The organism is Yersinia sp. 2542 StPb PI (assembly GCF_048593855.1).
GTDB lineage: Bacteria > Pseudomonadota > Gammaproteobacteria > Enterobacterales > Enterobacteriaceae > Yersinia > Yersinia enterocolitica_E.
This window is the reverse complement of record NZ_JAZGQA010000006.1, coordinates 1-49674: the sequence shown is the minus strand read 5'-3', so window position 1 is coordinate 49674 and position 49674 is coordinate 1. Positions and strand designations below refer to the sequence as shown.

The following is a 49674-nucleotide window of genomic DNA, read 5'->3' as shown; positions in this document are numbered from 1 at the left end:
ATATAGGAAATTTAAAGTTATACATTCTCAACATATAAACTTAATAGGGTAAATAACAATGAAACCGAAGAATCAGAGAAAAGAAGAAGTGATGGGTATCCTGGAGGACCACTGTAATTCGTTAATGGAGCAGTTTACTGAGTCGCCACCACCTGTTATCAATTGGCCAAAAACCAGAGAACTTGCCGATAAAGCGCACCTGGATATTTATACGGCAAGATTAGTATTAATGAAGCTAGTAGAGGAAGACAGGGCCAGAATGTCAGAAACCAAAGTGATGAACTCATTACGCTGGTTTGTTACTCAGCCAGAAAAAAAATGAAACGGCCATCATCTTAGGGTAAAGACATTATTTTTCAACGAGATAGATTCGAATAGCGATAAAGAGTCAGCTTTAATTGCTGCCAGACACTATCCCATTGAGCTGTTATAACCCCAATATTGGACAATTAGTTAACCTGTTTCCGTACAACAGGATGTTAGCTATATATGTAACTTGTTGATAGAAAAATGAAACTTTGTTTACCCCCATCTATAAGACCCACTCTTTCAGTACCAGTGCTCAACCTTGTTGTTATGGCGCTGATGTCCATTACCTTTGTCACCATGATGCACTATGAAATCAACCGAGGAGGGGCTGGGCTTCATCTTCCTGCCAATATAGTCATCTGGGCCATGATGGCACTGCTGACAATAACACTCTATTTACCCCATACTGAAGCCACTCAGCGTGTAAATTCTCCTGGCCGTTTGTGGCTGCTGTTTGGCGCCTTGATGATAAGCCTGCCGGGGCTATTTCCTGCCTCATTACAGCATGTCGTTGCCTGGTTACCGCGGATTTTAGGCCTGTGGGGTGGGATAATACTGCTACTGGGGTTGTTCCGCCTGAAACTGAATGTAGCCCTGCGACAGAGATGGCTGGTGATCATCCTCTTGTCGGCCTGGGGGCAAGCTGTGCTGACTCTGTTGCAATTTTTTGTTTTTACATCCGATAATTGGATGGAATTTGATAGTGCACAGCGGCCTTATGGCATATTCCAGCAAACCAATGTACTGGCCAGTTACCTGGCAACCGGTTATAGCATTGCAATCTATCTGTTTATGTTATCAAGCAACCGGGCCGTTCGAGGCATCAGCACACTTACCCTGCTGCTATTCCCAGGCTTATTGGTGCTGTTGCAATCAAGGATAGGTTGGGTTGGCGGGATAACAACTTTGCTATTACTGTCGCTATATTACTGGCGTCAGCGACAGATAGCCTGGGTGTGGCTGAGTAGCCTGCTAAGTTTACTGGTCGCCGTTTATCTGTTGGAACAGATGAATATCGGTATGCATGTATCCAAAGATGCCAGCAACACCGAGCGCTGGCTGATACTGCAATATACCTGGCAGATGATACAGCAGCACCCATGGCAGGGTTGGGGATATGGTAGCTTTGAGTCAAGTTTTGCCCATGAATTGGCGCAGCACTGGCGGGTACCGACTTACTTAACTTATCCTTCCCACCCTCATAATGAAGTGCTTTATGGTTGGGTTGAGGGTGGCATTGCCGCACTGATCGGGATGTTGCTATTGGCTATCGGCTATGTGAAGCCACTCTTAATGCAACCAAAAACCGTTTTCCCTCTGTGGGTTCTCACGTTGCCGATCGCGTTGCATTTGATGACGGAGTTCCCTCTGTATCAATCAGCAGCCCACTGGCTGGTGCTGATTTTACTTGGCCGCCTAATGGTCACAGAAGATATGCTGCAACCCACCACATCGAAGTCAACTCGCTGGCAACGCTGGCTGCACACTGCCGTGATTTTATCGGCGCTATGCACACTGGTGTTTATGGTGACAGGCTTTAAAACTGGCCGGGTACTCACACTGGCCGAGAGAAGTGGCTTGGTTAACATGCAGCCTTTAGATAGCCTGACCAATCCCTATATCCAGTGGGAAAGGTATCAATACATAAGAAATATTAATCTATTATTGCAATTTAACCAGCATCCTGACCCCATGTTATTGCGCCAATTTAGGGTATGGGCCGAGCAGTATATTCAATTACACAATGATCCGAATGTTTATCAAAGTCTGATCATGATTGCTCGGTATCAGAAGGAAACAGCTTACGCCGACCAATTGTACCAAACTGCTCGCGCTTTATTCCCCGCCAACCCGGCCTTTCAATAGTGCCGACCTTATCAGCAATCACAAATCACCTGGCCCCTAAATCAAGGGGCTTATTACACCGTTTGCGGGCAGCCTCGAGTTTTACCTATGTCAGTTTTGGGGCTGCTGGGCTAGTATATCGGCTGGAAAAAGGACTTGATGAATGGTTGTAATTACATCCCCTTCTGTTTCAAGCTCATAGCTTATTTTTATCGGCTGTTGTGCCGGCATTGATGGCGAGATTTCCGTGTTAACCGTAAAATCATGTGATAGCTAACGATAATAATAAAAATCACAATTAACTTTAAATTCAATGGACTATAAATCATAACCACATGAATAATACCGATAAACTCGATTCTCACACCCCGATGATGCAGCAGTATCTTCGGCTCAAGGCCCAGCATCCTGACATTCTATTGTTCTACCGGATGGGGGATTTTTACGAACTGTTCTACAGTGATGCCAAGCGAGCTTCACAGCTACTGGATATCTCACTCACTAAACGCGGAGCCTCCGCTGGTGGGCCTATTCCGATGGCTGGGGTACCTTATCATTCGATAGAAAACTATCTGGCGAAGCTGGTCCAGTTAGGTGAATCTGCCGCAATTTGCGAGCAAATCGGTGATCCCGCCACCAGTAAAGGGCCAGTTGAGCGTAAAGTAGTGCGTATCGTGACACCAGGTACTGTCAGTGATGAAGCTCTGCTACAAGAACGTCAGGATAATCTGCTGGCGGCTATCTGGCAGGATGCGCGCGGTTTTGGCTATGCGACGTTAGATATCAGTTCCGGTCGCTTTAGGGTTGCGGAACCCGCAGATCTTGAAACCATGGCTGCCGAGTTGCAGCGAACGCATCCCGCAGAGTTACTTTACCCAGAAAACTTTGAGCAGATGTCGTTGATAGAACACCGGCATGGCTTGCGCCGCCGTCCATTATGGGAGTTTGAGCTAGAAACCGCCCGCCAGCAGCTTAATCTGCAATTCGGCACCCGTGATTTAATCGGGTTTGGTGTAGAGCAGGCCCATCAGGCACTGCGCGCTGCGGGTTGCCTACTGCAATATGTCAAAGATACCCAACGTACCTCTCTACCCCATATCCGCGGTTTAACCATGGAGCGCCAGCAAGATGGCATTGTGATGGATGCCGCGACCCGTCGTAACCTTGAACTGACCCAGAACCTGTCTGGTGGGTCTGAAAATACGTTAGCTGCTATTCTCGATTGCAGTGTGACCGCAATGGGCAGCCGCATGCTAAAACGCTGGCTGCATATGCCGGTGCGCGATATCAAGGTATTAAGCGATCGCCAACAAGCAATCGGCGGCTTGCAAGATATCACCGCCGAACTGCAAACGCCGTTGCGTCAGGTAGGCGACTTAGAACGTATTCTGGCTCGTTTGGCGCTGCGCACTGCGCGCCCAAGAGATTTAGCGCGGATGCGCCATGCTTTCCAGCAATTGCCGGAGATTCACCGTCTACTGCAATCGGTGGATGTTCCCCACGTGCAAAATTTGCTGTCACAAGTCGGTCAGTTTGATGAATTACAGGATCTGTTGGTACGGGCAATTGTAGAAGCACCGCCAGTGTTAGTACGTGATGGTGGTGTCATTGCGCCGGGTTATAATGCTGAACTAGATGAATGGCGAGCTCTGGCCGATGGTGCTACCGATTATCTGGATCGGCTGGAGATCCGTGAGCGTGAAAAGCTGGGCCTGGATACACTGAAGGTCGGTTTTAATGGCGTCCACGGCTATTACATTCAGGTAAGTCGTGGTCAGAGCCACTTGGTTCCGATTCATTATGTCCGTAGACAAACCCTGAAGAATGCTGAGCGCTATATCATTCCAGAACTGAAAGAGTATGAAGACAAGGTTCTGACCTCTAAAGGCAAAGCGCTGGCGATTGAAAAAGGGTTATATGAAGAGATTTTCGATCTTCTGTTGCCACATCTGCCTGAATTGCAAATCAGTGCTAATGCGTTGGCGGAACTGGATGTACTGGCGAATCTGGCTGAAAGAGCGGAAACACTCAACTACAACTGCCCAACCCTGAGTGATAAACCGGGGATTAAAATTACTGCTGGCCGCCACCCGGTCGTCGAGCAGGTTCTCAGTGAGCCCTTTATTTCTAACCCGCTGACGTTATCACCTCAGCGGCGGATGCTGATCATTACCGGCCCGAATATGGGGGGTAAAAGTACCTATATGCGCCAAACAGCCTTAATAGTTTTGTTGGCACACATGGGGAGTTATGTTCCGGCGGAAAGCGCTATCATTGGCCCGGTTGATCGCATATTTACCCGCGTAGGTGCCGCTGACGATCTGGCTTCAGGCCGTTCCACCTTCATGGTCGAAATGACGGAAACAGCCAATATCCTGCATAACGCCACGGAGCAAAGTCTGGTGCTGATGGATGAGATTGGTCGCGGTACATCCACTTATGATGGCCTTTCATTGGCCTGGGCTTGTGCTGAAAATCTGGCGAGCCGTATTAAAGCGATGACGCTGTTCGCCACTCATTACTTTGAGTTAACCACCCTACCGGAAAAAATGGAAGGTGTGGTAAACGTCCACCTTGATGCTCTGGAACATGGCGAAACTATCGCCTTCATGCACAGTGTGCAGGATGGGGCAGCCAGTAAAAGTTATGGTCTGGCAGTCGCAGCCCTGGCCGGTGTACCACGTGATGTGATTAAGCGGGCACGGCAAAAACTGAAAGAGCTGGAGTCCCTGTCTAATAATGCCGCAGCCAGTAAGATTGATGGCTCACAACTGACGTTGTTAAATGAAGAGACACCACCTGCGGTTGAAGCATTGGAAGCACTGGATCCAGACTCACTATCACCACGTCAGGCATTGGAATGGATTTATCGCCTGAAGAATATGGTGTAAACGGGCATAAAAAAACGGTGAACATCTGTTCACCGTTTTTGTGTTTTATAAGAATAACTATCTATACCCTAACTATTTCGTGTTGCAGAAAGGCGGGTAAATTTATTCACGGAACAACGCCTCAATGCTCAAGCCTTGTGTTTGCAAAATTTCCCGCAAACGACGTAAGCCTTCAACCTGAATCTGGCGGACACGCTCACGCGTCAAACCAATTTCACGGCCAACATCTTCCAGCGTTGCTGCTTCATATCCTAAAAGACCAAAACGACGGGCCAGCACTTCGCGCTGTTTAGCATTCAATTCAAACAGCCATTTAACGATACTTTGCTTCATATCGTCATCTTGCGTTGTATCTTCTGGACCATTTTCATTTTCGTCGGACAGAATATCTAACAAGGCTTTCTCTGAGTCGCCGCCTAACGGTGTATCAACAGAAGTGATACGTTCGTTCAGACGTAACATACGGCTCACGTCATCAACCGGTTTGTCGAGTTGCTCAGCAATCTCTTCAGCGCTCGGTTCATGATCCAATTTATGAGAAAGTTCTCGTGCAGTACGCAAATAAACGTTTAATTCTTTAACGATATGGATAGGTAAACGGATGGTCCGGGTTTGGTTCATTATCGCCCGTTCAATCGTTTGACGAATCCACCAAGTGGCATAAGTGGAGAAACGGAAACCGCGTTCAGGATCAAATTTTTCCACCGCCCGAATAAGACCGAGGTTTCCCTCTTCAATCAAATCCAGCAGTGCTAAACCGCGATTACTGTAACGGCGGGCGATCTTCACCACCAACCGCAAGTTACTTTCAATCATACGCCGACGTGAAGGCACATCACCGCGCAATGCACGCCGGGCAAAATAAACCTCTTCTTCTGCGGTTAACAGCGGCGAATAACCAATCTCACCAAGATAGAGCTGCGTCGCGTCCAGCACTCGCTGGGTAACACCTTGCGCCAACAGCTCATCTTCTGCTAACTCGCTTTCAGTAGGTTCATCCTCTACTAATGCTTTTTCATCGAAAATTTCAGTTTCCGTACTGTTTTCATCAAAATCAGCATCTTCATGCAACTCGTTAACTTTCAGCGTATTTTGGCTCATATGCTGCTCCTACCCGTGAATCCGGCGAGCAGAATACAGCGTATTCTGCCCAATCTATCGCTGCGGAAGGTAACGCAGCGGGTTTACGGATTTCCCCTTGTAACGAATTTCAAAATGCAATCTAACTGAACTGGTTCCGGTGCTACCCATGGTTGCTATTTTTTGACCCGCCTTCACTTCTTCTTGTTCCCGGACCAGCATTGTATCGTTATGAGCGTAGGCGCTCAGGTAATCATCATTATGTTTGATGATAATAAGATTACCGTAACCACGCAGTGCGTTCCCAGCATACACAACTCGCCCGTTTGCTGTAGCGAAGATGGGTTGCCCACGAGAACCGGCGATATCTATCCCTTTATTGCCCCCTTCGGAAGCCGAGAAGCTATCGATCGTTTTACCTTCAGTTGGCCATTTCCAGCTACTGACTGGACCACCATTACTGGTTGGATCACTGATGGTACTGCTTGGCGCGGTAACAGGTGCGGTTGTAGCGACAACTGCCCCTGACGCTGGTAACATTTTACCAACATTCTGTTTACCCGAGTTTCCAGAATACGCGCTAGTTGATTGAGAATCAACCGTTGTAGTTGTGTTCTGAATATTTGCCGGCGGTTTTGTCATTCCACCTGATGTGGCATCGGTCGCGGCTAACATTCCACCACCCGACCCATTACCCAACTGGATAGATTGTCCAACATTCAGGCTATATGGCTCAGCAATATTGTTTTTTGCTGCCAGGTCACGGAAGTCATTCCCGGTTATCCAGGCAATATAAAACAGCGTGTCACCACGCTTAACGGTATAGGTATTACCGTTGTAACTTCCTTTGGGGATACTGTTGTAACTACGGTTATAAACGATGCGGCTACCGGAACTATTCGTATCCGAGCCACTTAGCATGGTCCCTGAACGATCACCGCCAACACTGCTGATTGGCGCAGATGTTGAGGAGTCATTACTACAACCTACCAACCATAAACTCATAACCGTACATGCCGCTACCCGGCGTAATGTAATCATTGGGCTTCCCGTGCTCATGCTTCCCCCATGACAGCAATAATAAGCGATATATCCAAAATACCTTTTACACTGTAGTTAAAGTGGTCAGTTAACGACTGTTAAAACGCCATGCCGAATACGACTATTCCACTCATTTTCGAGTATTAAAAGGTTCCACAGCGCAGGCAAGACACATGCTGACTCGCACTGAAGAAACAAGATACAGAAGCGCGCATGCTATCAATACCGCGCCTGCCATACCATAAAATTTATATTACTGATTTTCGGCCAATCTTTAGCACAAAAAAACTGCACTTCGACTTTAGTTAAAGATTAAGACTGAAATATACCCTAAATAATTCAAGTTGCAGGAAGGCGGCAATTGAGCGCAGCCAACGCACATGCAGCTTGAAGTATGATGGGTCTAAAGGCATTTATTCAGGCCAATTCACCTTTAACCAAAGGAACAAAACGCACGGCCTCTACCGTCTCAATTTGGAATTCATTGTTACGGCGTTGCACACATTTCAAGGTTTGAGCCTGCTCCCCAACGGGAAGAACTAATATCCCACCTTCATCCAATTGTTCAAGTAAGGCACTTGGAATTTCTGGCGGAGCTGCTGTGACAATGATCGCATCAAATGGCCCGCGTGATGCCCAACCTAACCAGCCATCACCATGGCGGGTAGAGACATTATGCAGATCCAGTTGCTTTAGGCGACGTTTTGCCTGCCACTGTAACCCTTTGATTCGTTCAACTGAACAGACATGTTCGACTAAATGCGCCAAAATTGCGGTCTGATAGCCAGAACCGGTACCTATCTCTAATACCCGAGAAGTCGGTGTCAATTGCAACAATTCGGTCATCCGTGCCACCATGTACGGCTGAGAAATAGTTTGCCCTGAACCTATAGGTAGAGCTGTATTCTCATATGCCTTATGGGACAACGCCTCATCAACAAAACGCTCGCGCGGCACCGCTTCGATCGCTTGTAACAAGCGCTCGTCGTGAATACCTTGCTGACGTAACAGCATCAACAATGTCTGCATGCGTTTATTTACCATTCCTCGTCACCCTAGGTGTTTTAACCAGTAATGTTGGCTAACCAGTTTTCAACCACGTCTTGCGCCGCATAGGCGGTTAAATCAACTTGAAGTGGTGTTATAGAAACATAACCTTGTTCAATCGCAGCAAAATCAGTGTCCGGTGCTACATCAAATTTCTCCCCCGGCGGTCCAATCCAATAGAGATCTTGCCCCCGTGGGTCCTGCTGACAAAATACCTGCTCTGCTGGATGGCGACTACCACAACGTGTAACTCGAATACCTTTAATTTCAGATAAGGGTAAGTCAGGTACATTAATATTAAGTATCTTACCGGTACGCAACGGCTTTTGTTGTAAAGCACGCAATAAACGGCAAGTGACTGCTGCTGCCGTAGCATAATGCTGATGGCCGTTGAGTGACACCGCCAGAGCAGGAAAGCCTAAATGCCGCCCTTCCATTGCGGCGGCCACCGTGCCGGAATAGATAACATCATCCCCCAGGTTCGGGCCTGCGTTGATACCGGAAACCACAATGTCAGGCCGGGGGCGCATTAACGCATTTACCCCAAGATAGACACAATCTGTCGGAGTACCTTGCTGCACGGCAATATCGCCATTGGATAATGTGGTAATGCGTAGTGCACAGTCCAAAGTCAGTGCATTGGAAGAACCGCTGCGATTACGATCTGGGGCGACGATTTGTACCTGCGCAAACTCGCGCAATGCAGCGGCGAGCGCTTGTATCCCTGGCGCAGAAATACCGTCGTCGTTACTCAGCAATATCCGCAGCATCGGCATTATCCTGATTCATTATTTCTCTTACCACACTGGTGGCAAAACTGCCCGCGGGTAGCCAGAAGCTGAGTTCAAGGGTTACGTCATCCCACCAGCTCCACACCATATTCTGTGGCTTTAGCAGTACAGCCCGGCGAGCAGCCTCAACACGTTCACGCTTAATCAACGCCAGTAATTCACTTTGATCCGCGATACATGACTGCTCAAAAGCCAATGCTTCATCCTGCGTTCCCAGTTCGCCGTCGCCTGGCAGTGGGGCCGTCACATTCAATTCACCCGCATCAACACGCTGCTGTAACGCCACCAATTCATCAGCACTGGCCACAAACCAACTGCCACGACCAGATAACTGTAAAGCATCGCCTGTCAGCACCGTGGTTGCTTGCTGTTGCGCCAGACGGCAACTGCTAATCAGGTTGAACATCGCACTACGGCTAGCGGACAAGTAAAAGCTGCGTTTACTGCGCTCTTTGACCCGAATTTCATTATTCGCCCACAGACGAGCCTGCACCAGATTATTACCACCACGGCCAAACCGTTGGCTGCCAAAATAGTTGGGCACTCCCTGTGCGGCAATCTGCTGCAACCGTTGTTCTACATCCTGACGATCAGTGATATGACGCAACACCAGGGTAAAAGCATTGCCTTTCAGTGAACCGATACGCAGCTTACGTTTCTGCCGCACTGCTTCCAGCACTTCACACCCTTCCAGCTCGAACGTAGCGAGATCTGGTGCTTCTTTGCCCGGTAGGTGCAAGCAGAACCACTGCTCTGTGACAGCGTGGCGATCTTTCAAACCCGCATAGCTCACTAAACGCGGATGAAGCTTGGCAAAACGCGCCAGATAGTCAGCAACAAATTGCGTATTACAGCCATTTTTGCGAATACGGATCAGCAAATGTTCGCCTTCACCATCAGGTTCAAAGCCTAAGTCCTCAACCACCACAAAATCTTCGGGATTGGCTTTTAAAATGCCACTCGCTTTGGGTTTGCCGTGCAGCCAGGTTAGATTTTCCATGTCCATCGTTATGCCTTAACCCTGTTATGCTTTAACCAAAAGCGCCACGGCTTCACATGCAATACCTTCACCACGGCCAGTAAAACCAAGTTGTTCCGTGGTGGTGGCTTTTACGTTGATATCATCCATATGACATTGTAGGTCTTCCGCCAAATGCACGCGCATTTGCGGGATATGGGGGGCCATTTTAGGTGCCTGGGCAATAATGGTAATGTCCAGATTACCCAGCCGGTAGCCTTTCGCCAGAATACGGCGATAAGCTTCACGCAGCAAAGCACGGCTATCAGCACCTTTAAATGCCGGATCGGTATCAGGGAATAATTTGCCGATATCCCCTAACGCAGCCGCCCCCAATATTGCATCGGTAGCAGCATGTAATGCGACATCACCGTCGGAATGTGCCAATAGGCCCATCTCATATGGGATACGCACACCGCCGATAATAAGTGGGCCAGCTCCGCCAAATTTATGAACATCGAAACCATGACCAATTCGCATTAATTGCACTCCTTATAATGCCTTTATTACTTGAGGTTGCAGCAGCATTAGCCGCTGTTACTCACCAGAATCACAATGACTGGGCCAGGCCTGCCGGAATTTACTGGCTGCAACACCCATTAGTTGGGCTATTGACGTTGGGTTAAATAAAACTCGGCCAAGGCCAGATCTTCAGGGCGCGTCACTTTGATATTATCCGAACGACCAGACACTAATATCGGATGATAGCCGCAATGTTCTAATGCAGAAGCTTCATCAGTGACCACCGCCCCTTCGCGCAAGGCGCGGGCCAAGCATGTTTTTAATAACTCAAGCGGGAAAAGTTGAGGTGTCAGGGCATGCCACAACGCTTGACGATCTACAGTATGGGCAATGGCTGGATGATCGCCAATTTGGACAACGGCCTCACTGCGCTTCATGGTGTCACGTACTGGTGCTGCCAGAATGCCCCCGACATGGCTATGGTCGATAATCGACAGCAACCTTTCAAGGTCATCGAGATGTAAACAAGGACGAGCCGCATCATGGACCAGCACCCACTCAGTCTGCCCTGCACATTGTAAGCCCGCCATCACCGAATCAGCCCGCTGCTCACCACCGTGAACAAGCGTGATCCGCGGGTCCTGCGCAATAGGTAACGTTGAAAACTGCGTGTCCTGCGGATGTATTGCCACAATAATCCGCTGAACGCGTGGATGCCGAAGCAAAGAAAAAATAGCATGTTCAATGATTGTCTTGCCTGCCACAGTTAAATACTGTTTAGGGCAATCAGCCTGCATACGGCTGCCAATACCTGCAGCCGGTAATACCGCAATGACGTCAGGAAGGGAAACTGCAAAATTACTCATTATTTATTATTGCGCGTTATTGGACGACGAAGGGATACCCGCATTACGTCTGGATTGGTCAGGAACCAGACGATAGAAACTTTCGCCAGGCTTGATCATGCCCAGTTCGTTACGTGCGCGTTCTTCGATAGCCTCTTGACCACCATTTAAATCATCAATTTCAGCAAATAGCTGATCGTTCCGAGCTTTAAGTTTGCCGTTATTGGCCTCTTGCAGCGCCACGTCATCCTTAACCCGAACAAAATCATGAACACCATTCTTGCCCAACCACAGTGAATACTGTAGCCAGCCAAGTAAAATCAGCAATAGTAGTGTAAGTTTTCCCATTCCCGCCCCCTGAAAAACTGCCTAATCATCCCACAACTTTTCGTCGGACTCCACTCTGTGAAGGAAATAGGTCATAAAGCTCAGATTAAGGATGATTTCCGGCAAAAATACCATGCAAATCTACAAAATGTCATTAATTGCTGGTTTTGAGTGCGCGGTAAGCCCTGCTGTCACTACCTCTTATTGCCCCCCTGCAAATCATGCAGAGATAAACACTGCAAAAACTGTTTTTGGCATTAGCTTATACCAACACTCAAGTTAAAAATGCATATTTAATCTCGCCTAAAACAAATAAACCCCATTACAGTTGAGTTTATAGGTATAAAAGTTTATTTTTATGCACTCAAACTGCATAAATAAAAAATTTACCTTAACTCGTTGCTACTTTTACCGGGAGATTCACATGTTTAAACGTTTAATGCTGGTCGGAACTTGTCTGGCCGCCGTATTGTCTGCGGGTAGCGTTGTTGCAGCCGAGCCGACTTATGTTGTCGGTTCCGGTGGTACCTACCGCCCATTTGAGTATGAAAATAGCCAAAAACAACTGGAAGGTTTTGATATAGATATCATCAAAGCTATCGGTAAAGCTGAAGGTTTTCAGGTCAAATTGGTGAATACGCCGTGGGAAGGGATTTTTGCCACATTAGGCTCCGGTGATCGCGATATCATCATTTCGGGTATCACCATTACGGATAAACGTAAACAAATGGTTGATTTTTCAGATCCTTATTTCCCTGCCGAACAAACTATCGTCGTGGCTAAAGGCTCTAAAGTTGATTCCATTGCGGCACTGAAAGATCTGAATGTTGGCGTGGTGAACTCAAGCACCGGCGACATCGTGGTATCCGATGTTCTGGGTAAAAACAGCACTGCGATCAAACGCTTTGATAACACGCCACTGATGCTGCAAGAACTCTACGAAGATGGCATCGCTGCCGCCGTAGGTGATGTAGGTGTCGCCAAGTTCTACCTGAAAACCCACCCGGAAAAAGCCTTTGAACTGGTTTCTGATACCAAGTTTGAGCGCCAATATTTCGGTATTGCGGTGGCGAAAGGTAATGAAGAATTACGCACCAAAATCAACAGTGGTTTACAGAAAATCATTGCTGACGGCACTTACGCCAAAATCTATGAAAAATGGTTTGATGCACAGGTACCAACACTGCCAGCCGCAACCCAGCCAGCAAAATAACCCTTTCTTATATACGCCACCGCTGCGTGAATGCGCGGTGGCTTGATTGACCGGATCACCCTATGTCAGGATTTCGTTGGGAAATCATTCAGGAATACGCCCCACTGTTTATGGACGGTGCCTGGATGACAATTAAGTGCACCATTATCTGTGTGATTTTGGGCACAACCTGGGGGTTAACCCTCGGTCTGGGCCGTCTGGCGCAAGCGCCTCACGGTATCTGGAAGCCAGTATTGTACTATTTCGTTCAATGGCCAGTGCGCATCTATATTAGTGCTATTCGTGGCACACCCTTATTTGTGCAAATAATGGTGGTGCATTTCGCGCTGGTGCCACTGTTTATTAACCCACGGGATGGCATTCTGGTCACCAATGGCATTATGTCTTCTGATTTTGCCAGAATGCTGCGCTCAGATTACGGTGCTTTTTTATCCTGCGTCGTGGCTATCACGCTGAACGCGGGTGCTTATGTTTCTGAGATTTTCCGTGCGGGTATTCAGTCAATTGATCGCGGCCAGATGGAAGCCTCGCGCTCATTGGGAATGAGCTACGGCAAAACGATGCGCAAGGTTATTCTGCCTCAGGCTTTCCGCCGGATGTTACCGCCACTGGGTAACAATGCCATCGCTATCGTAAAAGATTCATCGCTGGCCTCTGCGATTGGCCTGGCTGACTTAGCCTATGCTGCTCGCACTGTTTCTGGTGCCTATGCGACTTATTGGGAACCCTACCTGACCATCTCACTGGTTTATTGGGTTATCACATTCTTACTTTCGCTATTAGTGCGGCATATGGAAAAGAGGTTCGGTAAAAGTGATTCACGTACATAACCTACAAAAACAATTTGGCGAAACCCATGTGTTGCGTGGCATTTCTTGCGACATTCAGCCAAAAGAAGTGGTTTGCATCATTGGCCCATCCGGTTCGGGTAAAAGCACCTTTTTGCGCTGTATTAATGCGTTGGAGACGTTATCCGGGGGGGAAATAACCGTTAATGGTTTTGAGATCCATAACCCGAAAACCGATCTCAACCGGATGCGCGAAAGTGTCGGCATGGTGTTCCAACGTTTTAATCTATTTCCTCATATGACGGTGTTGGAAAACCTAACCATGGCACCTATGGATGTTAAAAAGCTGCCACGAGCGCAAGCCATAGAACGGGCTGAATTGTTGTTACGCAAGGTGGGATTACTCGATAAGATTGATGCCTATCCCAGCAGTCTTTCTGGCGGTCAACAGCAACGCGTCGCCATTGCCCGAGCCTTGGCAATGGAACCTAAAATCATGTTGTTTGACGAACCGACTTCAGCGCTGGACCCGGAGTTAGTCGGTGAAGTGCTGGCGGTGATGAAAGCATTAGCACTGGAAGGGATGACCATGGTGGTAGTGACTCATGAAATGGGCTTTGCCCGAGATGTTGCCGACCGGGTGCTGTTTATTGATCAAGGGGTGATACAGGAAGAGGGGCAACCGGAAAAAATCTTTACCGCCCCGACTAACCCGCGAACTCAGGCATTTCTCAGTAAGGTGCTTTCAGCGCAAGGGTAAACGGTTACCCATTGAAGATGTTACAAATTGAAGCGGGTTATTATCGGGTGAAACCGAATAGCCCGCCGATTTGCTCACCAACCAGTAAGAAATGAAAACAGCATCCAGAATAAACACAATACGGCAATACCACTCCCACCAATGGTAAATAAGAGATTACCGCGCGATAACACACTCAAAGCAATACCTACCAACACTGAAACCGGCATCAGCGCCAGAAAGAACGGCCAAGTGTACAGCAGGAAGAAGACGGTATTGGGACCATAGACAAAGAAAGGTATCGCAAACGCCAGCCAATAGAAAACAAAGCCTGTAACGCCACCGAGAAAGGAGTATGACGGCTCCTCCCTTTCCCGCTGTTCGTCGATAATAATTTGGGTGATATTCTGCATAGCAATCCTGTGGGCACAGTTTACCAGCACGCTCTAAGGGCGTTTTGCCGGTAGCCATTAGTATAGATACCCAGCGTAATTAGCGTTACAGGTAGGCAGCAAGCTAATACATCCCGATGCGCTTACACAGTCAAGTGATTCGGGTGAATGCGTGCAGCTAACGGTCCTGTAGCTTCAAGTACAAAGGGTATCATTTAGGATTTGATAATAGCTCGACCACGCAGTACGTCTAACAATTGTTCAATCAAATTTGTTACTAATTGTTCACCCGGCAAATGAATATCAGCGTGTTCGGGTGATTCATAAATAGAGTCAATGCCAGTAAAATTTTTCAGCTCGCCAGCACGGGCTTTTTTGTACAAACCTTTAGGGTCACGGGCCTCACAAATAGCCAACGGTGTATCGACAAATACCTCAATAAACTGGCCTGATGCCAACATATTGCGCACCATTTCCCGCTCAGCCCGATGAGGTGAGATAAACGCCGTCAGCACCACCAACCCGGCATCTACCATCAGTTTGGCCACCTCCCCGACGCGACGAATATTCTCGCGCCGGTCAGTATCAGAAAAACCCAAATCACGGCATAAACCATGGCGCACATTGTCGCCATCCAGTAAGTAAGTGCTAACACCGCGAGCAAACAGTGCCTGTTCCAGCGCACCGGCAAGGGTAGATTTCCCTGAGCCAGATAAACCGGTAAACCACAGCACCACCCCTTGGTGCCCATGCTGTTGCTCCCGATCCTCTCGGGTCACCGCATGGGGATGCCAGATGATATTCTCATCAGCCGGCAGAGCGCCCGATTCATTAACATCATGCGTTTTCAACGGATCGGCGTACAAGTTATTTACCCCCTAACAGATCACGCGCGCCCCAGTGTGGGAAATGGCGGCGAACCAAAGCATTCAGTTCTAACTCAAACGTACTGAATTCAGTATTTTCCTGATAAACCGACGCCAGCGTTTCGCGAATTAACCCTGCACCAACAGTGACATTAGTCAGCCGATCAATAAAGATCATGCCACCGGTATCCCGATTGCGTTGATAGCTGTCGAGCACCAGCGGTTCATCAAATGCCAGTTCAACCAAACCAATGCCATTAAGCGGCAGGCTGTCAACTACCCGCTGGGTCAATGAGTTGATTTCCACCTGATATTGAATATTTTCCACCCGCGCACGGGTCTTTTTCCCCGCTACTTTGATGTCATAACTTTGTCCAGCCACTAACGGCTGTTCCGCCATCCACACCACATCCACCAGCGCATTTTGCGCCGCTGTTAAGGTCTCACTGGCATCAACCAATAAATCGCCACGGCTGATATCCACTTCATCAGTCAGCACCAAGGTTATGGCTTCGCCGGGGATGGCTTGCTCCAAGTCACCATCAAAAGTAACAATGCGCGCCACACTTGATTCCATACCGGACGGCAGCACTTTTACTCTCTGCCCAACGCGCACCACACCGGCAGACAAGGTGCCAGAATAACCACGAAAATCCAGGTTTGGCCGGTTAACATACTGCACCGGGAAGCGCAGCGGCTGCTGCCGGCTGGCATTGACCACATCAACACTTTCCAGCACTTCCAGGAGTGTCGGGCCGGAATACCAATTCATTTTCTCGCTCGGTGATGCCACATTATCGCCATCCAGCGCAGATAGAGGGACAAACTTGATGTCGAGATCCGTGGGTAATTGCTCGGCAAAACTCAGGTAATCTTCTTTAAATTGTTCGAAGACGCTTTCCTGATATTCCACCAAATCCATCTTATTCACCGCCACTACCAAATGGCGGATCCCCAGCAATGTAGCGATAAAGCTGTGACGGCGAGTTTGATCCAATACCCCTTTGCGGGCATCGATCAACAAAATCGCCAGATCGCAGGTAGAAGCCCCGGTCGCCATATTGCGGGTATATTGCTCATGCCCCGGTGTATCCGCGATGATAAATTTGCGTTTCTCGGTTGAGAAATAGCGATAAGCCACATCAATGGTGATGCCCTGCTCACGCTCGGCCTGCAAGCCATCAACCAATAACGCCAAATCCAATTTTTCACCCTGAGTGCCAATACGTTTACTGTCAGTGTGCAGCGTTGATAACTGATCTTCATAGATTTGGCGGGTATCATGCAGTAAACGCCCAATCAGGGTGCTCTTACCGTCATCCACACTGCCACAGGTCAGAAAACGCAACATCGTTTTATGCTGTTGGGCATGCAGGTAAGCTTCTACTCCACCCTCGTTGGCAATCTGCTGGGCGATAGAGGTATTTTGTAAAATCATCGATTTGTTCTCTGAAACTGACAGCTCATCGACAACGGGCTGATCTTGTAATTTCGTGCTCATTGGGCGCTCCTCAGAAATATCCCTGACGCTTTTTAAGCTCCATCGAGCCGGATTGGTCACGGTCGATCATTCGCCCCTGACGCTCACTGGTGGTAGAGATAAGCATCTCTTCGATGATGGCCGGTAAAGTTTCAGCCTCGGACTCTACCGCGCCAGTCAATGGCCAACAGCCCAAGGTGCGAAAACGCACCATCTTCTGAGTAATGACCTCACCCGGTTGTAAATCAATTCGGTCGTCATCCACCATCAGTAACATGCCATCACGCTCAACCACCGGGCGAGGCTTTGCCAGATACAGTGGAACAATGTCGATTTTTTCCAAGAAGATATATTGCCAAATATCCAGCTCAGTCCAGTTGGACAGCGGGAACACGCGGATACTTTCGCCTTTGTTAATTTGGCCGTTGTAGTTGTGCCACAGTTCCGGGCGCTGATTTTTTGGATCCCAGCGATGGAAGCGGTCACGGAACGAATAAATACGCTCTTTGGCGCGGGATTTCTCTTCGTCACGCCGTGCGCCACCAAATGCAGCATCAAAACCATATTTGTTCAGCGCTTGCTTCAAGCCTTCGGTTTTCATGATATCGGTGTGTTTGGCGCTGCCGTGAACAAACGGGTTAATGCCCATCGCTACCCCTTCCGGGTTGCGGTGGACCAGTAGCTCGCAGCCAAATGCTTTAGCGGTACGGTCGCGAAATTCATACATCTCGCGGAATTTCCAACCGGTATCCACATGCAATAACGGGAATGGCAAATTACCGGGGAAGAAGGCCTTGCGCGCCAAATGCAGCATCACAGAGGAATCCTTACCGATAGAATAGAGCATCACCGGATTACCGAATTCAGCGGCCACTTCACGGATGATATGGATACTCTCCGCCTCCAATTGCCGCAAATGAGTGAGTCGTTTTTCGTCCATAACAGATCCTTTATGCCAAATTCACGACTGACGGGCTGATAGCCTGTTCAGTCTGTGGTTGTTGCCCAAACCAGGCGATTTGGTGATGTAAATCCACCACTTCACCGATAACCAGCAGTGCTGGGGTCGGCGCCTGATGTGCTAATGATTCCAGTTGGGCCAGTGTGCCCGTCAAAACTTGTTGGTCAGCACGGGTTCCCCGGCCAATTACCGCTACAGGAGTGGTGCTTGCCCGACCATGGGCTATGAGCTGACGGCTAATCTCGGCGGCTTTCACTGTTCCCATATAAATCGCCAAAGTTTGGCGGCCTCGAGCCAGTGCCGGCCAATCCAAATCATCGCCATCGGCGCGGCAATGCCCGGTAATAAAGGTCACGCTCTGAGCATAGTCACGATGCGTCAGAGGGATACCCGCATAGGCTGTCGCCCCACTTGCCGCCGTCACTCCCGGCACCACCTGAAACGCGATGCCCGCACGCGCCACCATTTGCAGCTCTTCACCACCACGGCCAAAGATAAACGGATCACCGCCTTTCAGCCGCACTACCCGTTTCCCCTGCTGCGCCAGCGAGACAAGTAATTGATTGGTTTCTTCCTGTGCTACCGAGTGCGCTCCCGCCCGTTTGCCGACACAGATACGTTCAGCGTCACGCCGTACCAGATCCAACACTTCCGGGCTGACTAAATGGTCATATAACACCACATCAGCCTGCTGAATCACTTGCAGGCCACGTAATGTCAGCAAACCTGGACAACCAGGCCCCGCCCCCACCAAAGCAACCTCACCCTGAGTGCTGCGCTGCCCCTCCAGCTCCCGTTGTAATTCCTCTTCGGCTTGTGCTAACTGACCACGGCTAATCAGACTCGCAAAGCGGCCACTAAACGCATTTTCCCAAAAGCGACGGCGCTCTCCCATCGAGGCGATATGCTGTTTAACCCGACCACGCCAGCGCCCGGCAACGGCTGCCATATCACTCAGACTGGCAGGTAGCAGAGCCTCTAACTTCTCACGCAGTAAACGCGCCAGCACCGGAGCTTGACCGGCAGAGGAGATAGCCACCACCAGAGGGGAGCGATCGACAATCGACGGGAAGATAAACGAGCAGCGGGGTTGGTCATCAACCACGTTAGCCAAAAGATGTCGCTGATCCGCAGCGGTAAAAACAGCGGCATTCAGCACGGTATCGTTGGTGGCGGCAATCACCAAAAAAACATCATCCAACTGTTCCGGCAAGAAAACCTTTGCAAGCCAGTTAATGCGGCCATCCTGATGCTGTTGTTCCAGTTCAGATGAAAGAGCCTGTGCCACTACCCTCACCTGTGCACCCGCGCGGTGGAGTAAATCAATTTTTCGCGCAGCGACTTCGCCGCCGCCAACAACCAATACTGGGCGCTGTTTCAAGTCGGCAAATAGAGGTAGATAGTCCACAACGTCCTTCAATTACATGATAAAGCGTAGGGTGACTATAGGGGGGGGGCATGGCCTTATGAAATGACGAAAAGTAATTACAAGTTCCATAATGATATATAGGCGTAACAGCATGGCTTGCAGCTAAGTTAGCCAATTCGCACTCAGGGCGATTTTCTTACTTACTGACATAAAATTTCTACACTTTAGGAAGTATACAAATTGTCTATTGGTGTAGACAGTTTCATACTAAGCACCGGAAAGAGCTGTATTGTCCATGCTGCGAGGCATGGCCCAGACTATAACAAGGATATTTCGGTATGTTTTCCCGCCGTCGCCTAAAGTGGGCACTATTCACCCTGTGTTTCAGTACCGTCTTACCGTTGCATGCCGCTACGACTCAGGCCGTTGGTCGAATCGCTGAACAACAAATCCGCCATATCAGCACCTACTTTCCCGGCCGTATGGCGGGTAGCCCGGCAGAATTACTGGCTGCTGAGTATATCAACCACCGTTTTCAGCAAATGGGTTATCAAAGCAACCTACGGGGTTTTAATACCCGCTATCTGTATACCAGTAAAAACGGTAAACCAAGCTGGCACACACTGACTGCCACCTCGGTGATTGCCGCTCGCAACATAACAACTCTCGATAAAAAGCAGGCGACTGGCAAAGCGGATGACCAGAAACAGATAATTATCATGGCGCACTTTGATACCTATACACCGCAAAGTGATAAAGATTTAGATAAGAATCTGGGTGGGCTGACGCTACAAGGGGTCGATGACAATGCGGCAGGGGTCGGCGTTATGCTGGAACTGGCTGAACATCTGAAAGACACACCATTGCGCTATGATTTGCGTTTTGTGGCACTCAGCGCCGAGGAGATAGGTGCACAAGGTGCCGAGAACTATCTGCAACGAATGAGTAAAACGGAGAAAGCCAACACACTGCTGGTGATCAACTTAGATAGTCTGATAACCGGTGACCGGCTCTATTTTAATGCCAGTAACCAGCCCACAGCCATTGCTGCAAGGGATCAGGCACTTGCGTTGGCACGTCGGTATGGCATTACTGCCGCCACAGTTAAAAACCAGATTAGCTCCCCCTGTAGGGCGGATAAAAATATCTTCTATAACGCCGGATTACCGGTGTTATCTGTCGAAGCAAGCAACTACAGCCTGGGTAACAAAGAGGGTTGTCAGCAACGGGCCATCAGTAGCCACTTTCCTCAAGGTATAACCCGTCATCAAAGCCAGCTAGATAACTTAAATTATCTGGATAAGTACTTACCGGGTCGTATCAGTAAACGTTCACACGATAGTGTGAAAATATTGTTGCCCCTGATACAAGCGCTCGCTGCTGATAAAAAATAATATTGGCTTTGCGTAACTTCGCGCAAAATACAGATAAAAACCAACAAATTCAATGTCAGGGTGATCATTATGATCGCCCTTTTTCGTGCTTTTCACGTATAACTCCTGGTGGGTATAGCACCCATAATTAATTGACTCAATCTCGCTAGTGGGTATAATGCCCACCAGCAACTCACCAGGAGATCACATGGAGAGTGGCGAATTAATAAAGCGATTGCAGGAAGGTGTGAAGTCACCCACTGGGAACCGCCTCCACACATAGGGTTTGAATGATGACGGGTATAAACGCTTAGGGAGTTAACCATGATCTACCCTATTTTTATTTTCAGTACTACTGAAGGATTCGATGGATATTTTCCCGATCTTGACGGTTGTTTCTTTGCTGGCAATACCTTTGCCGATATCAGTAAAAATGCCGAAGAAGCCTTTGCTGTTCATATTGAAGCACTGATGGATGAAGGTTTTCCATTACCCACGCCCCCGAAAGATCCACAGCGTTACATTGGGGATCCCCGGTTAAAAGAAGAAGCGGGGATTTTGGGGTTTGTTGAGATTGATCCGGCCAAATATGAAAGTAAGGCGGTCAAATTCAATCTGACCATGTCGCAAAATCTGCTGACCGCCATTGATAAGTTTATCGCCACACACCGGGGTTATAAGAACCGTAGCCAATTTCTGGCTGAATTGGCACGTGAGAGAATCATCAGCTAATAGATAATGAAAATGAGGGCACAGGCAGCGCCCTCAGACCACAGACAAATTCAAATAAAGGGAGAACGTGCGGTTGGGTGTAGGCGTTACGCATCAGTCGCCGGAACGCCCATCGGGGATGGTCCACTCTTCATTCACTGAGCTGTAACACTCACAGGGCTATAAATAGCGTTGATATTAGCTTCAACCTTCATGCAGGCCGCATTCGCGTTTCAACCCAAAGAAGCGAGTTTCCTCTTCGCTCATTCCCGGTTCCCATTTACGGGTAGTGTGAGTATCCCCGACCGATAAGTAACCCTGTTCCCAAAGAGGGTGATAGCTCAGGCCATTTTGGGTCAGATATTGATAAATCTGCCGATTATCCCAATCGATAATCGGTAGTAATTTGAAAACGCCGCGCTGAATGGCTAACACCGGTAGCTGTGCCCGGCTGCCTGATTGTTCACGGCGAAGACCAGCAAACCACGTTTGAGCCCCCAGCGTTTCCAACGCCCGATTCATGGGTTCCACTTTGTTCAGGTCATTGTAACGTTCAATACCTTCAACTCCTTGCTGCCACAATTTACCGTAACGGGCTTCCTGCCAAGCCGGGCTATGAGGGGCACGAAATACCTGTAAGTTAAGTTGAAGCTTCTCAGTCAAGTCATCAATAAACTGATAAGTTTCTGGGAATAGGTAACCGGTATCAGTAAGAATTACTGGAATATCAGAACGTTGCCGCGTAACAAGATGCAAACAAACGGCGGCCTGAATACCAAAGCTGGAAGAAAGTACAAACTCGCCCGGTAGATTTTCCAATGCCCAGCTCACCCGCTCTTGCGCGGTTAAATGCTCAAGTTGACCGTTAACCAGTACCAGTGCCGCCGCTTGTTCTGCTTTCGGCAGGGCATTAAGTTCACTCAAGTTAAATTGGCTCACACCGCCTCCTGTACGTCATAAAAATCACGGGCTGAATCAATCACTGGAGCAATCACACCAACGCGAATCACAAAGTCACCGAAACCTTCATCAGCATGGCGCTCTTTTGCCCAGCGCCCAACCAACTGATCGGTAATTGCCAGAATTTCATCTTCGGTGATGTTTTCACGATACATCCGCGGTATCCGAGTGCCTTCCCGGTTGCCACCCAGATGCAGGTTATAACGACCAACGGCTTTACCCACCAGCCCTACTTCTGCCAGTAAAGCCCGGCCACAGCCGTTCGGGCAGCCGGTAACTCGCATCACAATATGTTCATTGGGCAAACCGTGTTGCTGCAAAATACCTTCAATACGGGTAACAAACTCTGGCAGGAAGCGTTCAGCTTCGGCCATAGCCAATGGGCAGGTTGGGAATGAAACACACGCCATGGAGTTCTCACGCTGCGGGCTGACACTGTCATCCATCAAGCCATGCTCACGGGCCAGCGCCTCAATACGGGCTTTATCTTTTTCCGGCACCCCTGCCACAATCAGGTTCTGATTCGCAGTTAAGCGGAAATCACCCTGATGGATTTTAGCAATTTCTGCCACACCGGTTTTCAGGCTACGGCCAGGATAATCTAGCAAACGGCCATTTTCGATAAACAGGGTTAAATGCCATTTTTTATCAATGCCTTTCACCCAGCCAATACGATCGCCACGACCAGTAAATTGATAAGGCTTAATAGCGCCGAAACTGACGCCTGCGCGCTTTTCAACTTCCGCTTTGAAGGTTTCTATCCCTACTCGCTCCAGAGTATATTTGGTTTTAGCATTTTTGCGATCGGTACGATTGCCCCAATCACGTTGAGTGGTAACAACCGCTTCAGCGATAGCCAGCGTGTGTTGTAGCGGAATGTAGCCAAATTCACTTGCTTTACGGGGATAGGTATTCTTATCACCATGAGCAATAGATAGCCCACCGCCTACCAACACGTTAAAGCCAATCAGTTTGCCTTTATCGGCGACAGCCACAAAGTTGAGATCGTTGGCGTGTAGATCCACATCATTTTGCGGAGGAATAACAACTGTAGTTTTAAATTTACGCGGTAAATAGGTCGCGCCGAGAATCGGCTCCTCATCGGTGGTCGCCACTTTTTCCGCATCCAACCAAATTTCGGCATAAGCGCGAGTACGCGGCAGCAAATGCTCAGAAATCTTTTTCGCCCATTCGTAGGCTTCCTGATGTAGCACCGATTCCACCGGGTTCGACGTACACAGTACATTACGGTTTACATCGTTTGCCGTCGCCAACGCATCCAGCCCCAATTGATTAAGCAACTGATGGGCCGGTTTAACATTACCTTTCAGAATGCCATGGAACTGGAATGTCTGGCGATTGGTGATACGGATGCTGCCGTATAAGGTGTTATCCGCCGCAAACTTATCAATTCCCAACCATTGCTGTGGGGTAATAATCCCCCCTGGCAAGCGGCAACGTAGCATCATGGCATGACGTGGTTCCAGCTTCTGCTCGGCGCGTTCGGCGCGGATATCACGGTCATCCTGCTGGTACATACCGTGGAAGCGGATTAACAGGAAGTTGTCGCCATTGAAACCACCCGTTAGACCGTCATTCAAGTCTTTGGCAATGGTCCCACGCAGGAAATTGCTTTCCGACTTCATACGTTCGCCATCAGACAGTTTTCCAGTAACGACTAATGGCCCTGGGTGTTTTTCATTCATCAGTACACATCCCGCTGATAACGGCGCGCCAGGCGCAGCTCACTTAAATATTCATCAGCCTGCTCGGTATCCATTGCACCGTGCAGAGCCACCACGTCCAGTAAAACCTGCTCAACGTCTTTGGCCATGCGGTTAGCATCGCCACAGACGTAAATGTGGGCACCTTGTTGTATCCAGTTCCACAGTTCTGCGCCCTGTGCGCGCAGTTTGTCTTGTACGTATATTTTATGGGCCTGATCGCGCGACCAAGCCAGATCAATGCGGGTCAGCAAGCCGTCTTTAACATAGCGCTGCCATTCAACCTGATAGAGGAAATCCTCGGTGAAATGAGGGTTGCCAAAGAACAACCAATTCTTGCCACTCGCACCATCGGCCTCACGCTGTTGCATAAAGGCGCGGAAAGGTGCAATACCGGTACCGGGACCAATCATGATAACTGGCGTTTCCGGGTTAGCAGGCAGGCGGAAGTTATCGTTATGTTCGATAAAGACTCGAATATCACCCTCCACTTCCAACCGATCAGCCAAATACCCTGACGCCCCTCCGGTACGTGGCCGCCCATCAATGTCATAGCGCACCACACCCACAGTGATATGTACTTCGTTTTCAGTCTCAGCCTGTGAGGAAGCAATGGAGTACAAGCGCGGCGTCAGTGGCCGTAACAGCGCAATCAACTGATCAGCATTGAGATCAGACGGGGCCTGTCTAACCATATCAACGATCGGGGTATTTTTGGCATATTGTTGCAGCGCCGGTTTATCTGCCAGCAGCGCAATCAGCTTCTCATCACGGGAAAGTACCGCATACTTATCAACGATCAGCGTCGTATTTTGTGTCAGTTCAAAATGGCTGCGCAATGCCTGTGCCAGTGGCAGATTCTGCCCGTCGACACTGACCTGTTCGTCACCTTTAAGCCACAACAGAGCGAGCAGCTCGTCTACCAGGGCCGGGTCATTATCAAACCAGACCCCCAGTGCATCACCGGGTTGGTAACGCAGACCTGAATCGGCTAAATCTATTTCAATGTGGCGGACATCTTTTTCGGAGTTACGGCCTGTCACTTTCTGCTGTACCGATAATTGCGCGGTCAGTGGTGCCGTTTTGCTGTATGGGCTGGATGTGATTTCATCCACGACACCACTTTGAGTTACCGCCGCCGCAGTTGCCGATTGTGCCGGCACCCGAGCCTGTAACACTGCAACGATCTGCTGACGCCACTGCTGTGCCGATTCCTGATATTCCACATCCGCATCGACACGATCCAATAAGCGCTGAGCACCAAGTTCCGCCAATTTGCTGTCGAAATCTTTACCTGCCTGGCAAAAGTGCTCGTAAGAGGTGTCCCCTAATCCAAACACAGCAAAGGCGGTTTCCGGCAACTTAGGCGCTTTTTTAGAGAATAAGTATTTGTGCAATGCAACCGCTTCTTCCGCGGGTTCACCTTCGCCCTGAGTGGAGGCAACGACAATTAATAGGCGTTCTTGTGCAATTTGCTTAAACTTATAATCACCCGCATTGACCAAATTGACATTAAGTTTAGCCGCCAGAAGGTCATCACGTAGCTGTTCCGCCAAGCGGCGTGCATTACCGGTCTGAGAGGCAGAGATAAGGGTAATCGTCAGCGCTGGCGGAGCCACTGCCGCTGGGGTTGCAGCCACACCTGGCTGTTGATTAACCATGCCCCAGAAATAACCGGACAACCATGCCATTTGGGTTGGGGAAAACTCACCAACCGCCGCCTGTAAGCGGGCTAACTGCTCCGGCGATAGCGGAAGTAAAGAAGTAGGAGGAACCTGAGTCGTCATTGCAGTACGCATTCCCTTAAGCTTTAGCCAGTGTCAGTCGATCTATTTTCAGCACATATTTCTTAATGTTTGTAAGGTTAACCATCCCGATAATAACAATTAAAGAAGCGATAGAAATAATAAATAACCAAAACGACTAAGCGGTTTTTCAGGTAATGGATATGAGTTAAAGTGTTCAACTTATTAAGAAAATTTTCACTAACCCATATCAAGCTATTAATTTGCCACGTCTACATATAAATCAGTAAGCTACGGGTAAAAGGCCGGTTTGCCAGGGGCCAGGAAGCGCTCCCCGTTGTGCGCTTTCATAGCCAGCAGAGGTGCTTTCCGGTACTATGCGGCGGTTTTTTGAGTCAATAAGGTCAGGACTATGAGCACCACCCTATTTAAAGATTTTCAATTTGAAGCCGCTCACCGGCTGCCCCATGTTGCGGAAGGTCATAAGTGTGGCCGTTTGCACGGTCATTCATTTATGGTCCGTATCGAGGTTACCGGTGAAGTCGATGCTCACTCCGGCTGGGTGATGGATTTTGCTGATCTGAAAGCGGCATTTAAACCTATTTGGGAACGACTGGATCACTACTATCTGAATGATATTCCCGGTTTGGAAAACCCGACCAGTGAAGTACTGGCCAGTTGGATTTGGCAACAGCTTAAACCGCAGTTACCAGAACTGAGCGCAGTAATGGTGAAAGAGACCTGTTCTGCGGGCTGCGTTTATCGCGGATAATAAATCGCGACTAACAAATCGATACCCAAAGTCATTGATGTTGCAGCGCTTGCGCTGGCCCGCAGGGTGAGCCTCTTATAAGGCTCATAATCCCAATGAGCTTACATGAGTAAGTGATTTGGGTGACAAATCTGTCGGGAGCAGATTTGAACGCTGCTTGCAGCGGCCTCACAGAGGCGAGGCCCATGGATGGGCCGAGTAATGAGCGCCGCAACACCGCTGCGGCGGCAAGGACGAAGGGGATCCCAAAGTCATTGATGTTGCAGCAAGACAGCAAGTGAATGAATCCCAATGAGCTTACATGAGTAAGTGATTTGGGTGAATGAGCGCCGCAACACCGCTGCGGCGGCAAGGACGAAGGGGATTAAGCGATATTTAAATACTTATGCGTCTGCATCGACAACCGCCAATTCTTGGCAATACAAGTTTCGATACAGAGCTTAGTAGCGTCGTCTTTCTGGCTGATGGGTTGTAACGCAATAATCCGCTTTTTGTCGTCATCCAGCGTGGCAAGCAGTGCCTCTAATGCCTCGATATCACGCATGCGGCCAACCGGATGTTTGATTTCATCGGCGCGTTGCAATGCCTGAGGCAATACTTTCAGGCCACCGCGCATATTTACTTTTGGCGAAACCGTCACCCAGGTCGTCGCTGAACACCGCACATCATGCGTGCCGCTGGTTTCAATCTGACAGCTATAACCGGCCTGCTCCAACAATGAGGTTAAGGGGAATAAGTCGTAAATAGCGGGTTCTCCGCCAGTGATAACAACATGGCGAGCGGTATATCCCTGCTGAGAGAAAATTTCCAGTAGCTGTTGTGCGCAGGCTTCCCCCCAGGCATCACTTTCGGCAGTTTTCACCATAATACGCTGCATATCAACTTCCCGATCGGCTTCCTTTTCCCAAGTGTGTTTGGTATCGCACCAGCTACAACCTACCGGGCAGCCCTGCAAACGCACAAAGATCGCCGGTACACCGGTGAAGTAACCCTCGCCTTGCAAGGTTTGGAACATCTCATTAATCGGGTACAGCATCAGTTTCTCTATATTCATTCAAGCCAATCGGCGATTATCGCAGATTCTCTGACTGTGACCAAACTGGCAACGCTTATGCTGCCAGTTTGTCTGTATCAGAGTATTACTCAATCACACCACAAGCCATGCGCGCACCGCCACCGCCTAACGGCATTGGATGATCGGCATAGTTGTCACCACCGGCATGAATCATCAAGGCATGCTGCTTCAGTTCAGAGAGTGATTTCAGCCGCGGAGCCAATACCTGATAAGTCGCACTGCCATCAGCATTCACTACCAGCCCCGGCAAATCCCCCAGATGCCCTTTGTCATTATAAGGGCCAAGGTGTACGGCCGTTTTTTGTGGGTCCAAATGGCCGCCAGCGGCAAGGGCTGGCACGGGTTTGCCGTCTTTCTGCCCTGGTGCACAACTTGGGAATTCATGCAGATGGAATCCATGAATTCCCGCCACCAGCCCGGTCAAATTAGGCGTGAACAGTAAACCATAAGGTGTTTCAGTCACTGTCACCGTGCCCAGAGCTTTACCATTACCTTCAGGGAGTGCTTCGTTCATGGTCACAGTAACGCCCGCAGCCAGCACACTGCTGGTAAAAAGCATCGCTGGCAACATTAAGTATTTCAGTTTCATCCGTTATCTTCCTTTATGCATTATTGTCGAATCATTCGGGTACACATTAATGATAACGGGTGATGAATTATCTGCACGGCAGCGGTGTAAGAGATGTGAAGCCGATGTGTGGGGTGGGTGAGATTCAGATTAATCCCGCAGAGGTAAGTAAGTGGTAATAACAGGCTAATTTGTAACAATGACAGCTCACGACCCGCATATTACCGAAGCTTGCCCCGCCATATCCCATAAAAAAACCCGCCTATTAAGGCGGGCTTTATCAACAAACTGTTTTACTGAAGGTAAAGCGCAGTAATTACTGGCCTTTCACTTCTTTCAGACCGTTGAATGGTGCGCGGTCGCCCAGCGCTTCCTCAATCCGAATAAGCTGGTTGTATTTAGCAACACGGTCAGAACGGCTCATTGAACCAGTTTTGATTTGGCCTGCTGCGGTACCTACTGCCAGGTCGGCAATGGTAGCATCTTCGGTTTCGCCTGAACGGTGAGAGATAACCGCGGTGTAACCTGCATCTTTCGCCATCTTGATAGCAGCCAGAGTTTCGGTCAGAGAACCGATCTGGTTGAATTTGATCAAGATAGAGTTAGCAACACCTTTCTCGATACCTTCTTTCAGGATCTTGGTGTTGGTTACAAACAGGTCGTCACCAACCAGCTGGATTTTGTCACCCAAAACTTCGGTCTGGTATTTGAAGCCAGCCCAGTCAGATTCGTCCAAGCCATCTTCGATGGAGACGATTGGGTACTGTTTGGTCAGGTCTTCCAGGAAGTGAGTGAACTCTTCAGAAGTGAACGCTTTGTTGCCTTCGCCAGCCAGAACATATTTGCCATCTTTGTAGAACTCAGATGCCGCACAGTCCATAGCCAGAGTAACATCTTTGCCCAACACGTAGCCTGCTTGTTTTACCGCTTCAGCGATAACAGCCAGTGCTTCGGCGTTAGAACCCAGATTTGGTGCATAACCGCCTTCGTCGCCTACCGCAGTGCTCATGCCTTTAGACTTCAGAACTTTAGCCAAAGTATGGAACACTTCTGAACCGATGCGAACCGCTTCTTTCAGAGTTTTCGCGCCTACTGGCTGAATCATAAACTCTTGAATATCAACGTTGTTATCAGCATGTTCGCCGCCGTTGATGATGTTCATCATAGGCAGTGGCATAGAGAATTTGCCTGGGGTGCCGTTCAGTTCAGCAATGTGCTCGTACAAAGGCATGCCTTTAGACGCTGCTGCTGCTTTCGCTGCTGCCAGAGAAACAGCCAGGATGGCGTTAGCACCAAACTGGGATTTGTTCTCAGTACCATCCAGATCGATCATGATCTTATCGATGTTAGCCTGGTCTTTAGCATCTTTACCCATAACTGCCTGAGCAATTGGGCCATTTACTGCTGCAACGGCTTTCAGAACGCCTTTGCCCAGGAAACGGGATTTGTCACCGTCACGCAGTTCCAGTGCTTCACGGGAACCGGTAGAAGCACCTGATGGTGCCGCAGCCAAACCAACAAAACCGCCTTCCAGATGAACTTCAGCTTCTACAGTTGGGTTACCACGGGAGTCGATGATTTCGCGACCGATGACTTTAACAATTTTGGACATTAGATTTTCCTCAGTACAAGTTAAACTAAAACTCCAGACAGAGGGGGCGACATCGCTGCCGCCCCTTCTACCAAATATTTTATTTCACCTGGCGCTTCTGATAATCACCAGCCGCTTTAACAAAGCCGGCGAACAACGGGTGACCATCACGTGGCGTCGAAGTAAATTCTGGATGGAACTGACAAGCTACAAACCACGGGTGGTTTGGTAACTCAATAATTTCCACCAGTTTGTTATCCGCAGAACGCCCTGCTACACGTAACCCGGCGGCTTCAATCTGCTTCAACAACATGTTGTTTACTTCATAGCGATGACGATGGCGCTCAACGATGGTAGGTTCGCCATACATCTGACGTACCAGGCTACCTTCGGTCAGGTGACATTGTTGCCCACCCACCCGCATGGTACCGCCCAAATCGCTCTCTTCCGTGCGTACTTCAACGTTGCCGTCTTCATCACGCCATTCGGTGATTAATGCAACCACCGGATACTTACAGTCTGGCACAAATTCGGTGGAGTTTGCGTTTTCCATCCCCGCTACGTTGCGGGCAAACTCCATCAGTGCAACTTGCATACCCAGGCAAATACCCAGATAAGGAATATTGTGTTCACGGGCATAACGCGCTGCCAGAACCTTGCCTTCCACACCACGGTAACCAAAGCCACCTGGGATCAGAATAGCATCCAGTCCTTTCAGCATCTCTTCGCCGCGTGTCTCAACATCTTGCGAATCAATCAGCTTGATGTTCACCGTCAGGCGATTTTTCAGCCCACCGTGTTTGAGCGCTTCAATCACAGATTTATAAGCATCCGGCAATTCTACGTATTTACCGATCATCCCGATGGTCACTTCGCCACCTGGATTCGACTCTTCGTATAATACCTGTTCCCATTCAGCAAGATTTGCTTCAGGACAAGTTAAGCTGAATCGTTTACAAATATAATCGTCAAGGCCCTGTGATTTCAATAGCCCTGGGATTTTATAAATGGAATCAACATCTTTTAGGGAGATAACCGCTTTTTCTGGCACATTACAAAACAAGGCAATTTTGGCCCGTTCATTAGCAGGAACTGCGCGATCAGAACGGCAAATTAGCACATCTGGCTGAATACCAATGGAAAGCAGCTCTTTTACCGAATGTTGCGTTGGCTTAGTTTTCACTTCACCGGCAGCCGCCAGGTAAGGAACCAACGTCAGATGCATATAAAGCGTGTGCTCGCGGCCAACATCAACTGCCATCTGGCGAATAGCTTCCAGGAATGGCAAGGATTCGATATCGCCCACGGTGCCACCAATTTCAACCAAAACCACATCGTGGCCTTCGCCGCCTTCGATGATGCGCTCTTTGATAGCATTGGTAATATGAGGGATAACCTGGATAGTCGCACCCAGATAGTCGCCACGGCGTTCTTTACGCAGAACTTCAGAATAGATACGGCCAGTGGTGAAGTTGTTACGACGGGTCATTTTGGTGCGAATGAAACGCTCGTAATGCCCTAAATCCAGATCGGTTTCAGCACCATCTTCGGTGACGAAAACTTCCCCGTGTTGAGTCGGGCTCATGGTGCCCGGATCCACGTTGATGTACGGGTCCAGTTTCATGATGGTAACGTTGAGGCCACGGGCTTCAAGTATAGCCGCCAGAGAGGCTGCGGCAATGCCTTTACCCAGAGAGGATACGACCCCGCCGGTCACAAAAATATAATTAGTTGTCATGCTGAACCTGAGAGTTTAGGTTTAAAGACGATGGAAGAACCAAGACGGGAAAGTAGTATACTCGAACCTTGGTTTCGCTACAAACTATCTCCGCGCCAGTGGCCATTTTCGCGACCAAAACCGCACGGAACATCGTCTTGCTATCCGTTATAATTCAATATATTAACGTAATTAAAATCCAACAACCATCCGCCGAATGAATTAAAACACCTTAAATTTCAGTTTCTTGCTTTTTAACTTGCTGCCAGGCGGCTTCCATTTCTTCCAGCGTCGCGCGCTCCATGCTCTTCCCTGATGCCGTAACTATTTGTTCTACCTGACGAAAACGACGTTCAAACTTGCGGTTAGCTGCCTGTAAGGCATTTTCAGCTTTATGGCCTAAATGACGAGATAAGTTAACCGTAGCAAACAGCAAATCGCCAATTTCTTCCCCCAGTTTTTCTTCATCCACCACCGCCTGGCGAGCTTCGAACATCACTTCATCGATCTCTTCATAGACTTTGTCCAAAACCGGACCAAGTGTGTCCCAATCAAAACCAACCGCTGCGCAGCGCTTTTGGATTTTATGGGCTTTCATCAATGCTGGTAGTGCATCGGGAATATCATCCAGTGCCGAATACAGGGCTTTCTCCGCTCTTTCCTCGGCTTTACGCGATTCCCAACCCGCCAGCGCCGCTTCACTGCCAATCGCTACGTCAGTGGCGTTTAGCGCAGCATTAGGGAATACATGAGGGTGACGACGCTCCAGTTTGTCGCTGATGGCATGACAAACATCATCAAACGCAAACAGCCCCTGTTCCTGCCCCATTTGGGCATAAAACACCACCTGAAACAGCAAATCGCCCAACTCATCACGTAAATCGTCAAAATCCTTGCGCGCAATCGCGTCAAGCACCTCATAGGTTTCTTCTAATGTATAGGGAGCGATGGTGTCAAACGTCTGTTTACGATCCCACGGGCAGCCGTGTTCCGGGTCACGTAAGGTACGCATAATATCCAACAAACGTTGCAGAGCTAAGGCGTTGATATCAGGGGTAGTTACTGGCTGGGTCATCTCAATTTATTCACTTTTTGCTGTTTAAAATTCGAGGCGTAGCGGGCGCAGGCAGATTGCGGCCAGCGCACAGCCCCCGGAGCGTACACGCAGTACGTGAGGAGGGCGAGCACTGCCCAATATCAAGATGCTAAAGCGCAGTAGCCGTTTAAAGTTCACTAATTGCCGTGGAGCCGACGGGCATCTATCACATCCGGCAACTGATTCAGCTTGGCTAACACCCTACCCAGCACCTGCAAGTTGTAAATCTCGATATCCATATCGATGGTGGCGAGCATCTTTTTGGTATCGCTGCGGCTGGCAACCCCCAATACATTGACCTTTTCGTTCGCCAGTATGGTGGTGATATCACGTAACAAACCACTGCGATCATTGGCGGTCACCCGCACCACTAATGAATAGCCACTGGAGTAGCTTTCACCCCAAACCGCATCAACAATCCGCTCTGGTGCATGAGACTGCAATTCAGCCAGTTGTTCACAATCAGCACGATGAATGGATATCCCCCGCCCCTGGGTAATAAAACCAATAATCTCATCACCGGGAATCGGTTGGCAGCAGCGGGCAATATGGTGCATCAGATTGCCAACACCTTCGACCACAATGCGCCCGCTGTCTTTGCTGGCGTTGCGTGGTGGTGGCTGATGCTTATTATTCAGATGGCGCAATGCCTCTAAATCAGCCTCTTCCGCTGTTGGCTTGTTCAGCTTGCCTTGCAGGAAGTTGACCATCTGATTCAGACGGATATCACCACCGCCAATGGCCGCCAACACTTCATCCATCGAATTCATGTTATAGCGCGGAACCAGCAGCTTCTCAGCCTCTTTTAGGCTGATATCCATATGTTCCAATTCGTCGTCCAGCATCTGCCGGCCAGCAAGAATATTCTTGTCTCTATCTTGTTTTCTAAACCAGTTATGGATCTTGGATCGCCCACGACTGGTAGTGACATAACCGAGGTTAGGATTCAGCCAGTCACGGCTTGGGTTGGGCTGCTTCTGGGTGATAATTTCAATCTGGTCACCCATCTGTAACTGATAGGTAAACGGCACAATTCGGCCACTGATTTTAGCACCTATGCAGCGGTGCCCCACATCACTGTGAATATGATAAGCAAAGTCGAGTGGGGTAGAACCGGCAGGTAAATCAATAACATCGCCTTTCGGGGTAAACACATAGACCCGGTCGTCAAATACCTGACTACGCACTTCATCCAGCATCTCGCCAGAATCTGCCATCTCTTCCTGCCAGGCAATCAGCTTACGTAACCAGGCAATGCGCCCTTCATAGCCAGAACGCCCCGCCGCCACAGCACCTTCTTTGTACTTCCAATGGGCAGCAACCCCCAGTTCAGCATCTTCATGCATCTGGCGGGTACGAATTTGAATCTCCAGCGTTTTCCCACGCGGCCCGAGGACTACAGTATGAATTGACTGATAGCCATTGGGTTTAGGGTTAGCGACGTAATCATCAAACTCATCAGGCAAATGACGGAAATGAGTATGCACAATCCCCAATGCGGCATAGCAGTCCTGCAAACGCTCGACGACCACTCGCACAGCGCGCACATCGAATAACTCATCGAAGGCCAACGACTTTTTCTGCATCTTGCGCCAAATACTGTAGATATGCTTTGGTCGGCCATAAATATCAGCTTTGATACCTTCATCCGCCATTGCTTTGTGCAATGAAGCGACAAAATCATCAATGAATTGTTCACGATCAATACGACGCTCATGAAGCAATTTAGCAATTTGTTTATATTCATCGGGATGCAGATAGCGGAAGCAGAAGTCTTCCAACTCCCACTTAATCTGGCCAATACCCAAGCGGTTAGCCAGCGGGGCATAAATATTGGAACACTCTTTGGCCGCCAGCACGCGTTCGTCTTCCGGTGCATCTTTCACTTCACGCAAATGAGCAATACGCTCAGCCAGTTTGATGACCACGCAGCGAAAATCTTCCACCATCGCCAGCAGCATACGGCGCACGTTATCCACTTGCTCAGAGCTCATGGAATCGTTGTGAGTGGCTTTTAATTGGCGGATAGCGTCCATGTCACGCACGCCATGCACCAGATAGGTGATACCCTTGCCAAATTGCTCAGTCAGGGTGGTTTCATCCACCACATTGGCATCCACCAGCGGGAACAGTAGCGCCGCGCGCATACTGTCGTTATCCATGCTCAGAGTGGAAAGAATCTCAACCATTTCGAGACCGCGCCACAACAATAACGAGGCATCAGGATGGTTTTGCGTCTGTTGCTCACAGTAACGCCAGGTTTCGGCCAATCGCTCACCTGACTGCGGATTAGGAAGCCCCAAGCTGGCGATCCAGTCGTCGAGAGCAAACTCACCCGCCGGATTCAAATGTGCACTTCGTACCGCAACCATAACTTCTCCCTACTTTGCGATCCCTGGCTCCTGCATGAACAGCGCCATAGATTCAAGATGCCCGGTGTGGGGAAACATATCCAACATTCGCACCTGAGCAAGACGGTAACCGGCGGCTAACAACACCTGACTATCCCGTGCCAGCGTGGTGGGATTACACGAAACATACACCACCCGCTTTGGCGCCAGTTTGACTATATGTGACATCACCCCGGCAGCACCTGCGCGAGCGGGGTCTAATAATACTTTATCGAATCCTTGCATCGCCCACGGCTGACGACTGATATCGGATTCCAGATTTTCATGAAAAAATGACACGTTGGCTAATGCATTGTTCTGCGCATTATACTGCCCATTAGCCACCAGCTCCGCAACTCCTTCCACCCCGACAACTTCACGCGCACGCTTTGCTAGCGGCAATGTAAAATTACCCATGCCGCAGAAGAGATCCAGTACCCGCTCGTCAGGTTGTACATCAAGCCATGCCAGAGCCTGAGCCACCATTTGTTGGTTGACCGTATCATTGACCTGAATAAAATCCCGTGGATGAAATGCTAAGCGTAGACCGTCTATCTGGTAATAGGGGTCCTCACCAAAGAGTTTTTCCAGATTCTCGCTGTCGGCAGCCAGATAAACGGCAACCCCCTCCCGCAGGGCAAAATCTGTAAGCGCTGCACGATCTACCTCATTAAGGGTATCAAGGTGACGTAAAACCAGCAACGGCCCATTATCAGCCAGTACCAGTTCCACATGCCCTAACCGGCGCACAGCCTGTAAGGCAGATAAACATTGATAGAGCGGATGTAGCAGACGCTCCAATTCAGGCCGCAAGACGGGACAATGTTTTATGCTAACCAAGTCGTGAGATTCAGTTTGATGGAAGCCCATTTGTAATCGCTGCTGTTTTGGCTGATAGAGCAACCCCAACCTCGCCCGCCGCCGATAACCATACTCTGGCCCACAGATAACCGAGTCTAATGCAGGGCAGCCCCCCGTGGCCTGCACCAGCAGTCGCCTGAGCGAATCTACTTTGCTATCTTGTTGCAACTGGCTACAAGCGTGCTGCTGCTGACAGCCTCCACAAATTCCAAAGTGAGGGCAAGGAGGAGCCACTCTTTCGCTACATTGGTTCAACAAACGTTTAAGTTTACCGCGACCATACTGGCGTTTTTGCTCGATCAGCTCAATTTCAGCTTGCTCTCCCGGTAGAACCCCGGGGATAAAAATAGCTTTGCCTTTATCGCGTGCAACCCCCTGACCAAAGGGATCAAGAGAATTTACTGTCACAGTTATCGTTTGTCGGGTCGTCACACGTCGGTTTGGAGAGTAGAATTGCGCCATATTGATTGATCAAGCACTGGTTTTGTAAGCTGCCGATTCTCCCACATTGGAATACCATGACCAAATACAGTCTTCGCGCGCGCATGATGATTTTAATCCTGGCCCCCACGCTGCTTCTTGGGCTGTTACTCAGTACTTCCTTTATGGTAAATCGTTATAATGAGCTTCAAAAACAAATAGTTAATGCAGGCACTAATATTATCGAACCGTTGGCGGTTGCCAGTGAATATGGCATGACCTTTCGCAACCGCGATACTGTCCGTCAGTTGATTAACCTGCTTCATCGCCGTCACTCGAATATTGTTCGGTCAATATCCGTTTTCGACGCAGATAACAATCTTTTTGTCACATCTAACTATAATTACAATTCCTCACAATTAAGGTTACCTAAAGGTGATGCTATCCCTGAGTCGCTGATGCTCTCTTATCGCGGCGACTCGCTGATTATGCGAATGCCTATTGTCTCGGAATCCAACTTATCCAGTGACAGAGTCTCGGATTCGGATATAACCCATCAGCCACTAGGCTATATCGCCATAGATTTGGATTTACAATCGGTGCGTTTGCAGCAATACAAAGAGATCTTTATTTCAACCCTGCTGTTGCTGTTTTGCATGTGTGTGGCGATTTTGTTTGCTTATCGTTTGATGCGCGATGTTACCGGCCCAATCCGTAACATGGTGAATGCTGTTGACCGTATTCGTCGAGGGCAATTGGATAGCCGGGTCGAAGGACATATGCTCGGCGAGCTGAATATTCTGAAAAATGGTATCAATTCGATGGCGATGTCGTTGGCGGCCTATCACGAAGAGATGCAGCAAAATATCGATCAAGCAACATCTGATTTACGCGAAACACTGGAACAGATGGAGATACAAAATGTCGAGCTGGGGCTGGCAAAAAAACGGGCACAGGAAGCGGCACGCATTAAGTCGGAGTTTCTGGCTAACATGTCTCACGAGCTACGAACTCCGCTAAATGGTGTCATTGGTTTTACGCGCCAAACGTTGAAAACGTCGCTAACCCCCACACAAACTGACTATTTGCAGACTATCCAACGTTCAGCCAACAACCTGTTATGTATCATTAATGATGTTCTCGACTTCTCCAAACTGGAGGCCGAAAAACTCATTCTTGAACACATTCCCTTCCCACTACGTGGTGCACTGGATGAAGTCATTATCTTACTGGCACACACCGCACATGAGAAAGGGCTGGAGCTGACACTGCATGTTAATAATGATGTCCCCGAGCAGGTAGTCGGGGATGCGATGCGTTTGCAGCAAATTGTCACGAACTTGCTCGGTAATGCGATTAAATTCACCGAACAGGGCAATATCGATATTCTGGTTGCTGTGCAGGCGAAGACGGCACAACAAGTCACTCTGGTGGTAGAGATTCACGATACGGGCATTGGTATTTCTGAATCCCAACAGGCTCAGCTATTCCAGGCTTTTCGTCAGGCAGATGCCAGTATCTCGCGTCGACACGGAGGGACCGGTCTTGGATTGGTCATTACCGAAAGATTGGTCAAAGAGATGGGGGGCGATATTAGCTTTCACAGCCAAGTGGATCGCGGCTCAACCTTTAGGTTCCATCTCACACTGGATCTTAACGAAACCCTCTCTTATCGCCATCCTGATATGTCGTACTTAGAGGGGAAAACACTCGCCTATGTTGAGCGCAATACTTGTGCAGCAAGGGCCGCGCTAGATATTCTGAGTGTCACGCCCTTGCAGGTCACTCATAGTCCGTCGTTAGCGCAATTACCGCGCCAACATTATGATTTCCTGCTGGTTGGGGTACCCATTCCGTTCCGTAATAATATGGCGGTTCATCAAGATAAACTGGTAGCGGCGCTGAAAATTTCCGAGCGCGTAATTCTGGCCCTACCAAGCCAGTCACAGGTGGAGGCAGAGCAACTTAAACAGCTCGGTGCCAAAGCATGTCTGGTCAAACCTTTGTCATCGAATAGATTGATTCCATTACTGTTATCTGAAGAACCTCACAGTGAATTACCCGTAGTGGAGCAAGCGGACAAGCTGGCTAAATTACCGTTTAAGGTAATGGCAGTTGACGACAATCCAGCTAACCTAAAACTCATTGGCACCCTGCTTGAAGAACAGGTCGAAGAGACCGTGTTGTGTGACAGTGGCGCGAAAGCCATTGCCTATGCCCGAGAAAACACGCTGGATATCATCTTAATGGATATTCAAATGCCTGAAATTGATGGTATCCGTGCCAGCGAAGTCATTCATCAGATGTCCCATCATCTGGATACACCCATTATTGCAGTCACCGCCCACGCCGTAAGAGGCCAGCAAGAACAGTTGTTAAAACTGGGGATGGCTGACTATCTGGCAAAACCGATTGATGAAGCTCGATTAATTCAGGCACTTTCCCGCTTTCAGCATGATAGTTCAGCCCCCCTTCTGGCGCAGGCTACTCACCTGCCGGTACTGCAATCTGAATGTGATGGGGCGATAGATTGGCCACTGGCAGTCAGGCAAGCAGCCAATAAAGAGGCTCTCGCCAGAGACCTGTTAACTATGTTATTAGAATTTATGCCGCAAGTAATAGGTCGCGTGCAGGCTATATTGGCAGGCAGTCATGACAACGATATTCTGAACCTAATTCATAAGTTCCATGGCAGTTGTGCATGTAGCGGTGTGCCGCGACTGAAGCAATTGTGCATGACAATTGAGCAGCAATTGCGCCAGCAAACAGATTTACAAGACTTGCAACCTGAATGGCTTGAATTATTAGATGAGATAGAGAATGTTCGCTATGCTGCCAAAAGCTATTTAGGTACTGCTTAGCACACCTCCGCTTCAGCATAAAAAAAGGGCACAGTCATAATGAACTGCGCCCTTTTGGCGTTATTAATGCCGATTACTGCATTAATAAATAGAGTGAAGTGTCACCACGCTGAATATTCAGCGCCAGCACTGATGGTTTGGTATCGAGAATCTTCCGAAGCTCACCCAGATTTTGAACTGACTGCTGGTTAATCCCCATGATGATATCGCCTTTTTTCAGGCCAATACGTGCAGCGGCAGTGCCGGCTTTCACGCTATCAACTTTCACACCTTTTTTACCATTAACATCAGAGTTACTCAGCTCCGCACCTTCAATTCCAGTATAGAGATTACCGGAATCAACCTGAGTCTGGCTGCTCTGCTCTAAGGTCACTTCCACATTGACAGGTTTACCGTCACGTAGCAGACCTAAGGTCATTTTACTGCCCACTGGCAGAGTACCAATCTCAGCACGGAAACCTGCGAAGCTATTGATTGCTTTACCATTCATGCTGACAATCACGTCACCAGCTTTGATCCCGGCTTTGGCCGCCGCAGATTTTGGCAAGACCTGACTGATAAAGGCACCTTTCTGTGCATCGACATTCATGGCTTTGGCCAGCTCAGAGTTCAGCTCGGTGCCCATAATGCCCAATTCACCACGTTTCACCTGACCAAATTCAACCATTTGAGATGTCAGGTTTTTCACCATGTTACTTGGGATAGCGAAACCAATACCGATGTTACCACCATCTGGTGCCAGGATCGCAGTGTTGATACCAATCAGCTCACCGTTCAGGTTGATCAATGCGCCACCGGAGTTACCACGGTTAATCGCGGCATCAGTCTGGATAAAGTTTTCGTAGTTTTCCACGTTCAGACCACTGCGCCCCAAAGCAGACACGATACCGGATGTTACGGTTTCACCCAGACCATATGGGTTACCGATAGCAACGGTATAATCACCCACACGCAATTGATCAGAATCTGCGATTTTAATTGCAGTCAGATTTTTAAAATCTTTTAACTGCAATAACGCGATATCAGTTCGCGGATCTTTACCGATCACTTTTGCTTCATAGCTACGGCCATCGCTCAGTTTAACGCTGATTTTAGTCGCATTATCTACCACGTGGTTATTGGTAACGACATAACCTTTGGCAGCGTCAATAATGACACCTGAACCGAGCGCCCGGAAATCCTGCTTGCTAGGTGATCCCCCTTTGCCACCCTGCCCGCCCTGACACATCGGGGAGCCTTGGAACGGTGAACCGTCTTGACAGAACGGCGAGTCATCACCAAAGAACTGCTGGAACTGTGGTGGCACACCACCAGCACCGGAGTTGCTAACCTGGGTGCTACCCTCCACGTTGATGCTCACAACAGAAGGCATCACTTTCTCTAGCATTGGCGCCAGGCTAGGGAGCTGCTGGCTGCTAGAAGAGGCCGTCTCTGCCGAAATAGCAGAAGAAACCGGCCCCATGGCTAAACCGATGCTCAATGCCAATGCACTTAACACTAAAGTTGTTTTTTTCATGTATTCTGGTTCTCGCTGTACAATTAATAAGGGGTCAATAAATGGTATATATACCCAAAGAAATTGAAGTTGCAGCTAACAACCTGGCAGCTTCAGAGACAAAGGGTATAACTGACTTATATCCAAAATAATTGACGTAGCAGTCAGTGAGCAATCGCGCGAATCCTAATGAGCGAACTAAAGCTCAACGGTAGGGATGGGTCGAGTAACGAAAGCCACTCACTACGCGGCAACGCCAAGAGAAGGATATAGCCGTCTTGCATAGTAAGATTAAATATGGGGGATGAAGTTCATAGAACCAATAATCGGAATAGTAAAAAATATTGTCCGTCTTTACAAAACTACAGTTAATTAAACGGACAACTTACTTTGCTTGGATACTATTCCGCAGCCATCAATCGCCGATATTCATCATAAGCATAAAGATCCGTCATCCCACTGATATAATCCTGAATTAAGCGAGCACGATAATAATATTCATAGATCTCATGTTGTTCTGACGATAAATTACGTAACCGCTCTGTCGATTCTGCATAAGCCAAGCGATGCTTAGTAGACAATTTATGGAATAACCGCGTCTCAATAGGATACTGGCGGTGGCTGTCTTCTGCCACTAACTGTGTAAAGGCCGTTTGCGGCATAGATAATAGTGGGCTATAAATATCAAGTAGCCCACTAATAACTCTATATCCTTGTAATTCAAGCTGTTCTACTTCAGGATGATTAAACACATGTTTTACTGCCACCTTTTTAAAAATTTGCAGTAATTTACACGCGGGGCTGGAGTCTTCTAATAATGCCTGATTAAACGAGCCAGAAAATACCGTGGGTAAATTTTCAATAAACCGTTGTGCTGCATGGGGAACTAACTTCCCGACAGTATTTACCCGTAAATACATAAAGAATTGATCTTCCGAACTGCGCCGGCCTTGCCCGCGACCTAATTGCCGAAATGCGCCACCAACAACTTTATCAAACAAGTCACCATGGGTAACTTCGCCCCACTCTTGCATCATATGATCGTAAAGTTGCTCGACACTGAAAATACTTTTTTCTACTGCATCTTCTAAGTCAGCAATACAATAAGAAATATCATCAGCAGCTTCCATAATATATGTCAGAGGGAAACGATTGAACTCTCCCATATTGAGTTCACGACGTAAATCTTTAACATAGTCTTCTTCAGCCAGATAAAACCCTGGTTTCTTCATCAAATAGTGATGAGAAGCAGGAATATCGCCTGACCAATACGCCGGTTTGGTATATTTAAGAATGCATCCCACCTGAGCATAAGTCAGATTCAGTTTTAATAAACTGTAAACCAACCGAATGGCTTGTGCGTTACCTTCAAACTGGCTTAGGTCATGGCGGATTTTACTGCGTAGGATATTAAGTTCTGTTTCCCCTTCCCGCAGCCTTAATGCATTAACCTGGCAATGATCCTTACCACGAGGTTCCGCACCACCGCCGTTAGGGTCCATCTGTTTTGTAAACCAGTTATTGATAGCTGATTCACCAAAATGACCAAAGGGAGGATTACCGATGTCATGCATCAGGCAAGCCATTTCCACTATGCTTTCAAAGGGATCAAGCAGCTTATCCAGCCCATAAGCTGTGATTTTTTTATCCTGCTTAAACCGATTAAGGATCTCTTTGGCAATGTAACGCCCCACTTGTTGCACTTCCAACGAATGGGTTAAACGGCTACGAACAGCGGCATTACGTTCCAGTGGGAAGACCTGCGTTTTTTGCTGCAAACGCCGAATGGCCGCAGAATTCACAATCCGACCCCGATCACTTTCAAATACTCGGGTAATCTCATATTCATCTTCCGCCGAACTGGATTTACCAAACGGCCGCTGAAAACTGATTTTCTGCTTAAAGTCGATCCCGGACATGTTATCCCCCTGATCATTTAATATAAACAGTGATACCGACTCCCGCCAACAGATGCAATTGATTACGCATGAACTGCGGCACATTACGCATTATCTTTGCTGAGCTACCCGGATATCTCACTTAACTGATAAACTGTGCGTTGATAATTACAACTTAATCCACTCTTTAAAATCAGCGGGTATCCATATGAAAGTAGGCATTATTGGTGCAATGGAGCAAGAAGTTACGTTGCTGCGTGATAAAATTGAAAATCGCCAAACCTTGGCGCGAGCAGGTTGCGAAATTTACACTGGTAAACTCAATGGCGTTGATGTCGCATTACTAAAATCCGGCATTGGTAAAGTCTCTGCGGCCATGGGAACAACATTGCTGTTAGAGCATTGCCAGCCAGACGTGGTAATCAATACCGGCTCTGCGGGTGGCTTAGCCTCCAGTTTGAAAGTGGGTGATATCGTTGTTTCTAACGAAGTTCGCTATCACGATGCTGATGTGACCGCATTCGGCTATGAAGCAGGCCAAATGGCCGGTTGCCCTCCCGCTTTCATTGCTGATGCTGAGTTGATTGCACTGGCAGAAAGCTGCATTAATCAATTGAACTTACATGCAGTACGCGGCCTGATTTGCAGCGGCGATGCCTTTATTAATGGTTCAGCCCCCCTGGCCCGTATCCGCGCGGCCTTCCCGTCGGTGGCAGCAGTCGAGATGGAAGCCGCCGCTATCGGCCATGTTTGCCATCTGTTCAAGACACCTTTCGTTGTGGTTCGTGCGATTTCTGATGTGGCTGATCAGGAGTCTCACCTGAGCTTTGAAGAGTTCTTAGTGGTCGCCGCTCAGCAGTCGACGCTTATGATCGAAGCCATGTTAACCACACTGGCTAATCGCAATTAATGGTCCGTTCCCGTATTTTCTCCCTATCACGAGCAGCAATAACGTTGTTGCTCGGCCTGTTTTCGTTTGCCCTGTTTGCACCATACGCAGTGGCAGTAGAGCGGATTATCAGCTTATCCCCCAGCACCACCGAACTGGCTTATGCCGCGGGATTAGGCGATAAACTGGTTGCAGTAAGTGCTTACTCTGATTACCCGGAAGCGGCTAAAAAGCTTGAGCAAGTTGCATCCTGGCAAGGCGTGAATGTCGAACGTATTTTGGCATTAAAGCCAGACTTGATCCTCGCGTGGCGTGGCGGTAATCCACAACGCCCGCTTGATCAACTCGCCGCCTTTGGTATTCCAATTTTCTATTCTGATCCGGTAAATATTGATCAAATTGCTGGTGATCTGGATAAATTGGCGCAATACAGCCAGCATCCTGAACAGGCCCACCAAGCCGCAGCTCAACTCCGTCAGAAGGTTACTGAATTACGTCGCCACAATGCCCGTAACACGCCCTTGCGTACCTTTTTACAGTTTGGTACTCAGCCGCTGTTTACCAGCTCTGGGCATACGTTACAAAGTGAGGTTATTTCCCTGTGTGGTGGAGAAAATATTTTTGCTGGCAGTCGTGTTCCTTGGCCTCAAGTCAGTCGGGAACAAGTCATGACACGCCAACCACAGGTGATCGTAGTCAGCGGTGACCAGCCACAGGCTGATAATGTCAGAGACTTCTGGCAACCTCAGCTTGCAATTCCTGTTATAACGCTGAATGAGGACTGGTTTAATCGTTCGGGTCCGCGTATCCTGCTGGCCGCTGAACAGTTGTGCCAACAAATGGCCAGCGTTCAATCCCCCGTGGCGGAGTCACATTAATGCTGGTTTATTGGCTGGATATTTTAGGTACTGCGGTATTTGCTATCTCTGGTGTATTGCTAGCGGGGAAGTTGCGTATGGACCCGTTTGGTGTGCTGGTTTTAGGGGTGGTGACGGCTGTCGGTGGCGGAACAATCCGCGATATGGCCTTGGCCAATGGCCCGGTTTTTTGGGTGAAAGATCCTACTGACTTGGTGGTTGCAATGGTGACCTGTCTGGCAACCATTTTGTTGGTGCGTCAACCTCGTCGAACACCGAAATGGATCCTGCCGGTGCTTGATGCTATTGGTCTGGCAGTGTTCGTCGGTATCGGCGTCAATAAAGCCTTTGCTGCTGGTGCCAGCCCGCTAGTGGCTATCTGTATGGGTGTTATAACCGGAGTCGGCGGTGGGATTATCCGCGATGTATTAGCCCGCGAGATCCCAATGATCCTGCGCACTGAAATTTATGCTACCGCCTGCATTATTGGTGGTATCGTTCATGCTACCGCGTTCTATACTTTTGGTATGCCCTTACAACAAGCAATGATGCTGGGCATGGTGATTACGCTCGGTATCCGGCTTGCAGCTATCCGCTGGCGTTTAAAACTACCCACATTTGAAATAGAGCACTAATAGAGTGATTGGTCTAATTTGTATGATCTAAATCTTCAAGTTTTTAAATAATTAGCCGATATATCTATCCAAAATAATTGGACCTGATAGCTAACAACGCTGCGGCGTCAATAAGCAGGATATCCCCATTTAGCTGGCTGAATGGGACACCGACAGATAAAAATGCAGTCATAAATCATGAAATATTTTTTGTTTACGTTTTGGCTGGCATTTATTGCCAGTCCGTCGCTGGCTCAGGGGCTAAGCGGCACAATAGAATTAAGCTTAACTATCGTGCCATCTTGTCAGGTGCAATCACCGAATCAAAATGAACACATAGCGAATGATGCAAAAGTAAATTATCCACAAATACACTGCCAACGAGGAGGTGGCTTGGTTAGCGAACCTAAAATCAGCCATTCTTTTATTGCGACAGATGGCTCATTACTCAGCCAAACCAGTAACAGCCAGATGACACAGTTGATCACTGTAGAATGGTAATATTCAGATGAAAAAAACCGCAACTGTTAAAGTTGCGGTTTTTTATCGGAAATTTAGTGGACTAATTATAGCCAAAGTCATTGGTGTTACAGCAGGGCAGCAAACGAACGACAAATCAGTCAGAAGCGATTTGAACAGCATTGATGCTAGCCCGTAGAGTGTACCTTCAAAATGAGGCTCACTAATCCCGATGAGCTGGCCCAATTCAGTGGTTCGGGTAAGTGAATACAGCTAACGTCGCTGTAGCATCAAGGACACAGGATAAATTAAATGCTGAAAGAAGAACCGCAACCACAAGTACTTTTCGCATTCGGGTTCGTCACAATAAAGCGTGAACCTTCCAACCCTTCGGTATAATCCACCGCACCGCCGACCAGATATTGCAGGCTCATCGGATCAACAACCAATTCCACGCCTTGCTTTTCGATGGTCATATCCCCATCGTTGATTTGATCATCGAAAGTAAAACCATACTGGAACCCGCTGCATCCGCCACCGGTAATATAAACCCGCAGCTTCAGATTCGGATTTTCCTCATCAGAAATCAGCAGTTTAACTTTCTTAGCTGCTGCCTCAGTAAACTGTAGGGGCAGTACTGTTTCATCGCTCATACTCATCACTCCCAACCGGTGTTCGAGTTGCAGGTTACTACAATGGCAGCCTGATCTAATCATCAATTATCTAATACCTGAGTAATTCATTCAAGTATTGCTGGCTAATGTTATATATTATCTACCTGTTTGAGTATCATTTTCAACCACCGGTTGTTGTTGTTCACTCGCAGATGCAGCCTGCTCTTGTCTTTGTAATGTGCGGGCTAAAATAGCTGAATACAAGGGCTTACCCCCCATAAATTGTGCTATTAATGTGGCGCCCAAGCAGGTCACTATCATCGGTAAAATAAGCTGATAATTATCGGTCATCTCCAACACCAAAACTATCCCAGTCAGTGGTGCACGTACCGATGCAGCAAACAGCGCCCCCATCCCGGCAATAGCAAAAGTCCCGGCCTCAATGCCGTATTCGGGGAAAAAATACGCACAGGACAAGCCGAAAGCGGTGCCCAAAATAGTTCCTAAAGCCAACATTGGGGCAAATATCCCGCCAGGTGCACCAGAACCAAAGCACAATAGTGTCGTAATAACTCGAGCAATAAAAATGAATAGCAACATGCCGATACTGAAGTTACCGGCTGCCGCAATAGGAATTAATGCAAAACCGCCCCCCACAGCCTCGCCATGAAACAATGCCAATAAACCACACATTCCTCCCAGCAGGCCGCCAAGCAAAACTAACTTGCGCCAATCACCACCATGGAAACGCATGAACATATCCTGCGTGCGGAATATTAACGCATTGAACATTACACCGATGGCACCGAAAATAATCCCTAGCACAAGGTAAAGCCATAATGTGTCCAGTGGCACTTCGCTCATTTTACCGACATTAATAACCGCATGTTCACCGTTAAAATAGCGGTAGACGATAGTAGATGTTATCACCCCGACAAATACGGCTTTGATTGATACCAGACTGTAGCGGAACTGAGAGCGCATCTCTTCAATAACGAACAAAATCCCCGCCAGCGGGGCATTGAAGGCCGCAGACAACCCGGCAGCTGCACCGGTTGCCAGCAATGAATGACGTGCTTCAGGGCTGTGCAGACGAAAGATATCGACAATCATCCGCCCGCTATTACCCCCCATCTGTACCATCGGCCCTTCCCGGCCTAACACCATGCCCGCCCCTAATGTTCCAAGGCCGCCAATAAATTTAACCGGAATAACCCGCCACCAGCGCACTGGCCGCATCTCCTCCATTGCCCCTTCGATTTCAGGAATACCTGAACCACCAGCCTCAGGAGCAAAACGACGCACCAAAAAATAACCTACCATCGCCAGCAGCGCCGACATAACGAAAGCCAACGGCCATACCAAAATTGCGTAATCCGCGACTTTGGCCAGCGTTGCCAACCTTTGTTGTTGGATCCAATCGACGCCGCGATCAAAAGCCACAGCCAGCAAACCGGTAACAACCCCGACCACACCAGCCATGATAAGAATAACCAACGGCGTTTTATCACGATTAACCAATGCTCGAATAAAACGACCCCGTTTGAGTTCAGTAACGCCTTCAGCAGGCATTGGTTGCGTTGAATCAGTCATGATTAGTCTATTTATCAATTGAGTAATAAGTAATACAAATGAACAGTAGTCTGAGTTTAGACTACATCATCATGATGTGCCTGCTTAAACGTCGATGAAACGCTCTGGCTTAGAACGTAAGTTTAGCGATGAAAGTTTCGGATATGCGGCACGTCGCGCAAGCTAGCAGTTAATTATGCCCAATCATTTGATAACCGCGGCCAGTTCTTTAGAATAGGCACCATTGTCTATTGTTATAGCTGATGTTAACAATATTGATGTTATATAACTCACTGTTATTTAATATAATATCATCTCAGCCAATGTCACCAAGCCCAATTCAGGAGCCAGTTTATGAGTAAGTCCGAAAGTCTGTATGCCCAAGCACAACAGGTGATCCCAGGCGGGGTTAACTCTCCGGTGCGTGCATTCACCGGTGTCGGTGGCGTTCCATTGTTTATCGAACGTGCTGACGGCGCTTATCTATTTGATGTTGATGGTAAAGCCTACATCGATTATGTCGGCTCCTGGGGTCCGATGGTGCTTGGTCACAATCATCCCGCTATTCGTCAGGCCGTAATTGAAGCTGTCGAGCGCGGCCTAAGCTTTGGTGCACCGACAGCGATGGAAGTCAAAATGGCTGAGTTGGTGACAGAATTAGTGCCAACCATGGATATGGTACGGATGGTTAACTCCGGTACCGAAGCCACCATGAGCGCCATTCGTCTAGCCCGAGGTTTCACTGCGCGCGATAAAATCATCAAGTTTGAAGGCTGCTATCACGGCCACGCCGACTGCCTATTAGTAAAAGCGGGCTCTGGCGCATTGACCCTCGGTCAGCCAAACTCTCCGGGGGTACCGGCTGACTTCGCTAAGCACACGCTGACCTGTATTTATAACGATCTAGCCTCTGTACGCGAAGCCTTTGAGCAATACCCACAAGAAATCGCCTGTATCATTGTTGAGCCTGTCGCTGGCAATATGAACTGCATATTACCGCAGCCAGAATTCCTGCCGGGGCTGCGTGATCTATGTGATGAATTTGGTGCATTGCTGATTATTGATGAGGTCATGACGGGTTTCCGGGTGGCATTAGCCGGGGCGCAGGATTACTACCATGTCATTCCTGACTTAACCTGTCTGGGGAAAATTATCGGTGGTGGTATGCCGGTGGGTGCTTTCGGTGGTCGTCGTGATGTCATGGAGGCACTGGCACCGACTGGACCAGTTTATCAGGCGGGTACTCTCTCCGGGAACCCTATCGCTATGGCGGCGGGTTATGCCTGTTTGACTGAAGTGGCACAGGTAGGTATTCATGAAACCCTGACCGAGTTAACCGATTTACTGGCAACTGGCCTGCTCAATGCGGCACAAGCAGAGAACATCCCGCTGGTGGTTAACCACGTGGGTGGCATGTTTGGTATCTTCTTTAGCAATTCACCAACTGTCACCTGCTATCAGGATGTCATGAATTGTGATGTCGAACGCTTTAAACGTTTCTTCCATTTGATGCTGGCAGAAGGCGTCTATCTGGCCCCTTCTGCGTTTGAAGCCGGTTTTATGTCCGTCGCACATAGCAAAGACGATATCCAGAGAACCGTCGATGCTGCCCGCCGGTGTTTTGCCAAACTTTAATATCTATAGATACTATAACCACCGCCAAAACACTGGAGGTGGTTATAAATTAAAGCCCAGAGGTTTAATGCGCTTAATTAATTTAATGCCGATTAACGGTATAAAGTAATTCTGATATTTCCACATTCTGTGGAATATCACCACCACTACTACCATTCCAACTTGGCCCCATAGGAAGTGTAGGCATTTTAACTTCAACTGGGTGATAATCTATTATATTACGGGTTACTGGCTGAACAGTATCAATGTGCGTCATCAGAGAAAAAGTTAATACATCGAGAATGAGTAACACACCAAAGCCTGTCACTATCAG

Annotated in this window: 42 protein-coding genes and 1 pseudogene; 15 read left to right on the top strand and 28 right to left on the bottom strand. The window is 48.6% G+C overall.

Translation table 11 applies throughout. The annotated features are described in order from the left end of the window. Nucleotides 1-58 precede the first annotated feature (58 nt). The 3 genes from V1952_RS02015 (at nucleotide 59) to mutS (ending at nucleotide 5045) form a co-directional block, all read left to right on the top strand. Nucleotides 59-322, top strand: a complete 264-nt coding sequence (locus V1952_RS02015; RefSeq protein WP_083160383.1) for a faeA-like family protein — start codon at nucleotides 59-61, stop codon at nucleotides 320-322. Between the two features lie 263 nt (nucleotides 323-585). Then, the gene (locus V1952_RS02010; protein WP_420074253.1) at nucleotides 586-2175 is read left to right on the top strand and encodes a Wzy polymerase domain-containing protein; all 1590 of its coding nucleotides are present in this window, start codon (nucleotides 586-588) and stop codon (nucleotides 2173-2175) included. Between the two features lie 314 nt (nucleotides 2176-2489). After that, nucleotides 2490-5045 (top strand): DNA mismatch repair protein MutS, encoded by a 2556-nt coding sequence (mutS, locus tag V1952_RS02005; RefSeq protein ID WP_420074252.1) that lies wholly within the window; start codon nucleotides 2490-2492, stop codon nucleotides 5043-5045. A 102-nt stretch (nucleotides 5046-5147) separates the two neighbouring features. Here mutS and rpoS read toward each other — a convergent pair whose 3' ends face one another. The 8 genes from rpoS to ftsB form a co-directional block, all read right to left on the bottom strand. Next, nucleotides 5148-6146 (bottom strand): RNA polymerase sigma factor RpoS, encoded by a 999-nt coding sequence (gene rpoS / locus V1952_RS02000; protein WP_019210991.1) that lies wholly within the window; start codon nucleotides 6144-6146, stop codon nucleotides 5148-5150. Between the two features lie 54 nt (nucleotides 6147-6200). Further along, nucleotides 6201-7166, bottom strand: coding sequence for a murein hydrolase activator NlpD (gene nlpD / locus V1952_RS01995; protein WP_372559824.1), 966 nt, complete (start codon nucleotides 7164-7166; stop codon nucleotides 6201-6203). Between the two features lie 417 nt (nucleotides 7167-7583). Then, complete coding sequence (locus V1952_RS01990; RefSeq protein ID WP_050086457.1) at nucleotides 7584-8210, bottom strand: protein-L-isoaspartate(D-aspartate) O-methyltransferase; 627 nt, start codon at nucleotides 8208-8210, stop codon at nucleotides 7584-7586. Nucleotides 8211-8230: 20 nt separating this feature from the next. Beyond that, nucleotides 8231-8983: a 5'/3'-nucleotidase SurE gene (surE, locus tag V1952_RS01985; RefSeq protein WP_083160391.1), complete on the bottom strand. Its 753-nt coding sequence runs from the start codon at nucleotides 8981-8983 to the stop codon at nucleotides 8231-8233. Further along, complete coding sequence (truD, locus tag V1952_RS01980) at nucleotides 8961-10010, bottom strand: tRNA pseudouridine(13) synthase TruD (RefSeq protein WP_420070881.1); 1050 nt, start codon at nucleotides 10008-10010, stop codon at nucleotides 8961-8963. Before truD ends, surE begins: the two co-directional genes overlap by 23 nt. 18 nt (nucleotides 10011-10028) lie before the next feature. Further along, entirely contained in the window at nucleotides 10029-10502 is a 474-nt protein-coding gene (gene ispF, locus V1952_RS01975; protein WP_083160395.1) for a 2-C-methyl-D-erythritol 2,4-cyclodiphosphate synthase, read from the bottom strand. A 128-nt stretch (nucleotides 10503-10630) separates the two neighbouring features. Next, nucleotides 10631-11350 carry a 2-C-methyl-D-erythritol 4-phosphate cytidylyltransferase gene (ispD, locus tag V1952_RS01970; RefSeq protein ID WP_372558064.1) on the bottom strand — a complete coding sequence of 240 codons (720 nt, stop codon included), beginning with the start codon at nucleotides 11348-11350 and terminating at the stop codon, nucleotides 10631-10633. Between the two features lie 6 nt (nucleotides 11351-11356). After that, on the bottom strand, nucleotides 11357-11677 hold the full coding sequence (gene ftsB, locus V1952_RS01965; RefSeq protein WP_083160397.1) for a cell division protein FtsB: 321 nt from the start codon (nucleotides 11675-11677) through the stop codon (nucleotides 11357-11359). Between the two features lie 403 nt (nucleotides 11678-12080). Here ftsB and V1952_RS01960 point away from each other — a divergent pair, with 403 nt between their 5' ends. The 3 genes from V1952_RS01960 (at nucleotide 12081) to V1952_RS01950 (ending at nucleotide 14417) form a co-directional block, all read left to right on the top strand. Next, complete coding sequence (locus V1952_RS01960; RefSeq protein ID WP_372558063.1) at nucleotides 12081-12869, top strand: basic amino acid ABC transporter substrate-binding protein; 789 nt, start codon at nucleotides 12081-12083, stop codon at nucleotides 12867-12869. A gap of 62 nt (nucleotides 12870-12931) precedes the next feature. Next, nucleotides 12932-13699: an amino acid ABC transporter permease gene (locus V1952_RS01955; RefSeq protein ID WP_005181636.1), complete on the top strand. Its 768-nt coding sequence runs from the start codon at nucleotides 12932-12934 to the stop codon at nucleotides 13697-13699. Beyond that, the gene (locus tag V1952_RS01950) at nucleotides 13683-14417 is read left to right on the top strand and encodes an amino acid ABC transporter ATP-binding protein (protein WP_372558062.1); all 735 of its coding nucleotides are present in this window, start codon (nucleotides 13683-13685) and stop codon (nucleotides 14415-14417) included. The genes V1952_RS01955 and V1952_RS01950 overlap by 17 nt, the downstream gene beginning before the upstream one ends. 74 nt (nucleotides 14418-14491) lie before the next feature. On the opposite strand, the gene V1952_RS01945 is transcribed toward V1952_RS01950, so the two are convergent. From V1952_RS01945 to cysG, 5 genes are all read right to left on the bottom strand, one after another. Continuing rightward, nucleotides 14492-14809: a DUF3561 family protein gene (locus V1952_RS01945; protein WP_083160403.1), complete on the bottom strand. Its 318-nt coding sequence runs from the start codon at nucleotides 14807-14809 to the stop codon at nucleotides 14492-14494. A gap of 194 nt (nucleotides 14810-15003) precedes the next feature. Further along, nucleotides 15004-15654 carry an adenylyl-sulfate kinase gene (gene cysC, locus V1952_RS01940; RefSeq protein ID WP_372558061.1) on the bottom strand — a complete coding sequence of 217 codons (651 nt, stop codon included), beginning with the start codon at nucleotides 15652-15654 and terminating at the stop codon, nucleotides 15004-15006. Nucleotide 15655: 1 nt separating this feature from the next. Then, nucleotides 15656-17155, bottom strand: a complete 1500-nt coding sequence (gene cysN, locus V1952_RS01935; protein WP_420070879.1) for a sulfate adenylyltransferase subunit CysN — start codon at nucleotides 17153-17155, stop codon at nucleotides 15656-15658. A gap of 10 nt (nucleotides 17156-17165) precedes the next feature. Next, nucleotides 17166-18074, bottom strand: a complete 909-nt coding sequence (gene cysD, locus V1952_RS01930; RefSeq protein WP_004706274.1) for a sulfate adenylyltransferase subunit CysD — start codon at nucleotides 18072-18074, stop codon at nucleotides 17166-17168. A gap of 10 nt (nucleotides 18075-18084) precedes the next feature. After that, complete coding sequence (gene cysG, locus V1952_RS01925) at nucleotides 18085-19503, bottom strand: siroheme synthase CysG (protein WP_372558059.1); 1419 nt, start codon at nucleotides 19501-19503, stop codon at nucleotides 18085-18087. A gap of 299 nt (nucleotides 19504-19802) precedes the next feature. Between cysG and V1952_RS01920 the strand changes: the two genes are divergently transcribed. Continuing rightward, the gene (locus tag V1952_RS01920) at nucleotides 19803-20858 is read left to right on the top strand and encodes an aminopeptidase (protein ID WP_372558058.1); all 1056 of its coding nucleotides are present in this window, start codon (nucleotides 19803-19805) and stop codon (nucleotides 20856-20858) included. Between the two features lie 303 nt (nucleotides 20859-21161). Then, a complete protein-coding gene (locus tag V1952_RS01915) occupies nucleotides 21162-21569 on the top strand; it encodes a type II toxin-antitoxin system HicB family antitoxin (protein ID WP_372558057.1) in 408 nt (135 codons plus the stop codon). 183 nt (nucleotides 21570-21752) lie between these two features. On the opposite strand, the gene V1952_RS01910 is transcribed toward V1952_RS01915, so the two are convergent. Genes V1952_RS01910 through cysJ form a run of 3 tightly spaced genes read right to left on the bottom strand, consistent with a single transcriptional unit; the run spans nucleotide 21753 to nucleotide 26019 of the window. Continuing rightward, nucleotides 21753-22487, bottom strand: coding sequence for a phosphoadenylyl-sulfate reductase (locus tag V1952_RS01910; RefSeq protein WP_372558056.1), 735 nt, complete (start codon nucleotides 22485-22487; stop codon nucleotides 21753-21755). Continuing rightward, on the bottom strand, nucleotides 22484-24214 hold the full coding sequence (cysI, locus tag V1952_RS01905; RefSeq protein ID WP_420074251.1) for an assimilatory sulfite reductase (NADPH) hemoprotein subunit: 1731 nt from the start codon (nucleotides 24212-24214) through the stop codon (nucleotides 22484-22486). The genes V1952_RS01910 and cysI overlap by 4 nt, the downstream gene beginning before the upstream one ends. After that, entirely contained in the window at nucleotides 24214-26019 is a 1806-nt protein-coding gene (gene cysJ, locus V1952_RS01900; RefSeq protein ID WP_420074254.1) for an NADPH-dependent assimilatory sulfite reductase flavoprotein subunit, read from the bottom strand. Before cysJ ends, cysI begins: the two co-directional genes overlap by 1 nt. Nucleotides 26020-26389: 370 nt before the next feature. Between cysJ and queD the strand changes: the two genes are divergently transcribed. After that, on the top strand, nucleotides 26390-26749 hold the full coding sequence (queD, locus tag V1952_RS01895; RefSeq protein ID WP_372558054.1) for a 6-carboxytetrahydropterin synthase QueD: 360 nt from the start codon (nucleotides 26390-26392) through the stop codon (nucleotides 26747-26749). A 364-nt stretch (nucleotides 26750-27113) separates the two neighbouring features. Here queD and queE read toward each other — a convergent pair whose 3' ends face one another. The 7 genes from queE to rlmD form a co-directional block, all read right to left on the bottom strand. Further along, nucleotides 27114-27785: a 7-carboxy-7-deazaguanine synthase QueE gene (gene queE / locus V1952_RS01890; protein ID WP_372558053.1), complete on the bottom strand. Its 672-nt coding sequence runs from the start codon at nucleotides 27783-27785 to the stop codon at nucleotides 27114-27116. Between the two features lie 103 nt (nucleotides 27786-27888). Continuing rightward, nucleotides 27889-28413, bottom strand: a complete 525-nt coding sequence (gene sodC, locus V1952_RS01885; protein WP_372558052.1) for a superoxide dismutase [Cu-Zn] SodC — start codon at nucleotides 28411-28413, stop codon at nucleotides 27889-27891. A 295-nt stretch (nucleotides 28414-28708) separates the two neighbouring features. Next, on the bottom strand, nucleotides 28709-30004 hold the full coding sequence (gene eno / locus V1952_RS01880; RefSeq protein WP_050086475.1) for a phosphopyruvate hydratase: 1296 nt from the start codon (nucleotides 30002-30004) through the stop codon (nucleotides 28709-28711). Nucleotides 30005-30083: 79 nt separating this feature from the next. Beyond that, complete coding sequence (gene pyrG / locus V1952_RS01875; protein ID WP_004701112.1) at nucleotides 30084-31721, bottom strand: glutamine hydrolyzing CTP synthase; 1638 nt, start codon at nucleotides 31719-31721, stop codon at nucleotides 30084-30086. A 211-nt stretch (nucleotides 31722-31932) separates the two neighbouring features. Continuing rightward, nucleotides 31933-32775 (bottom strand): nucleoside triphosphate pyrophosphohydrolase, encoded by an 843-nt coding sequence (mazG, locus tag V1952_RS01870; protein ID WP_420074250.1) that lies wholly within the window; start codon nucleotides 32773-32775, stop codon nucleotides 31933-31935. 158 nt (nucleotides 32776-32933) lie between these two features. Further along, a complete protein-coding gene (relA, locus tag V1952_RS01865) occupies nucleotides 32934-35168 on the bottom strand; it encodes a GTP diphosphokinase (RefSeq protein WP_372558050.1) in 2235 nt (744 codons plus the stop codon). A 9-nt stretch (nucleotides 35169-35177) separates the two neighbouring features. Then, on the bottom strand, nucleotides 35178-36509 hold the full coding sequence (gene rlmD, locus V1952_RS01860; protein WP_420074249.1) for a 23S rRNA (uracil(1939)-C(5))-methyltransferase RlmD: 1332 nt from the start codon (nucleotides 36507-36509) through the stop codon (nucleotides 35178-35180). A gap of 56 nt (nucleotides 36510-36565) precedes the next feature. On the opposite strand from rlmD, the gene barA reads away from it, so the two are divergent. Next, nucleotides 36566-39328: a two-component sensor histidine kinase BarA gene (gene barA / locus V1952_RS01855; protein ID WP_420070875.1), complete on the top strand. Its 2763-nt coding sequence runs from the start codon at nucleotides 36566-36568 to the stop codon at nucleotides 39326-39328. A gap of 73 nt (nucleotides 39329-39401) precedes the next feature. On the opposite strand, the gene degP is transcribed toward barA, so the two are convergent. Both degP and dgt read right to left on the bottom strand, forming a co-directional pair. Next, nucleotides 39402-40844 (bottom strand): serine endoprotease DegP, encoded by a 1443-nt coding sequence (gene degP / locus V1952_RS01850; protein WP_083160432.1) that lies wholly within the window; start codon nucleotides 40842-40844, stop codon nucleotides 39402-39404. Between the two features lie 380 nt (nucleotides 40845-41224). Beyond that, complete coding sequence (gene dgt, locus V1952_RS01845; protein ID WP_083160434.1) at nucleotides 41225-42742, bottom strand: dGTPase; 1518 nt, start codon at nucleotides 42740-42742, stop codon at nucleotides 41225-41227. Nucleotides 42743-42929: 187 nt separating this feature from the next. Here dgt and mtnN point away from each other — a divergent pair, with 187 nt between their 5' ends. The 4 genes from mtnN (at nucleotide 42930) to V1952_RS01825 (ending at nucleotide 45582) form a co-directional block, all read left to right on the top strand. Further along, a complete protein-coding gene (mtnN, locus tag V1952_RS01840; protein ID WP_372558047.1) occupies nucleotides 42930-43631 on the top strand; it encodes a 5'-methylthioadenosine/S-adenosylhomocysteine nucleosidase in 702 nt (233 codons plus the stop codon). Next, nucleotides 43631-44488 (top strand): vitamin B12 ABC transporter substrate-binding protein BtuF, encoded by an 858-nt coding sequence (gene btuF / locus V1952_RS01835; RefSeq protein WP_420070874.1) that lies wholly within the window; start codon nucleotides 43631-43633, stop codon nucleotides 44486-44488. The genes mtnN and btuF overlap by 1 nt, the downstream gene beginning before the upstream one ends. Further along, on the top strand, nucleotides 44488-45102 hold the full coding sequence (locus tag V1952_RS01830) for a TRIC cation channel family protein (RefSeq protein WP_019211026.1): 615 nt from the start codon (nucleotides 44488-44490) through the stop codon (nucleotides 45100-45102). Before btuF ends, V1952_RS01830 begins: the two co-directional genes overlap by 1 nt. A 177-nt stretch (nucleotides 45103-45279) precedes the next feature. After that, the gene (locus tag V1952_RS01825; RefSeq protein ID WP_372568694.1) at nucleotides 45280-45582 is read left to right on the top strand and encodes a hypothetical protein; all 303 of its coding nucleotides are present in this window, start codon (nucleotides 45280-45282) and stop codon (nucleotides 45580-45582) included. Between the two features lie 266 nt (nucleotides 45583-45848). On the opposite strand, the gene erpA is transcribed toward V1952_RS01825, so the two are convergent. Both erpA and clcA read right to left on the bottom strand, forming a co-directional pair. Beyond that, nucleotides 45849-46193 (bottom strand): iron-sulfur cluster insertion protein ErpA, encoded by a 345-nt coding sequence (gene erpA / locus V1952_RS01820; protein ID WP_004706254.1) that lies wholly within the window; start codon nucleotides 46191-46193, stop codon nucleotides 45849-45851. A gap of 117 nt (nucleotides 46194-46310) precedes the next feature. Then, a complete protein-coding gene (clcA, locus tag V1952_RS01815; RefSeq protein ID WP_420074248.1) occupies nucleotides 46311-47747 on the bottom strand; it encodes a H(+)/Cl(-) exchange transporter ClcA in 1437 nt (478 codons plus the stop codon). 333 nt (nucleotides 47748-48080) lie between these two features. Between clcA and hemL the strand changes: the two genes are divergently transcribed. Further along, nucleotides 48081-49361, top strand: a complete 1281-nt coding sequence (hemL, locus tag V1952_RS01810; RefSeq protein ID WP_372558043.1) for a glutamate-1-semialdehyde 2,1-aminomutase — start codon at nucleotides 48081-48083, stop codon at nucleotides 49359-49361. A gap of 82 nt (nucleotides 49362-49443) precedes the next feature. Here hemL and V1952_RS01805 read toward each other — a convergent pair. Further along, nucleotides 49444-49674: pseudogene (locus V1952_RS01805) on the bottom strand (nuclease); the annotation flags it as partial.

Coding starts and splice junctions, on each gene's coding strand:
- ispF (WP_083160395.1), bottom strand. CDS start 10,502: ATGCGAATTGGTCATGGTTTCGATGTTCATAAATTTGGCGGAGCTGGC.
- pyrG (WP_004701112.1), bottom strand. CDS start 31,721: ATGACAACTAATTATATTTTTGTGACCGGCGGGGTCGTATCCTCTCTG.
- sodC (WP_372558052.1), bottom strand. CDS start 28,413: ATGAAACTGAAATACTTAATGTTGCCAGCGATGCTTTTTACCAGCAGT.
- rpoS (WP_019210991.1), bottom strand. CDS start 6,146: ATGAGCCAAAATACGCTGAAAGTTAACGAGTTGCATGAAGATGCTGAT.
- truD (WP_420070881.1), bottom strand. CDS start 10,010: ATGGACATGGAAAATCTAACCTGGCTGCACGGCAAACCCAAAGCGAGT.
- queD (WP_372558054.1), top strand. CDS start 26,390: ATGAGCACCACCCTATTTAAAGATTTTCAATTTGAAGCCGCTCACCGG.
- V1952_RS02015 (WP_083160383.1), top strand. CDS start 59: ATGAAACCGAAGAATCAGAGAAAAGAAGAAGTGATGGGTATCCTGGAG.
- queE (WP_372558053.1), bottom strand. CDS start 27,785: ATGCTGTACCCGATTAATGAGATGTTCCAAACCTTGCAAGGCGAGGGT.
- erpA (WP_004706254.1), bottom strand. CDS start 46,193: ATGAGCGATGAAACAGTACTGCCCCTACAGTTTACTGAGGCAGCAGCT.
- ftsB (WP_083160397.1), bottom strand. CDS start 11,677: ATGGGAAAACTTACACTACTATTGCTGATTTTACTTGGCTGGCTACAG.
- surE (WP_083160391.1), bottom strand. CDS start 8,983: ATGCTGCGGATATTGCTGAGTAACGACGACGGTATTTCTGCGCCAGGG.
- V1952_RS02010 (WP_420074253.1), top strand. CDS start 586: ATGTCCATTACCTTTGTCACCATGATGCACTATGAAATCAACCGAGGA.
- ispD (WP_372558064.1), bottom strand. CDS start 11,350: ATGAGTAATTTTGCAGTTTCCCTTCCTGACGTCATTGCGGTATTACCG.
- mtnN (WP_372558047.1), top strand. CDS start 42,930: ATGAAAGTAGGCATTATTGGTGCAATGGAGCAAGAAGTTACGTTGCTG.
- V1952_RS01915 (WP_372558057.1), top strand. CDS start 21,162: ATGATCTACCCTATTTTTATTTTCAGTACTACTGAAGGATTCGATGGA.
- V1952_RS01920 (WP_372558058.1), top strand. CDS start 19,803: ATGTTTTCCCGCCGTCGCCTAAAGTGGGCACTATTCACCCTGTGTTTC.
- cysI (WP_420074251.1), bottom strand. CDS start 24,214: ATGAATGAAAAACACCCAGGGCCATTAGTCGTTACTGGAAAACTGTCT.
- clcA (WP_420074248.1), bottom strand. CDS start 47,747: ATGACTGATTCAACGCAACCAATGCCTGCTGAAGGCGTTACTGAACTC.
- rlmD (WP_420074249.1), bottom strand. CDS start 36,509: ATGGCGCAATTCTACTCTCCAAACCGACGTGTGACGACCCGACAAACG.
- barA (WP_420070875.1), top strand. CDS start 36,566: ATGACCAAATACAGTCTTCGCGCGCGCATGATGATTTTAATCCTGGCC.
- V1952_RS01955 (WP_005181636.1), top strand. CDS start 12,932: ATGTCAGGATTTCGTTGGGAAATCATTCAGGAATACGCCCCACTGTTT.
- mutS (WP_420074252.1), top strand. CDS start 2,490: ATGAATAATACCGATAAACTCGATTCTCACACCCCGATGATGCAGCAG.
- nlpD (WP_372559824.1), bottom strand. CDS start 7,166: ATGATTACATTACGCCGGGTAGCGGCATGTACGGTTATGAGTTTATGG.
- V1952_RS01960 (WP_372558063.1), top strand. CDS start 12,081: ATGTTTAAACGTTTAATGCTGGTCGGAACTTGTCTGGCCGCCGTATTG.
- V1952_RS01990 (WP_050086457.1), bottom strand. CDS start 8,210: ATGGTAAATAAACGCATGCAGACATTGTTGATGCTGTTACGTCAGCAA.
- btuF (WP_420070874.1), top strand. CDS start 43,631: ATGGTCCGTTCCCGTATTTTCTCCCTATCACGAGCAGCAATAACGTTG.
- mazG (WP_420074250.1), bottom strand. CDS start 32,775: ATGACCCAGCCAGTAACTACCCCTGATATCAACGCCTTAGCTCTGCAA.
- V1952_RS01945 (WP_083160403.1), bottom strand. CDS start 14,809: ATGCAGAATATCACCCAAATTATTATCGACGAACAGCGGGAAAGGGAG.
- dgt (WP_083160434.1), bottom strand. CDS start 42,742: ATGTCCGGGATCGACTTTAAGCAGAAAATCAGTTTTCAGCGGCCGTTT.
- cysN (WP_420070879.1), bottom strand. CDS start 17,155: ATGAGCACGAAATTACAAGATCAGCCCGTTGTCGATGAGCTGTCAGTT.
- V1952_RS01825 (WP_372568694.1), top strand. CDS start 45,280: ATGAAATATTTTTTGTTTACGTTTTGGCTGGCATTTATTGCCAGTCCG.
- relA (WP_372558050.1), bottom strand. CDS start 35,168: ATGGTTGCGGTACGAAGTGCACATTTGAATCCGGCGGGTGAGTTTGCT.
- hemL (WP_372558043.1), top strand. CDS start 48,081: ATGAGTAAGTCCGAAAGTCTGTATGCCCAAGCACAACAGGTGATCCCA.
- degP (WP_083160432.1), bottom strand. CDS start 40,844: ATGAAAAAAACAACTTTAGTGTTAAGTGCATTGGCATTGAGCATCGGT.
- cysJ (WP_420074254.1), bottom strand. CDS start 26,019: ATGACGACTCAGGTTCCTCCTACTTCTTTACTTCCGCTATCGCCGGAG.
- cysD (WP_004706274.1), bottom strand. CDS start 18,074: ATGGACGAAAAACGACTCACTCATTTGCGGCAATTGGAGGCGGAGAGT.
- eno (WP_050086475.1), bottom strand. CDS start 30,004: ATGTCCAAAATTGTTAAAGTCATCGGTCGCGAAATCATCGACTCCCGT.
- V1952_RS01830 (WP_019211026.1), top strand. CDS start 44,488: ATGCTGGTTTATTGGCTGGATATTTTAGGTACTGCGGTATTTGCTATC.